This window comes from Streptomyces massasporeus, assembly GCF_014648995.1.
Classification (GTDB): Bacteria; Actinomycetota; Actinomycetes; order Streptomycetales; family Streptomycetaceae; genus Streptomyces; species Streptomyces massasporeus.
Window position 1 is genome coordinate 1 of record NZ_BMSE01000010.1, and the last position, 55,467, is coordinate 55,467.

Consider the following 55,467-nt stretch of genomic DNA (forward strand, 5'->3'; position numbering starts at 1 on the left):
CGGTCAGGAGATCGGGCGCATCCCGGTCGACTCGATCTACTCGCCGGTTCTCAAGGTCACGTACAAGGTCGAGGCCACGCGTGTCGAGCAGCGGACCGACTTCGACAAGCTGATCGTCGACGTCGAGACCAAGCAGGCCATGCGCCCGCGTGACGCCATGGCGTCCGCCGGTAAGACCCTGGTCGAGCTGTTCGGTCTGGCCCGCGAGCTGAACATCGACGCCGAGGGCATCGACATGGGCCCGTCCCCCACGGACGCCGCCCTGGCCGCCGATCTGGCGCTGCCGATCGAGGAGCTGGAGCTCACCGTTCGGTCGTACAACTGCCTCAAGCGTGAGGGCATCCACTCCGTGGGTGAGCTCGTGGCGCGTTCCGAGGCCGACCTGCTCGACATCCGCAACTTCGGCGCGAAGTCGATCGACGAGGTCAAGGCGAAGCTGGCGGGTATGGGCCTCGCGCTCAAGGACTCGCCTCCCGGGTTCGACCCGACCGCTGCCGCCGACGCCTTCGGTGCGGACGACGACGCGGACGCCGGTTTCGTGGAGACCGAGCAGTACTGATGCGGCCGCCGGCCCGTTGTGGCTGGTCGCGCAGTTCCCCGCGCCCCTGACGGGGCGCGAACCCTCCGGGCGCCAGAAATGGCGCCCGGATCTCCGACGGGCAACCGCCCGCTCGGATACTGACCCCGGTACCTGATACGGCCGGGGCAGACACCTAGGAGAAACACCATGCCGAAGCCCACCAAGGGTGCCCGTATGGGCGGCAGCGCCGCGCACGAGAAGCTGCTCCTCGCGAACCTCGCGAAGGCGCTCTTCGAGCACGGCCGCATCACCACCACCGAGGCGAAGGCGCGCAAGCTGCGTCCGTACGCCGAGCGTCTGGTCACCAAGGCGAAGAAGGGCGACCTTCACAACCGCCGTCAGGTGCTCCAGGTCATCACGGACAAGAGCATCGTGCACACGCTCTTCACCGAGATCGGCCCGCGCTACGAGAACCGTCCGGGTGGCTACACCCGCATCACCAAGATCGGTAACCGCCGTGGCGACAACGCGCCCATGGCTGTCATCGAGCTGGTCGAGGCGCTGACGGTGGCGCAGGAGGCCACGGGCGAGGCCGAGGCCGCGACCAAGCGCGCCGCGAAGGACAACGAGGCTGCCGAGGCCCAGGTCGACACGACCAAGGCCGAGGACGCCGAGGAGTCCAAGGACGCGTAAGCGTCTGCCGGGGGCTGTCCGCAGGCGGCTTGCGATTCGTCGCGGTTGTTCGCGCAGTTCCCCGCGCCCCTGAAGGGCGTTTGTTGGCGGGTCCGTTCCCTTTCGGAGGGGGCGGGCCCGCCTTCGTGTCGGTGAGAGGATCCTGGGGTGAGTGACGAAGTAGCGGCCGGGCACGTCCGGGTCCGGCTCGATCTGTCGTACGACGGGAGCGAGTTCTCCGGGTGGGCCAAGCAGGCCGGGGGGCGACGGACCGTGCAGGGGGAGATCGAGGACGCCCTGCGGACCGTGACGCGGTCGCGGGAGACGTACGAGCTGACCGTCGCGGGGCGTACCGATGCCGGCGTGCACGCGCGGGGGCAGGTCGCGCACGTCGATCTGCCGCGTGAGGTGTGGGCCGAGCACCACCAGAAGCTGCTCAAGCGGCTCGCCGGCCGACTGCCCCGGGACGTACGGGTCTGGGCCCTCAGAGAGGCTCCCAGCGGCTTCAACGCCCGCTTCTCGGCGGTCTGGAGGCGCTACGCGTACCGGGTGACCGACAACCCCGGGGGCGTGGACCCGCTGCTGCGCAGTCATGTGCTGTGGCACGACTGGCCCCTCGACGTCGAGGCCATGAACGAGGCCGCCCGCGGGCTGCTGGGCGAGCACGACTTCGCCGCCTACTGCAAGAAGCGGGAGGGGGCGACCACCATCCGCACGCTCCAGGAGCTCAGCCTGGTGCGGGGCGACGACGGGATCATCACCGCCACCGTGCGGGCCGACGCCTTCTGCCACAACATGGTGCGCTCGCTCATCGGGGCGCTGCTGTTCGTCGGGGACGGGCACCGGCCCGCCGACTGGCCCGCGAAGGTGCTGGCGGCCGGCGTGCGGGACTCGGCCGTGCACGTCGTACGGCCGCACGGGCTGACGCTGGAGGAGGTCGGCTACCCGGCCGACGAACTGCTCGCCGCGCGCAGCAAAGAGGCGCGGAACAAGCGGTCGCTGCCGTCGGCCGGCTGCTGCTGACGTCCGGTCACTCGTCGGCCGCGGCCGAGGCCTGGGCTTCACCGCGGCGGCGGATCTGGTTGAACGTGAACTGGCCCAGGTCGTCCCCGGTCTTGTAGACCGCGGTGTCCTTGGGCGTCACGTCCTTGCCGTTGGTGAAGCCGGCGTTGGTGAAGTAGGCGTAGCGGCCGTAGGAGTTGCTGGTCGTGCGGCAGAAGCCGGACTCGCAGAACGGCTTCACGCCGCCGCCGGAGAGCGACTTGACGAAGCTCTTCTTGGTGCTCTGTCCCTTGGCCTTGGCGGCCTGGGCCTCGGTGTCGAAGACGGCCACGCCGACCGTCACCGCCATCTGGTCCTTGACGTAGGTCACGCGTATCAGGCGGGTGCAGTCGTTCCCGGTGAGGATCTTCGGGAGGGTGCCGCCGGCCGCCGAGGCGCAGTTCCTCGTGTCCGCCGTGGGGCCCTTCTTGTAGACCGTCTCGCCCATGGTGAGCTGGGTGCCCGGGAAGAGGGTGGCCGGGCTGAGCGGGGCCTTGTCCTTCTTCGCGCTGGCGATGAAGTCCTTCGGGTCCAGCGGGGGAGGGGCGCTGGTCGGGGCGAACGACGGGGCCGAGGCGGTCTGGCTCGGGATGTCGGCCGACGGAAGAGAGGTCGGGTTCCCCTTGTTGTCGCCGCCCGCCGAGACGACGGCCACGGCGACGGCGGTGCCGATCGCGACCGTGGCCAGCGCGCCACCGCCGATCAGCAGTACCCGGCGTCGCTTGTTGCGCGCCTCGGAGGCTTCAGCGAGCGCCGCCCAGTCCGGCGACTGGCCGCCCCCGCTGTTCCAGGGCTGCTGCGACTGCGGTTTCCAGGGATCCCACTGGGACTGAGGTCCCCCCTGCTGCCCATAGCTCATGGGCCGCATCTTAGACGGGACAAGGGGTGTGCTGGTCCGCCCGGATCGGCCCTCCAACCCCTAGCGTTCCTCCCATGCGCACGGGCAAAGGCGACATCTCCGGGTGGTTGGGGCGACTGCTGCCGGCCGTGCTGTTGTTGGGGTGCCTGCTGTCGTGGCCGGTCCTCACGGCCGGGGTGTGGCCGTCCGTCGTGGTGGGGGCGCTGGGGGCGTGCCGTCGTCTGCGCGGTGGTGGATCCGTGCTGCGCCGGTGCGCCGCGGTCGCCGTCGACGTGGCACTCTCGTCGGTGTTTCCGTTCGCGCGGCCGGTGCGGCGCCGGACGCTGCGCAGGGTCGTCACGCTCTGTGCCGTCCTGTACGCCTCGGTGACCGGGCGGCTGCGGTGATACCGCGTTTTGACCCTTGTGGTGTACCCCGGTATTCTGCTTGTTCGTTGTGTATTGGCTTGCTCATTCTCACGGGACGGGCCCTTACACCGGTCCACCGGGCCGATGACCAGCGACCCCACGTACGCGGTATGCGTCGCCGCAGTGCGGTCCAGGCTGTCGTGATCGTTTCGGTGACCAGTTATGGACCATTCACTCGAAGCGAAGGCTACGAACCGTGCGTACGTACAGCCCCAAGCCCGGCGATGTGACGCGCCAGTGGCACGTCATCGACGCCCAGGACGTTGTCCTGGGTCGTCTCGCCACCACTGCCGCGACGCTCCTCCGGGGCAAGCACAAGCCGATCTACGCCCCCCACGTCGACGCTGGTGACTTCGTCATCATCATCAACGCGGACAAGGTGCACCTGTCCGGCAACAAGCGGACCCAGAAGATGGCGTACCGCCACTCCGGCTACCCGGGTGGTCTGCGCTCCGTCCGTTACGACGAGCTCCTCGACAAGAACCCCGAGAAGGCCATCGAGAAGGCCGTCAAGGGCATGCTCCCCAAGAACACGCTGGGCCGTCAGATGCTCTCGAAGCTGAAGGTCTACAAGGGTGACCAGCACCCGCACGGCGCGCAGCAGCCGCAGCCGTACGAGATCACCCAGGTCGCGCAGTAAGTCCGGCCACCCCCAAGACTGAACAGAATTCTGAGGAGAATCGTGGCCGAGACCACTGCCGAGCAGCCGCTCGAAGAGCTTGACATCGACAGCTACACCACCGAGTCCGAGGTCCCCGTCGAGGGTGAGTACACCTCGGAGTCCATGGCCTCCCGCTTCGGTGAGCCCCAGCCGGCCGCCGGCCTGGGCCGTCGCAAGAACGCCATCGCCCGCGTCCGGATCGTCCCGGGCACCGGCAAGTGGAAGATCAACGGTCGCACCCTCGAGGACTACTTCCCGAACAAGGTGCACCAGCAGGAAGTCAACGAGCCCTTCAAGGTGCTCGAGCTCGACGACCGCTACGACGTCGTCGCCCGCATCTCCGGTGGCGGTGTCTCCGGTCAGGCCGGTGCGCTCCGTCTCGGTGTCGCCCGTGCGCTGAACGAGGCGGACGTCGACAACAACCGCGGCCCGCTGAAGAAGGCCGGCTTCCTCACGCGCGACGACCGTGCGGTCGAGCGCAAGAAGGCCGGTCTGAAGAAGGCCCGCAAGGCTCCGCAGTACAGCAAGCGCTAAACGCGACGCCCGTCCTGGCGACTGGCTTCGCAACGATCGCCCCGGCGGCACGGTTGTGCTGCCGGGGCGGTTTCGTTTACACAACCCCTACAGCCCCCGGACAGTCTCAGGGGGTGCACTCGGGGATGTGAGCCGCATTCTCTTCAGCAATTCGGAGGACACCACTGTGGGACGACTCTTCGGCACGGACGGCGTGCGCGGTGTCGCCAACGCGGATCTGACGGCGGAGATGGCCCTGGGCCTCTCCGTGGCCGCGGCACACGTACTGGCCGAGGCGGGCACGTTCGAGGGACACCGGCCGAGGGCCGTGGTCGGGCGTGACCCCCGTGCGTCCGGGGAGTTCCTGGAAGCCGCCGTGGTCGCGGGCCTCGCCAGCGCCGGCGTGGACGTCCTGCGGGTCGGCGTGCTGCCGACGCCCGCCGTGGCGTTCCTGACCGGGGAGCTCGGCGCCGACCTCGGTGTGATGCTCTCCGCGAGCCACAACGCCATGCCCGACAACGGCATCAAGTTCTTCGCCCGCGGTGGGCACAAGCTCGCCGACGAGCTGGAGGACCGGATCGAGTCCGTCTACGAGGAGCACCGCACCGGCGCCCCGTGGGACCGGCCGACCGGGTCCGGGGTGGGCCGCGTACGCGACTACGAAGAGGGCTCCGACCGGTACGTCGCGCATCTGCTGGGTGTCCTGCCCAACCGGCTCGACGGGCTGAAGGTCGTCCTCGACGAGGCGCACGGCGCCGCCGCCCGGGTGTCGCCGGAGGCGTTCCAGCGGGCCGGTGCCGAGGTCGTCACGATCGGGGCCGAGCCGGACGGGCTCAACATCAACGACGGGTGCGGTTCGACGCACCTGGACAAGATCAAGGCCGCCGTCGTCGAGCACGGCGCCGATCTCGGCATCGCGCACGACGGTGACGCCGACCGGTGTCTCGCCGTCGACCACACCGGCGCGGAGGTGGACGGGGACCAGATCCTCGCCGTGCTCGCGCTGGCGATGCGGGAGCGGTCCGTGCTGCGGTCCGACACGGTCGTGGCCACGGTGATGTCCAACCTCGGGTTCAAGCTCGCCATGGAGCGGGAGGGCATCCGGCTGGTGCAGACCGCCGTCGGTGACCGGTACGTGCTCGAGGAGATGAAGCAGCACGGGTTCGCCCTCGGGGGCGAGCAGTCCGGGCACGTCATCATCCTCGACCACGCGACGACCGGCGACGGGACGCTGACCGGGCTGCTGCTGGCGGCGCGGGTGGCGCAGAGCGGGCGTACGCTCGCGGAACTGGCCGGGGTCATGGAGCGGCTGCCGCAGGTGCTGGTCAATGTGCCGGATGTCGACAGGTCCCGCGTGGGGACGTCCTCGGAGCTGGCGTCGGCGGTTGCTGATGCGGAGCGGGAGCTCGGGGAGACCGGGCGGGTGCTGCTTCGGCCCTCCGGGACGGAGCCGTTGGTCCGGGTGATGGTCGAGGCGGCCGATATCGAGCAGGCTCGGTCTGTCGCGGGGCGGTTGGCTGATGCGGTGAAGTCGGCGCTGGGTTGATGAACGGGCAGGGGGTGGGGGCTGCGGTGGTCTGCGGGCCGCGGGTCGGCCGTGGCTCGTCGCGCAGTTCCCCGCGCCCCTGAAGGGCACTGTCCCCGGGCGCCGTTCAGACCCGCCGGCGTTGTACCGTCCAGAACCACTTCTGGGCCAGCAACGTGGCCGTGCCGGCGACGATGATGCCCAGCAGGTTCAGCAGGAGCTGCTCGGTGGAGCCCCAGGTCTGGCTCGTGTCGCCGTAGCTCAGGGCCACCGCCGCGTTCGCGGCGGCCGGGACCGTGGTGACGGAGATGGCCACCCCCACCAGCGCTCCCGACTTGGCCGAGGTCAGGGAGAGGGTGCCGGCGATGCCGGCCAGGACCGCCACGATGAAGGAGAACTTGTCGGGGGCGTAGATGAAGCCGGTGTTGGGCCGGTCGGCCTCCAGACGGCTCTCCGTGAACTGGCCGGCGGCGTCCATGAGGAGGCTGAAGCCGACCGTCACCGCCATCGCCACCGCGAAGCCCACCAGCAGCGCGATCAGCGAACGAAGGGCCAGGCGCGGTCGGCGCCGGACGATCGCGGTGCAGATGCCGGTGAGGGGACCGAACTCGGGGCCCACCGCCATGGCGCCCACGATCAGGATCGCGTTGTCCAGGACCACACCGCAGGCGGCGATCATCGTGGCGAGCGTGATGAAGGCGAGGTAGGTGACGGAGAGGGTCGACTCCTCGTGCGTCGCCTCGGTGAGCTGCTCCCACAGCACCGCGTCCGCGCCCTCGCCCGGTGCGTCGGCCTCCGCCTTGTCGGCCCGCTCCGACAGGGACAGGTCGATGGACTCGACGGCGATGGAGCCGGTGGTGTCGATGCCCAGCTCCCGCAGGCCGGCGAGGAGTTCGTCGCCCGCCTCCCGCGCCACGTCGCACATCACCACGTCCCCGGCGGGGTCGCGCGCGGCGCCCGGGAGCACGACGAGGTGGGTGGTGCCGACCGTCTTCTCGATCAGCAGGACCACCTCGGCGGTCCGGTCGGACGGTGTGATGAGACGCAGATGGAGCATGGCGCCCATCTAACCCGCCTTTGCCACGGGCGTCACAGCTTGCGCAGGCTGAGCCGCTGCACCTTGTGGTCCGGGCCCTTGCGCAGGACGAGGGTGGCGCGGCCGCGGGTCGGGGCGATGTTCTCGACCAGGTTCGGCCGGTTGATCGTGCGCCACATCGTCCGGGCGTAGTCGAGGGCCTCCTCCTCCGAGACCTGGGTGTACTTGCGGAAGTACGAGGAGGGGTTCTGGAAGGCGGTCGCGCGCAGCTTGCGGAAGCGGTTGAGGTACCAGGTCTCGACGTCCTCGACGCGGGCGTCGACGTACACGCTGAAGTCGAAGTAGTCGGCGAGACCGACCCGGGTGCGGCCGTCCTTGCCGGGCAGGGCGGGCTGGAGGACGTTCAGGCCCTCGACGATCAGGATGTCCGGACGGCGGACCGTGAGCCTCTTGTCGGGGACGATGTCGTAGATCAGGTGGGAGTAGACGGGCGCGGTGACCTCGTCCTTGCCGGCCTTGATGTCGGCGACGAAGCGGGTCAGGGCGCGGCGGTCGTAGGACTCCGGGAAACCCTTGCGGGACATCAGGCCGCGGGCCTTGAGCTCCTTGGTGGGGAGCAGGAAGCCGTCGGTGGTGACGAGCTCGACGCGTGGGTGCTCGGGCCAACGGGAGAGCAGGGCCTGGAGGAGGCGGGCGACCGTCGACTTGCCCACCGCGACCGAGCCGGCCACCCCTATGACGAACGGGGTGCCCGACTGTGAGCCCTTCTCGCCCAGGAACGTGTTCAGCGCGCCTCTGAGGCCGTCGGTGGCACCGACGTAGAGATTGAGCAGGCGGGAGAGCGGGAGGTAGATGTCCCGCACCTCGTCGAGGTCGATCACGTCGCCGAGACCGCGCAGCTTCTCGACCTCCTCGGCCGTGAGCGGCAGCGGCGTCTTGTCACGCAGCGCGCTCCATTCGGCTCGGGTGAGGTCGACGTAGGGAGTCGCCTCCGGGCGGGGCCGGTGGGCGCTCCGGGGCATCGAGGAGACCGGAGAGATCACAGTCCATTGTTACGGGCGTACGAACAGATGGTGAGGTGGGATCCGTCACGCGAGGTGTTCGCCCCGCTTCCACCTGATGAAAGCTGATACAGGAGGAATGTCAGTGGTGTGCGTCACAGTTGTGGGAGAGGTGGGCTCGGTCCGGGGTCCACGAACGCCTGGGGGTACCCATGACGTACGCGATAGAGGCGGAAGGCCTGGTCAAGCGGTTCAAGGAGACCGAGGCGCTGGCCGGCGTCGACCTGGCGGCCCGCAAGGGCACGGTGCTCGGGCTGCTGGGGCCCAACGGCGCCGGGAAGACGACCGCGGTGCGGATCTTCGCGACACTGCTGCGCCCGGACGGGGGCAGAGCCCGGGTGGCCGGCCACGACGTGGTCCGGGAGGCCGGGGTCGTACGCTCCCTCGTCGGGCTGACCGGGCAGTACGCGGCGGTCGACGAGAACCTGACCGGCACGGAGAATCTGCTGCTCATCGGCCGGCTGCTGGGTCTGCCGAGGCCGGAGGCGAAGGCGCGGGCCGGTGATCTGCTGGAGCGGTTCCAGCTGACCCACGCGGCCGGGCGGGCCGCGAAGACGTTCTCGGGCGGCATGCGCAGACGCCTGGACCTCGCGGCCAGCCTCGTCGGACGGCCCAGCATCCTCTTCCTCGACGAGCCGACCACGGGTCTTGATCCACACAGCCGTGGTGAGCTGTGGGACCTGTTGCGCGGCCTGGTCGCGGACGGAGCGACCGCCCTGCTGACCACGCAGTATCTGAACGAGGCCGATGTCCTCGCCGACGACATCGTGGTGATCGACAAGGGCCGCGTGATCGCCGAGGGCACGCCGGACCAGTTGAAGGCGCAGGTCGGCGGCCAGGTGCTGGAGCTCAGGCCGATCGCCGGGCAGGACCTCGCGCGGGCGCACGCGCTGGTGGCCGGGGCCGCCGGGCCGCACGCCCGGATCGAGGGCGAGATGGTCACCGCCCCGGTGAAGGACCCCGAGCTGATGCCGGCCGTCGTGCGCGCGCTGGACCGGGAGGGCATCGCGGTCGGGGAGCTGGCCCTGCGCCGCTCCTCGCTCGACGAGGTCTTCCTCTCCCTGACCGGCCACCGCGCCGAGCCGGGCGAGGCCGAGGAGGACGGCGGTGCGGCCGTCCGGGAGGACGAGGAGCTGGAGAAGGCGGTGAGCCGGTCATGACCGCCACCGCGACCACCCTCACCACACCGGTCACCGCGTCGGGCCGGGTGCCTCCTCTCGTCGGGCTGCGGCAGACCTTCACGATGGCCTGGCGGAGTCTGGTCGCCGTCAAGCACAACCCGCTCGAACTGGTCGACTACAGCATCACGCCGATCATGTTCGTGTTCCTGTTCACCTACGTGCTGGGCGGGCAGATGGCCGGCTCGCCCGACGCGTACCTGAAGTACGCGCTGCCCGGGATCATCGTGCAGAACACCCTGTTCATGACGATGTACACGGCGATGGCGCTCAACACCGACCTCACCAAGGGCGTCTTCGACCGGCTGCGCAGTCTGCCCATCGCCCGCTCCGCGCCGCTCATCGGCCGGATCACCGCGGACCTCGCGAAGCATCTGTGGGCGCTGCTGCTGATGATCGGCCTCGGTCTGGCGCTCGGCTTCCGCATCACCGGCGGATTCGGCGGCTTCCTGCTCGGCACCCTGCTCGTGGTGGTGTTCGCCGCGGCCGTCTCCTGGTGCGCGGTGCTGATCGGGATGCTGGCCGGCGACGCCGAGAAGGTCCAGGCGTTCGCGTTCACGATCATCTTCCCGATCACCTTCACCAGCAGCGCGTTCGTCGTCGTCGACACGATGCCCGGCTGGCTCCAGGCGTGGAGCGACGTCAATCCGGTGACACATCTGTCGGACGCGTTCCGGGGACTGCTGCTGGGCGGGGCGGTGGCGGAGCCGGTGTTGTGGTCGTTGGTGTGGGCGGCGGGCATCGCCCTGGTGTTCTATCCGCTGGCCATGCGGGCTTACCGGGCGAAGGTCTGAGGCGCTGAGGGGGCCGTCGGCACCTGCTGGTCTCCCTGCCAGGTGACCCTGGTCAGTGAGGCGAGACCGCCGTTGGCGATGCCCCGGTACGTCACCGTCCGGGCCGGGCCGAGTTCCCGGGCGAGACGCCTCGACAACTCCCAGCCGTCCAGGAACAGGCGCCGCCACTGGTCGTCGTCGCCGTCCGCCATCAGCGTCGTCTCGATCTCCTTCGCCCAGCGGTGGAGTGCGGTCACGAGGTCGTCGGGCAGGCGAAGGCCGGCGGCGGGGTCGTCCGGAGCGAAGCCGGCGAAGCCTTCCGCGCGCAGCGGATGCAGCCCAAACTCGCCTTCGACGGTGATGGCGAGCGGGTGCGGAAGGGGAGGCGGGCCCTGCGCACCGACGGTCCCGTGGAACCGGTCGCATCCCCAGCACGCGAACTTCGCGTCCCGGTGCCGCTCGTCCCAGAAGCGCACCGCCCATCCGGGGCCGAGGTGCTTCGCCACCAGCCGGGCGATCTCCCACCCCTGCCTGACGTGCCTGCGGAGCGCCGGGCGGAGTTCGAAGCCGCCGGCAGGGCGGTTCCCGTTCCACTCGGTCAGCTTGCGCGCCACCTCGCCGGGCAGTGCGAGGGCGTCGTCGTCGACCGGAACGGCACGCGTGAACGCCTCGACGCCGCTGAGCGCCCCGGCGTCCGTGGTGTACAGCGGTGAGGTGTCGCCACGGGCGCGTATGAGGAGGTGCTCGGGTTCCTCGCCACTCATGCCAGTGCTCCTCTCGACCTTGAGCCCGGATTATTTCCGATTTCGGGCACGCTACGACCGGTTCGGCGCGGGAATCGACCCTAAGCTGCCGCCCATGTGTGGAATCGTGGGATACGTGGGGCCGCAGTCCGCGCTCGAGGTCGTGATGGCCGGGCTGAAGCGGCTGGAGTACCGGGGGTACGACTCGGCGGGCGTCGCCGTCCTGGCCGACGGCGGGCTGGCGACGGCGAAGAAGGCCGGGAAACTGCTCAACCTGGAGAAGGAACTGGACGGCAGGCCGCTGCCGGCCGGCGCGACGGGCATCGGGCACACCCGGTGGGCCACGCACGGCGGGCCGACGGACACCAACGCCCACCCGCACATCGACAACGCGGGCCGGGTCGCGGTGGTGCACAACGGCATCATCGAGAACTTCGCCCAGCTGCGGGCCGAACTCACGGAGCGCGGCCACGACCTGGCCTCCGAGACGGACACCGAGGTCGTCGCCCATCTGCTCGCCGAGGAGTTCTCCTCCTGCGCGGATCTCGCCGAGGCGATGCGGCTGGTGTGCCGGCGGCTGGAGGGCGCGTTCACCCTGGTCGCGGTACACGCCGACGAGCCGGACGTGGTGGTGGGCGCGCGGCGGAACTCGCCGCTGGTGGTCGGCGTCGGGGACGGCGAGGCCTTCCTCGCCTCGGACGTCGCCGCGTTCATCGCCCACACGCGATCGGCGATCGAGCTCGGCCAGGACCAGGTGGTGGAGCTGCGCCGGGACGGCGTGACGGTGACGGGCTTCGACGGCCGCCCGGCCGACGTGCGCTCCTACCACGTCGACTGGGACGCCTCGGCCGCGGAGAAGGGCGGCTACGACTACTTCATGCTCAAGGAGATCGCCGAGCAGCCCAAGGCGGTCGCCGACACGCTCCTGGGCCGGATCGACGGTTCCGGTTCGCTGACGCTGGACGAGGTGCGGATCCCCCCGGGGGTGCTGCGGGAGATCGACAAGGCCGTCATCGTCGCCTGCGGTACGGCCTTCCACGCCGGGATGATCGCCAAGTACGCGATCGAGCACTGGACGCGGCTGCCCTGCGAGGTGGAGCTGGCGAGCGAGTTCCGCTACCGGGACCCGATCCTGGACGCGCAGACGCTGGTCATCGCCATCTCCCAGTCCGGCGAGACCATGGACACACTGATGGCGCTGCGGCACGCCCGTGAGCAGGGCTCCAAGGTGCTGGCGATCTGCAACACCAACGGTTCGACGATTCCCCGGGAGTCGGACGCGGTGCTGTACACGCACGCCGGGCCGGAGGTGGCCGTCGCCTCGACCAAGGCGTTCCTGACACAGCTCGTGGCCTGCTACCTGGTCGCCCTGTACCTGGGCCAGGTGCGGGGCACGAAGTGGGGGGACGAGATCCGGGCGGTGATCCGCGACCTGTCGTCGATCGCTGGTGCGGTGGAGCAGGTGCTGGGCACGATGGAGCCGGTGCGGGAGCTGGCGCGCACGCTGGCCTCGAAGAAGACGGTGCTGTTCCTCGGCCGGCACGTCGGGTATCCGGTGGCGCTCGAAGGCGCGCTGAAGCTCAAGGAACTCGCCTACATGCACGCGGAGGGGTTCGCGGCCGGGGAGCTGAAGCACGGGCCGATCGCCCTGATCGAGGAGGACCTGCCGGTGGTCGTGGTGGTGCCGTCGCCGCGCGGGCGGTCGGTGCTGCACGACAAGATCGTGTCCAACATCCAGGAGATCCGGGCGCGGGGTGCGCGGACGATCGTGATCGCCGAGGAGGGTGACGAGGCGGTCGTGCCGTACGCGGATCACCTGGTCCGGATTCCCGCCACGCCGACCCTGCTGCAGCCGCTCGTCGCGACGGTGCCGCTGCAGGTGTTCGCGTGCGAGCTGGCGACGGCCCGGGGGAACGAGGTGGACCAGCCCCGGAACCTGGCCAAGTCGGTGACGGTGGAGTGAGCGGGAAGCCGGAGTGAGCGAAAGGGGCGAAGGGCCGGATGCCCTTCGCCCCTCAAATCAGCCGGTCAGGCCGTCAGATACTCAGACGGGCAGGCAGGTCGCGGGGACCCAGCCCTCCACGCTGGTGCTGTTGGGGCCGCCGAAGTACCACTTGTTGCTCGTCTTGCCGCAGGCCGTGTAGCTGCCGCCGGTGACGGGCTTGCTGCCGCCGAAGCAGATGCCGCCCTTCTGGCCCTTGCCCCAGGTGCCGAGAGCGGTCGAGCTCGTCTTGGGCTGGCTGCGGAGGTTGACGGTCGCCTTGGGCTTCACGTTGGTCAGCGCGCTGCTGCAGTCGGGCTGCGTCGCCGCGGCGGCGGTGCCGGCGGTGGCGACGGTGCCGGTGAGGGCCGTGGCGAGGAGAGCTATGGCACTGGCCGCGGTCCCCAGCGACGTGAACTTCATGGACGGTGTCCTCCCGTTTGGTGCGATGCCGTTTGCACATCGCGGTCAGCGCGAACTCTATAGCGGGGAGGGAGAGTTGAGGATCACCGGGTCGGCCGGGCGGTACCCGGGAGCCGTTCGCGCCGGATCGGGCCCGTCACCGTAGGGTGCTGCCCATGAGCATCATCGGGGTCGGCATCGACGTTGCCGAGATCGAGCGGTTCGCGGCTTCACTGGAGCGTACGCCCGCGCTGGCCGCGCGGCTGTTCGTGGAGCGGGAGCTGCTGCTGCCCAGCGGGGAGCGGCGGGGCGTCGCCTCCCTCGCCGCGCGGTTCGCGGCCAAGGAGGCGTTGGCCAAGGCGCTCGGCGCTCCGCCCGGGCTGCTGTGGACGGACGCCGAGGTGTGTGTCGAGGACAGTGGGCAGCCCCGGCTGCGAGTGAGCGGGACGGTGGCCGCGCGGGCCGCCGAGCTCGGCGTGCGGAGCTGGCACGTGTCCCTGAGCCATGACGCGGGGGTGGCCTCCGCGGTGGTGATCGCGGAGGGGTGAGGTCCTGGGGCCTGCCGTCCGGGCCAGGCCGCAGACACGGGGCCTGGTGCGACGAGCCCTAGGCCAGGGACCAGATCAGCGTGATCGTGCCGATGAGGCCGATCGCGCCCAGGGTCGTACCGGCCGCCGCCGGCCACAGCCGGCCCGTGCCCTTGCGGGCGTAGTGGAGGCCCATCGTCCCGAACGTCACCGCGAGGGCGCCGGCCAGCACCGTCCACGGGATCAGGAATGCCCAGGTGCCCACCGCCGAGAAGGCGCCGAGGATCAGGGCGGTCGGGCCGAGGGCGGTGGCGGGGCTGTCCGTGTCGCCGGATGCTGTCGAGCTGGTCATGTCTCGTCGATCCCCCTTTTTGAACGAGTTCAAAACACGGCTCGATCATACGCCCGGGGTGTCGTCCGTGGGGCCGGACCCCCGAAACCCCCGCCGGGTGTGGTGGCGGGGGTTTCGGAGCATGGGGGTCCGGGTCAGCAGGTCGACTGGCTGCTGTTCACCCGTGTGATGTTGCGGAACGTCGTGTTCTCGCCGCACGGGCTCTCCCTGACGGCCGAGTTGGTGACCGTCAGGTTCTGGATGGTGATGTCCTTGTTGTTGGGGAACTCCGAGCGGGCCGCCAGGCGCAGTTCGCCGCCGCCCGTGATCGTGCCGCTCTGTGCCGCGAGGCTGACGTTGTAGCAGTTCTCGATCAGGACCGAGTTGTTGCCGGTGTTGGAGAGCGTCACCTTGTCGATGACGGCCCCGCCGCTCTCCGAGACGCAGAACACGCCGCGTCCGCCGCCGCGCGCGACGACCTCGCCGACGCGGATGTTGGTGGGGTAGCCGCTGCCGACCCGGCCGTTGCGGTTGGCCATGCGGAAGGCGGCGTAGCCGGTGCCCGTGCCGGCGTTCTCGGCGTCCACCTTGGTGACCTTGGCGTTGATGGTCTGGTTGAGCAGCAGGCCCGACTCTCCGACGTTGCGGGCCGTCACCGTGCCGATGGTGATGCCGTCGACGCCGTAGGTCTCGACCGCGTGGCTGGACGCGCCGGAGACGTAGACGTCGTCGATGCGGACGTTGCGCGTCCACTGGCTCGTGTCGCCGCGGTTGTCGATACGGACGCCCAGGCCACGAGAGAGGCGCATGTCGATCTGGCCGAGCACCACGTTCTGGACGTTGCGCAGGAAGATGCCGTACAGCGGTGTGCCGGTGAGCTTGAGGTTCTGGACCTCGACGTCGCGGGTGCCGCGCGAGTAGACCGGCGCCTGGTCGCCCGAGCCGCTGCCGGTGACATTGATCGTGCCGCAGACGTCGAGGACGGTGTAGCTCTGCAGCGAGATGCGGGAGCCCGCCGAGACCGAACCCGAGCCGCGGACCACGACCCGTTCCTTCGAAGTGCGCCCGGCGGTCAGGCTGTTGACGGCCGCCTGGACGGCAGCGCGCATGTCCGTGCCGGTGTAGACGGTGCTGCCGCCGCGCCGGGCGGTCCAGTTGCCGCCGCTCTGCACGGCCTCGGCCTGGTAGGAGCCGTCTCCACAGGCCAGTGCGCGCGTGGGGGCGGCCGTGGCGGGGGCGGTCAGGGTGCCGACGGCGGTGAGGAGGGCGGTGGCGCCGGCGGCGGCCAGTAATGCGGCTCTACGTCCCATGGGGGGCCTCGGTTTCGTCGAACGAGGGGGGAATGTGCAAGCGCTTTCTGTGCGGCGGGAGTCTGGCAAAGGGGCGGCAAAGCGTCAATGGATGCGACAGGGTTCGCCGGTGCGGAGGAGGCGTGTGAGGGGGAGTGGGGCGGCGGTCCTGCGGGAAACTCGACCGCATGCGTACTGCGTACAGCGTGGAGACGGTCCGGAACGCCGAACGGGAGCTGATGGCACGGCTGCCGGAGGGGGCGCTGATGCAACGCGCCGCCGCCGGGCTCGCCGCGGCCTGCGCCGACCTGCTGGGGCGGGTGTACGGCAGCAGGGTCGTGCTGCTGGTCGGCAGTGGCGACAACGGGGGTGACGCCCTGTACGCCGGAGCCCGGCTGGCCCGTCGGGGGGCCGGGGTCACGGCGGTGCTGCTCGCGCCGGAGCGGGCGCACGCGGCGGGGCTCTCGGCGTTGCGGCGGGCCGGGGGGCGGGTCGCGGGGGCCGGTGACGGGGAGGCGCTCGTCGAGGGCGCGGACCTCGTCGTCGACGGGATCGTCGGGATCGGCGGGAAGGGCGGGCTGCGGCCGGACGCGGTGCCGTTGGCCGCCGCGGCCGGGCGCTCGCGCGGGGCCGTCGTCGCCGTCGATCTGCCGAGCGGTGTCGACGCCGACACCGGCGAGGTGCACGGGCATGCCGTGCGGGCCGATCTGACCGTGACGTTCGGGACGCACAAGCCGGGGCTCCTGATCGATCCCGCGCGGGAGTACGCGGGGTCGGTGCGGCTGGTCGGCATCGGGCTGGAGCTGCCGGTCGAGCCGGAGCTGGAGGCGTTGCAGCACGAGGACGTGGCCCGGCTGCTGCCCGTGCCGGGGGCGGAGAGCGACAAGTACCGGCGGGGCGTGGTCGGGATCGCCGCCGGGTCGGCGCGGTACCCGGGGGCCGCGGTGCTCGCCGTCTCGGGCGCGCTGCGGGGCGGGGCCGGGGCCGTGCGGTACGTCGGGCCGGCCGGGGACGCCGTCATCGCGCGGTTTCCCGAGACGCTCGTGTCGGACCGCGGGCCGAAGCACGCCGGGCGGGTCCAGGCGTGGGTCGTCGGGCCGGGGGCCGGGGACGACGCGGCGACGGTGGCGGAGGTGCTGGCGGCGGACGTGCCGGTGCTGATCGACGCGGACGGGTTGCGGCTGGCGGACGCGGAGGTCGTGCGGGGGCGGCGGGCGCCGACGCTGATGACGCCGCACGCGGGGGAGGCGGCGGCGCTGCTGGGTGTGGAGCGGGGGGAGGTCGAGGGCGGACGGCTGGCGGCGGTTCGGGAGCTGGCGCGGCGGTACGGGGCGACGGTGTTGCTGAAGGGGTCCACGACGCTGGTGGCCGACTCGGGGGGTGGGGCGGTGCGGGTGAATCCGACGGGGACGGGGTGGCTGGCGACGGCCGGGAGCGGGGACGTGTTGTCGGGGCTGGGCGGGTCGTTGCTGGCGGCGGGGTTGTCGGCGGTGGATGCGGGGAGTGTGGGGGCGTATCTGCACGGGCTCGCCGGGCGGTTGGCGGCGGATGGGGCGCCGGTGGGGGCGCATGATGTGGCGGATGCGGTTCCGGGGGCTTGGCGGAATGTTCTTGGCTGAGTGGGTTGCGGTGGGGGTGGGTGAGATGCCGTAGGTGGGCGTGGCGGTGGGGGTGGGCGTGGGCGTGGGCGTGGGCGTGGCGGTGGGGGTGGCCGTGGCGGTGGGCGGTCGGCGCGGGTGGGTGGGGGTTGCTGTGGGGTTGGGTCGCCCCCTCCGCCCCTTCCCTTCCCGACTCCGGGGGCTGCCGCCCCCGGGCCCCCGCTTCGGCCTGAACGGCCTCGTCCTCAAGCGCCGGACGGGCTGAAAGGCCGGGGCGTTGCGGAGTCCGGGGCTTCTTCGGCCTGGTGCCTTTGTCCTCAGGTGTGGGGCGGGCTGGAGGGCGGGGGTGTTGCGGAGTCCGGGGCTTCTTCGGCCTGGTGCCTTTGTCCTCAGGTGTGGGGCGGGCTGGAGGGCGGGGACGTTGCCGAGTCCGGGGCTTCGTTTCGGCCTGGTGCCTTGGCCTCAAGCGCCGGGCGGGCTGAAAGGCGGGGTGTTGCCGAGTCCGGGCCCCGGCTTCCCGCTTCGGCCTGGACGGCCTCGTCCTCAAGCGCCCGGGGGGCTGCAAGGCCTCGGCCCGGGCGGCCTCTTCCTCAAGCGCCGGCGGGCTGCAAGGCCTCGGCCCGGGCGGTCTCGTCCTCAAGCGCCGGACGGGCTGAAAAGCCGGACTGCTGTCGAGTCCGCAGTCGGGCTGAAACCGCTCCGCCCGGCGGCACTCGCCGGCCCGGCAGCGGGCCTGCCGCCGCAGAGGTGTCCGGGCCCTCTGAGACACTGGGCGCGATGAGCGAGAGAACAGCCCCGACCGCGCCCCTGCGGGCCCGGGCCGAGATCGATCTGGCCGCCCTGCGGGCCAATGTGCGGGCTCTGCGCGCCCATGCGCCGGGCGCGGCCGTGATGGCCGTGGTGAAGTCCGAGGCGTACGGGCACGGGGCTGTGCCGTGTGCCCGGGCGGCCGTCGCCGCCGGGGCGAGCTGGCTGGGTACGGCCACGCCCGAGGAGGCCCTCGCCCTGCGGGCCGCCGGGCTGCCGGGCCGCATCATGTGCTGGCTGTGGACGCCCGGCGGACCGTGGCGCGAGGCGATCGAGGCCGAGCTGGACGTGTCCGTCAGCGGGATGTGGGCCCTGGAGGAGGTCGTCGAGGCGGCCAGGGGTGCCGACCGGCCCGCCCGCGTGCAGCTCAAGGCGGACACGGGGCTGGGGCGCAACGGGTGCCAGCCGGGGGACGACTGGGCCGCGCTGGTCTGTGCGGCTCTGCGGGCCGAGGCCGAGGGGCTGCTGCGCGTCACGGGGCTGTGGTCGCACTTCGCCTGCGCCGACGAGCCCGGGCATCCCTCCATCGCCGCCCAGCTCGGCGTGTTCCGCGACATGGTCGCGTACGCCGAGGGACAGGGCGTACGGCCCGAGGTCCGGCACATCGCCAACTCGCCGGCCACGCTCACGCTCCCCGAGAGCCACTTCGACCTGGTCCGCACCGGCATCGCCACCTACGGCATCTCGCCCAGCCCCGAGCTGGGCACCCCGGCCGACTTCGGGCTGCGCCCGGTGATGACGCTGTCCGCCTCGCTGGCCCTGGTCAAGCACGTACCGGGCGGGCACGGCGTCAGCTACGGCCACCGCTACGTGACACCCGGCGAGACCACCCTCGGCCTGGTGCCGCTGGGCTACGCGGACGGCATCCCGCGGCACGCCTCCTCGGCCGGGCCGGTCCTGGTCGAGGGCAAGTGGCGCACGATCGCCGGGCGGGTCGCGATGGACCAGTTCGTGGTGGATCTGGGGGGCGACGAGCCCGCGGCGGGGGCCGAGGCGGTCCTCTTCGGGCCCGGGGACCGCGGAGAGCCCACCGCGGAGGACTGGGCCCAGGCGGCCGGAACCATCGCCTACGAGATCGTGACCCGGATCGGAACGCGCGTTCCTCGCGTCTATGTGAATGAGGAACAGGACGGGTAACTCGGACGGGGAACCCGTCACACGAGGAACACCGGGCACCCTGACAACATCGGCAACATCAGCCTCACCGGGCCCACCGACTCACCGGGCCCGGTGAGGCACCCGACAGCACCCCGGCGAAGAGGAGCGGTACGTGAGCGAGAGCAGTGCGGAGGTCGTCGCGGACGTCGCCTCCGCGGCCGTCGCGGCCTCCGCCGCGGGGGCGGCGGGAGGCTGGCGCCGGGCGACCGGTATCGCCGGCGTGGCGATAGGCGTGGTGGCCGCGGGCGCGGCCGCCGGCGTCGCCCTGGAACGGATGACGGTCGGCCGCGGCATGCGCCAGAAGGCCCGGCTCGCCCTGGACTCGGCCGGGCCCTACGGCTCGCTGCGCGGCATGCCGGGCAAGGCGTTCGCCGACGACGGCACCGAGTTGTACTACGAGGTCGACGACCTCGACCCGGAAGCCGCCCCGGCCGCCATCGGCCCGCGCCGCCGACGGCTCTTCGGCCGCAAGTCACCCGCTCCCGTCACCGTGGTCTTCAGCCACGGCTACTGCCTCAGCCAGGACTCCTGGCACTTCCAGCGGGCGGCCCTGCGCGGCGTGGTGCGGACCGTGCACTGGGACCAACGCAGCCATGGCAGGTCCGGGCGGGGTCTGGCCCAGACGCGGGACGACGAGCCGATCACCATCGAGCAGCTCGGCCGCGACCTCAAAGCCGTCATCGACGCGGCGGCCCCCGAAGGCCCGCTCGTGCTCGTCGGCCACTCCATGGGCGGCATGACGGTCATGGCGCTGGCCGACCAGTACCCGGAGCTGATCAGCGAGCGGGTCGTCGGGGTCGCCTTCGTGGGGACGTCCTCGGGGCGGCTCGGCGAGGTCAACTACGGCCTGCCCGTCGCCGGGGTCAACGCGGTGCGGCGCGTACTGCCCGGAGTGCTGAAGGTGCTGGGGCAGCGGGCCGAGCTGGTGGAGAAGGGGCGCCGGGCGACCGCGGACCTGTTCGCCGGGATCATCAAGCGGTACTCGTTTGCGTCCCGGGACGTCGACCCGGCCGTCGCCCGGTTCGCCGAGCGGATGATCGAGAGCACGCCGATCGACGTGGTCGCCGAGTACTACCCGGCGTTCAACGACCACGACAAGACCGAGGCGCTCGCCCACTTCGCGGAGCTGCCCGTGCTCGTCCTGGCCGGGGTGCAGGACCTGGTCACGCCGAGTGAGCACAGCGAGGCCATCGCCGATCTGCTGCCGGACGCCGAGCTGGTGCTGGTGCCGGACGCGGGCCACCTGGTGATGCTGGAACACCCGGAAGTGGTCACCGACCGCCTCGCCGACCTGCTCACCCGCACGGGTGCCGTGCCCGCAGGGGCTACCGTGAAGGGCTATGGAAGCACCAGCACCGCACAGCCCGGCTGAGTCCGGATCCGTCCAGATCGTCGTCACGTCCCCCGAGCAGATGCGGGAGCTGGGCCGCCGGCTCGCGAAACTGCTGCGCGCCGGTGACCTGGTGATGCTCAGCGGGGAGCTCGGCGCGGGCAAGACGACGCTGACCCGTGGGCTGGGCGAGGGGCTCGGCGTGCGCGGGGCCGTCACCTCGCCGACCTTCGTGATCGCCCGGGTGCACCCCTCGCTGGGCGAGGGGCCGCCGCTGGTCCACGTCGACGCCTACCGCCTCTCCGGCGGTCTGGACGAGATGGAGGACCTCGACCTCGACGTCTCGCTGCCCGACTCCGTGGTGGTCGTGGAGTGGGGCGAGGGCAAGGTCGAGGAGCTGACCGAGGACCGGCTCCAGGTCGTGATCCACCGGGCGGTGGGCGACACGACCGACGAGGTCCGGCAGATGACGGTCACCGGTCTGGGGGAACGCTGGGCCGAGGCGGATCTGAGCGTGCTCGCCGCCTGACGCCCCCTGGGCGAGTCCTGGTGTGCGGTCATGTGATGAACGTTCCGACAAGACGTCGGCAAGATGTTGCGTCCGGCGTCTTGTGCGTGGTCACATGGTATCCAGTCCGTAGTTAGGTGTACCTAACTTCGTTTGCCCCGGCCCTTCGGGAGGCGTCCATGTCGGCTACAGAGAGCAAGGGGCAGCCGCAGCGGTTCGCGGTCGCCGGGGTGTCCATGCGCGACCTGCTGGCGGCCGGCGAGGCGGCGGCGTTGATCTCCACGCCCCCGCGCGCTCCCGACCCGGAGTTCTCCGAACGGGTCCCCGAGCACCGCGAAGCGGCCTAGGAACGACCCGGACGACCGGTCCTAGCGGACGACCACGACCGTGCGGCCGATCGTCGCGAACGTCCACATCGCGTCGCCGTCCGCGCGGGACTCGCGGATGCCGCCCGTGCGGGCCTTCGGGGCGGGGGCGGAGGCGGAGGGGGAGGCGCTCGGGCCCCCCACGGCCGAGCTGAAGCCGACCACCACGCCGTCCACCGTCGCGAAGCGCACCACGTGCTCCACCGGGACGCCGTCGGACCCGGTGACCGAGTTCGAGCGGGACGTCACCGAGTAGCTGCCCGGCGCCGGGTCCACCGCGCTCGGTTCGACCTCGAACGTACGGCTGACCGCCTCGTCCCCGGCGACCAGCCACACCCGGTCACCGCGCAGCGAGTACACGACCCGGGCACCCTTGCCCGAGTCGCCGGGCAGTGCCGTGGGGTCCTTCTTCACCGGGGGCGCCTTCGATGTGCCGGCCGCCGGTGCGGCGCCCGCGTGCGCCGTTCTGCCCAGGCCGGCGGGGAGGGACTCGGCCGCCTGATGGGCGAGGTAGCCGACCGTCGCGAGGGCCGCGGCGGTGAGCCCGGCCACGATTCCCGAGCTGCTGGCTGACACCGGAGTCCACCTCACGTCGTATCGCTGTCGTGACGGTAGGTGACGGTAGCAGCACGTGACGACCCGACAGGTGCGGCCGTGCCGGGCCCCGGAGAGCCGTAGGCTGTTTGCGTGCTCTTGCTCGCTCTGGATACCGCCACGCCCGCCGTCACCGTCGCGCTGCACGACGGACGCGATGTCATCGCCTCCTCGAGTCAGGTGGACGCGCGGCGGCACGGGGAACTGCTGCTGCCGGCGATCGACCGGGTCCTCGCCGAGGCCGGTCTGCGGATCGACGCCGTCACGGGGATCGTCGCCGGGATCGGTCCGGGACCGTACACCGGGCTGCGCGTCGGCCTGATGACCGCGGACACCTTCGGGCTCGCGCTCGGTGTCCCCGTGCACGGTGTGTGCACGCTGGACGGCCTCGCCTACGCCGCCGACCTGGAGGGCCCGTTCGTCGTCGCGACCGACGCCCGCCGCAAGGAGGTGTACTGGGCCCGCTACAGCGACTCCCGGACCCGGGTCACCGACCCGGCCGTGGACCGGCCCGCCGACATCGCCGAGCAGGTCGAGGGGCTGCCGGCGGTCGGCGCGGGCGCGCTGCTGTACCCGGACACCTTCCCCAAGGCGCACGAGCCGGAGCACGTCTCCGCCGCCGCCCTCGCCCGGCTGGCCGCCGAGAAGCTGGCGGCCGGCGAGGAACTCCCTGCGCCCCGGCCGCTGTACCTGCGCCGCCCCGACGCCCAGGTCCCCAAGAACTACAAGGTGGTCACCCCCAAGTGACCGAACCCGTGACGTGTGCGCTGCGCGAGATGCGCTGGTGGGACATCGACTCCGTGCTGGAACTGGAGCGGGACCTGTTCCCCGAGGACGCCTGGTCCCGGGGCATGTTCTGGTCCGAGCTGGCCCATGCGCGGGGTCCCGGGGCCAACCGGCGGTACGTGGTCGCCGAGGACGCCTCCCGGATCGTCGGCTACGCCGGTCTGGTCGCCACCGGCGAGCAGGGCGACGTCCAGACCATCGCCGTCTCCCGCGAGCTGTGGGGCACCGGCCTCGGCGCCCGGCTGCTGGCCGAACTGCTGCGGGCGGCCGGCGCCTTCGAGTGCGCCGAGGTGATGCTGGAGTGCCGGGTCGACAACGTCCGCGCACAGAAGCTGTACGAGCGCTTCGGCTTCGAGCCCATCGGTTTCCGGCGCGGCTACTACCAGCCCGGGAACGTGGACGCCCTGGTGATGCGCCTGACCGCCCCCGAGAACTCCGTACAAGGAACCGAGATCAATGGCTGACGAACCCCTCGTACTGGGAATCGAGACCTCCTGCGACGAGACCGGCGTCGGCATCGTCCGGGGCACCACCCTGCTGGCCGACGCCGTCGCCTCCAGCGTCGACGAGCACGCCCGCTTCGGCGGCGTCGTCCCGGAGGTCGCGAGCCGCGCCCACCTGGAGGCGATGGTCCCCACCATCGACCGCGCGCTGAAGGAGGCGGGCGTCACCGCCCGCGACCTCGACGGCATCGCCGTCACCGCCGGTCCCGGCCTCGCCGGTGCCCTGCTGGTCGGCGTCTCCGCGGCGAAGGCCTACGCCTACGCCCTCGGCAAGCCGCTCTACGGCGTCAACCACCTCGCCTCGCACATCTGCGTGGACCAGCTGGAGCACGGCGCGCTGCCCGAGCCGACCATGGCCCTGCTGGTCTCCGGCGGCCACTCCTCGCTGCTGCTGTCCTCGGACATCACCTCCGACGTCCGCCCGATGGGCGCCACCATCGACGACGCGGCCGGCGAGGCCTTCGACAAGATCGCCCGCGTGCTGAACCTGGGCTTCCCCGGCGGCCCGGTCATCGACCGGTACGCGAAGGAGGGCGACCCGAAGGCGATCACCTTCCCCCGGGGCCTGACCGGCCCGCGCGACCCGGCCTACGACTTCTCCTTCTCGGGGCTGAAGACCGCCGTGGCCCGCTGGATCGAGGCCAAGCGGGCGGCGGGGGAGGAGGTGCCGGTGCGGGACGTGGCGGCGTCCTTCCAGGAGGCGGTCGTCGACGTGCTGACCCGCAAGGCCGTCCGGGCCTGCAAGGACGAGGGCGTTGACCACCTGATGATCGGCGGCGGCGTGGCCGCCAACTCCCGGCTGCGCGTCCTCGCCCAGGAGCGCTGCGAGGCCGCCGGCATCCGGCTGCGCGTGCCGCGGCCCAAGCTGTGCACGGACAACGGCGCGATGGTCGCCGCCCTGGGCGCCGAGATGGTCGCCCGGAACCGGGCGGCGTCGGCCTGGGACCTGTCGGCGGACTCGTCCCTGCCGGTGACCGAGCCGCACGTGCCCGGGCACGACCACGACCATGTGCACGAGGTCAGCAAGGAGAACCTCTACTCGTGACGGTCGCGTTGATGTGGGAGGCCCGGGCGTCCGACGGGCGGGGTGCGGACCTGCTCGCCTGGGCGCGGGCGCAGGAGCTCGCGCGCGAGCCCCTGCGCCGGGAGTTCTTCCGGGCACCGCAGGACCGGGTCCTCGTCATCACCTGGTGGGACGCGCCCTACGACGCCGAGCTGCCCGAACTGCCCGAGCCGGACGGGGAACTGGTCACGCGGGCGGTGCACCGGTGGCGGTTCGAGTCGGTCACCGGCAACTGACCGGGGCCGGCCCGGGTCCTAGGACACCTCGGTCTCGCAGCGCAGCCGCCGGTCGGGGCCGAGCACCCGGACCGGGCCCGTCAGGGTGAGGTGCGCGGTGTGCCGTACGTCCGCGCTCGACGTCGCCAGCCTCAGCTCCAGGGCGCCCGGCTCGACCACCCGGCGGCCCGAGCGGTCGGTGAAGGACGACAGGTCGGCGTGGAAGCGGAAGGTCACCCGGGCCGCGTCGCCCGGGGCCGCCGTCACGCGCTGGTAGCCGATCAGCCGCATGTCGGGGCGCGTCACGGACGCCACCGGGTCGTGCAGATACAGCTGCACCACCTCCGCGGCCTCGCGAGCACCGGTGTTGCGGACGGTCACCGACACCTCGTACGAGCCGTCCGTGCCGATCTCGACCGGCCCGGTGGCGGCGGGCACCTCCCAGGCGAACGCCGAGTACGAGCGGCCGTGGCCGAAGGCGTACAGCGGGGTCGGGTCGAGGTTGCTGACCTCGCCCGCCAGGCCCAGGGGCGGCTGGAGGTAGGTCCAGGGCTGCCCGCCGGGAAGCCGCGGGACGCTGACGGGCAGGCGGCCGGAGGGGTTGACCCGGCCCGCCAGGACGCCCGCGACCGCCGGGCCGCCCTCCTCGCCCGGGAAGAAGGCCTGGACGACCGCGCCCAGCCGGCCGTGCCAGCGGCCCAGCGCGTAGGGGCGGCCGGTCAGCAGCACCAGCACCACGGGGACGCCGGTGGCGACCAGCGCGTCCAGCAACTCGCCCTGGGCGCCCGGCAGGCCGAGGTCCGTCGCGTCGCAGCCCTCGCCCGAGGTGCCCCGGCCGAACAGGCCCGCCCGGTCGCCGAGGACCGCCACGCACACGTCCGCCTCGGCGGTGCGGGCGATGGCCTCCTCGAAGCCCCTGGTGTCCGGGTCGGTCACGTCGCAGCCCTGCGCGAACGTCACCTTGGCGTCGGGAAGTTCGGAGCGCAGGGCGTCCAGGACGGTCGGGATCTCGATGCCGACCGGCACGTCGGGGTGGTGGGGCAGGACGTGGGACGGGAACGAGTAGCAGCCCAGCATGGCCAGGGCGTCGGCCGCCCGGGGGCCGACCACCGCGATGCGGGTGTCGGGGGCCAGCGGGAGCAGGCCGTCGGGGTTGTCGAGCAGGACCACCGACTCCTCGGCCAGGCGGCGGGCCAGGATCCGGTTGCCCGTCGAGTCGAGGTCGACCGCCGTGGCCGGCTCGGGCGCCCAGTCCTCGTCCAGCAGGCCCAGTTCACACTTCTGGAGCAGGACGCGGCGGGCCGCGCGTTCCACGAGCTCCTCGGGGACCTCGGTCGAGCGGACCGCCTCCAGCAGCGGCCGGCCGTAGCACTTGACGGTGGGCAGCTCGACGTCGATGCCGGCGGCGAGGGCCGCGCGGGCCGCCTCGGCGAGGGTTCCGGCGACCCGGTGGAGGGTCTGGAGGAAGCCGATGCCGAAGTAGTCGGCGACGACCGTGCCGGTGAAGTCCCACTCCTCGCGCAGGAGACGGGTCAGCAGCCCGGGGTCCGCGGAGGCCGGGACCCCGTCCGTCTCGGTGTAGGCGGCCATCACCGAGCGGGCCCCGCCCTCGCGCAGGGCCATCTCGAAGGGCGGCAGGGTGACGTCGGCGAACTCGCGGACCCCCGCCCGCACGGGGGCGAGGTTGCGGGCGCCGGCCGAGGAGGCGTACCCGGCGAAGTGCTTGAGCGTGGCGACGACCCCGGCCGACTCCAGGCCCCGCACATAAGCCGTGCCGACCGTGGCGACCAGGTACGGGTCCTCGCCGATGGTCTCCTCCACGCGGCCCCAGCGCGGATCGCGTACGACGTCCAGCACGGGTGCGAGGCCCTGGTGCACACCGGCCGAGCGCAGGTCGTCGCCGATACGGCGGGCCATCTCCTCGACCAGCGGCGGATCCCAGGTCGCGCCCCAGGCCAGCGGGACCGGATAGGCCGTGGCCCGCCAGGCGGTGAAGCCGGCCAGGCACTCCTCGTGCGCGATCGCCGGGATGCCGAAGCGGCCGGCCGCGGCGATACGGCGCTGGGCACGCGCCAGGGCCTGCGCGCCGAGGGCCGGGTCCACGGGGGCGGTGCCGAAGGAGCGCGTCAGCTGGCCGAGGCCGTGGGTGATCAGCTCGGCCCAGTCGTACTCGACGGTCATGTCGTGCTGGTGCGGAGCGACTCCGTCGCCGTCCGTCGCGGCGCCCACCCACACGCCGTACAACTGGGCGGTCTTCTCCTCCAGGGTCATCCGGGAGAGCAGGTCGTCGACGCGGGCGGCGGCGGGCAGCGCGGGGTCACGCCAGGGCGCGGTGGTCATGAAGCTCCTGTCGGGTGGACGGACGGCCCTCTCACGAACGTTTCACGAATGTTTCGTTATGAACTTCGAATGTTCCGGGAACCTATGGCGGTGCGAGGACTTCGTCAAGGGGGCCCGCAGGGTTACGATCGCCGCCATGACATCCCCGGAGCCCGTTGAAAGCCGGACGCAGACCCGGACGCAGGGGCGCACCGCGCAGACCGCGACGCTCGCCGAGATCGCCCGTGAGGCGGGCGTCTCGGCGCCGACTGTTTCGAAGGTCCTCAACGGCCGGGCCGACGTCGCCCCGGCCACCCGGTCCCGCGTCGAGGACCTGCTGCGCGCCCACGGCTACCGGCGCCGCCGCGCCGAGGCGACCCGCTCGCCCCTGATCGACCTGGTCTTCCACGAGCTGGAGAGCGCCTGGGCGATGGAGGTCATCCGGGGCGTGGAGAACGTGGCCCGGGACGCCGGGCTCAGTGTCGTGCTGTCCGAGAGCGCCGGGCGGCTCACGCCCGGGCGGACCTGGGCCGACCAGGTCGCCGCGCGCCGGCCGCACGGCGTGATCCTGGTCCTGTCCGGGCTCGACGAGTCACAGCGGGCGCTGCTGACCAGCCGTTCCATCCCGTTCGTCGTGATGGACCCGGCCGGCGACCCCGGCGCCGACGTGCCGTCGATCGGCGCGACCAACTGGCAGGGCGGCCTCGCCGCCACCCGGCATCTGGTCGAGCTGGGGCACCGCAGGATCGGCGCGATCAGCGGGCCCTCGCAGATGATGTGCAGCCGGGCCCGGATCGACGGCTACCGGGCCGCGCTGGAGACGGCCGGGCTGCCGGTGGATCCCGCCCTGATCACCACCGGCGACTTCCACCACGAGGCCGGCTACCGGCGGGGCCTGGAACTGCTGCGCCGCCCGGACCGGCCGACCGCCGTCTTCGCCGGGAACGACCTCCAGGCGCTCGGGCTGTACGAGGCCGCGCGCGAGCTGGGGCTGCGCATCCCGGAGGACCTGAGCGTCGTCGGCTTCGACGATCTGCCGGTGGCGCCCTGGGTCGGGCCGCCGCTGACGACCGTACGGCAGCCGCTGACGGAGATGGCCGAGGCCGCGGCCAAGCTGGTCCTCGACCTCGGGCGGGACGAGGGGACCGAGGCGGCGACGAGGGTGGAGCTGGCGACGAGTCTGGTGGTGCGCAGCAGTACGGCGGGGCCGGCGGAATAGCGGGTGCTGTATTGACGGGTGTTCCGGACGCCTCCACACTGCACCGAAGCCAATCGGTTGCACCACCGAAACTTTCGGAGGCGCCCGCGGTGAGATCCCTGAGATCGGGCTCAGTTGCGCCGACACCCCCTATCAACGGCTCGGTACCGGACGGCGGTTCGGTGGCGTTCGGGTTCAACGGCTCGTGGAGCGGGAGCAATCCGGTGCCGGTGGTGACACTGGGGTGATTCCGGGTCCTGAAATCTGAGAATTTCCGAAGAAAGGGCGCCCTGGGCTCCCTGCCCGTAATAATTCGGACTTATGTTCCTGCCCGTGACGGGACTCAACGGGGACGAGGGCACGGACGCGGGCCGGCGGTCGAGAGTACTGAAGATCGCCGGCATCACTCTGGCGGGGACGCTGGTGCTGGGCGCCGGAGCGGCGGGCTGGGCCTACTGGCATCTCAGCGACAACATCACAGGCGTCGACATCGACAACGCGCTGGGCGACAACCGGCCGCCGAAGCCGGTGACCACACCGTCGCCCTCGGGCCCGGCCCTGCCGAGCGAGGCCCTCAACATCCTGGTCCTGGGCTCGGACTCGCGCAGCGGCAAGGAGAACCGCCGGCTCGGCGGCGGCGACAGCTCCGGCGCCCGCTCCGACACGGCGATGGTCGTCCACCTCGACGCCGGGCGGACCAGTGCGACGGTGGTGAGCATCCCGCGCGACACCCTGGTCACCCGCCCGTCCTGCCCGCGCCCGTCCGGGGGGTCGACGTCGGTCGCCCACCACTCGATGTTCAACAGCGCGTACGAGGTCGGCGGACCGGTCTGCGCCGTGAAGACGGTCGAGGAGATGACGAACGTCCGCATGGACCATTACCTCGAGATCGACTTCTCGGGCTTCGCCAAGCTGGTCGACGCGCTCGGCGGTGTCACCGTCACCACGGACGAGGACATCGCCGACGAGGACAGCCATCTGCGGCTCAAGGCGGGCACCCACCACCTCGACGGCACTCAGGCGCTCGCGCTGGCCCGCACCCGGCACGGCATAGGCGACGGCAGCGACCTGGGCCGCATAGGCCTCCAGCAGAAGCTGGTGAAGGCCCTGCTGGAGCAGATCGCCTCCCAGGACCTGCTCACCGACCCGGCCAAGCTGTACCGCGTCGCGGACACGGTCACCGCCGGCCTCACCACCGACACCGGCCTGGACTCCCTCGCCGAACTGACCCGGCTCGCCCAGAGCCTGAAGGGCCTCCCGGCGAGCGGGGTGCGGACGGTGATGATGCCCGTGGTGCAGGCCCCGTCGGATCCCAACCGGGTGGTGGCCGAGGAGCCCGAGGCGGGGAAGCTGTGGGAGTCGCTGCGCTGACCCGCACCCGCACTGACATGCACTCACATGCGCCGACCTGCGCGGACGCGTCCCGGAAAAGATCTTCGAGAATTTCCGGCGAGCATGTCGATCCGTCGTCCCCCCGATCGACGCAGGGGTGAGAGCGGGGAAGAGCCCCGCTCCCCAAGACCCCGAGGAGTCACCGTGCCGCGCTTTCTCACCCTGATCCGCATCGACGAGAAGAACGCCCCCGCCGAGGGCCCGAGCCCCGAGCTCATGGACCGGATGGGCAAGCTCCTGGAGGAGATCACCAAGGCGGGGGTCATGCTGGACACGGCCGGGCTCACCCCGACCGCGGACGGCAGCCGGGTGACCTGGGAGGGCGGACAGCTCTCCGTCACCGACGGGCCGTTCACCGAGTCCAAGGAGGTCATCGGCGGCTACTCGATCAGCCAGTGCAAGGACAAGGCCGAGGCGATCGAGTGGACCAAGCGGTTCCTGTCGCTGCACGAGGACTACTGGACGATCACCGCCGAGGTCCGGCAGATCGCCGAGGACTGACCGGTCCGCGCGCCGGTTCCGCTTGGCCGGGCGGCACCACGGGTGTCTGATGGTGGGCTGTGACCCCGCAGCCCACCCCGGCCCCGCAGCCGCCGGACCCGGCGCCGCAGCCGGCCTCGGCGCCGGGGCCTTCCTCGGCCTCGCAGCCGCCGTCGGATCCGCAGCCGGCCCCGGCTTCGCACCAGCCCTCCGCCTCGCGTCCGGCCCCGGCCCCGCGGCAGGTTGCGGACCCACCCACCCCGGCCCCGCAGCCGCCGCCGGACCCACAGCCGGCCCTGGCAGGGCAGCCCGCCCCACCCCCACCGCCCCGGCCCGACCGCACCGCCGAGGTCATCGAGACCGTCTTCCGTATGGAGTCGCCCCGGATCATCGCCGGTGTCGCCCGGGTCGTCCGGGACGTCGGGATCGCCGAGGAACTCGCGCAGGACGCGCTGGTGGCGGCACTGGAGCAGTGGCCGCGGGACGGGGTGCCCGACAACCCCGGCGCCTGGCTCATGAGTACCGCCCGCCACCGGGCCGTCGACCTGGTCCGGCGCCGGGAGAACTACGCCCGCAAGCTGGCGGAGATCGGCCGGGACCTGTCGGAGACGGCTCCCCCTCAGGAGCCCGTCGACCCCGACGACATCGACGACGACCTGCTCCGCCTGGTCTTCACCGCCTGCCACCCGGTGCTCTCCACCGAGGCCCGCACCGCCCTCACCCTGCGCCTGCTCGGCGGCCTGACCACGACCGAGATCGCCCGCGCCTTCCTGGTCCCGGAGCCGACGGTCGCGCAGCGCATCGTCCGCGCCAAGCGCACCCTCGCGGCGAAGAACGTCGCCTTCGAGGTGCCGTACGGCCCCCACCGCGAGGCCCGCCTCGGCTCGGTCCTCGACGTCATCTACCTGATCTTCAACGAGGGGTATGCCGCCACGGCCGGCGACGACTGGCTCCGCCCGTCCCTGTGCGAGGACGCCCTGCGCCTGGCCCGGGTGCTCTCGGCCCTCATGCCGAAGGAGCCCGAGGTGCACGGCCTCACCGCGCTCCTGGAGCTCCAGGCCTCCCGCACGGCCGCCCGCACCGGCCCCTCCGGCGAGCCGGTCCTGCTGAAGGACCAGAACCGTTCCCGCTGGAACCGCATGCTCATCGCCCGCGGCATCACCGCACTGGGCCGGGCCGAGGCCACCTCCTCCGGCGCCCCGGGTCCGTACCTCCTCCAGGCGGCCATCGCCGCCTGCCACGCGCACGCGTACACCTACGAGGAGACCGACTGGTCCCGCATCGCCACTCTCTACGGCCTCCTGGCCGCCCGCTCCCCGTCCCCGGTCGTGGAACTCAACCGCGCGGTGGCCGTCTCGATGTCCGAGGGCCCGGCCGCGGCCCTCGTCCTCGTCGACGCCCTGACCGGCGACCCCGCCCTGCGCGACTACCACCTGCTGCCCAGCGTCCGAGGTGACCTCCTGGCCCGCCTCGGCCGTACGGCCGAGGCCCGGGCGGAGTTCGAACGGGCGGCGTCGCTCACGCGGAACGAGAGGGAGCGGGACCTGCTGCTGCGGAGGGCGGCCGAGCGGTCCTGAAGGTCAGGCGGGGTGCCCGATGAGCATCGCCGGTGCCCCCGCGACCCGGGTCAGGAACACCGTGGCCGCGTGCGGCCCCTGCGGCTTGACCTTCTTGCGGAGCTCCTCCGGTTCGACCGCCGAGCCCCGCTTCTTGACGGTGAGAATGCCGACCCCGCGCTCCCTCAGCAGCGCCTTCAGCTTCTTGACGTTGAAGGGCAGATGGTCGGTGATCTCGTAGGCGGTGGCGTACGGGGTCGGGTGCAGGGCGTCGGCCGTGACGTACGCGATGGTCGCGTCGAGCAGCCCGCCGCCCACCTGGTCGGCCACCTCGGCGACCAGGTGGGCGCGGATGACGGCGCCGTCGGGCTCGTAGAGGTAGCGGCCGGGCGGGCGGACCTGCGGGTCGGGCAGGCCGCGGGAGAGCAGGGTGCGGGGGCCCGGCAGGAGGGTCGCCCGGACCGCCCCCGGCTCGGTGCCGAACCACAGCACCGCCTCCTTGACGTCCCCGCCGTCGGAGATCCACTCGGCCTCGGCGTCCTCGGGGACCGCCTCGTGCGGGATGCCGGGGGCGACCTTCAGAGCGGCGCCGCGCGGGGCCCGGCGGGCCGCGGAGATCGCCCAGGACAGGGGCGGTGAGTAGGCCTCGGGGTCGAAGATCCGGCCGCGGCCGCCGCGCCGGGCGGGGTCGACGAACACGGCGTCGAAACCGGCCGTGTCCACGTCCGTGACATCCGCCTCGCGCACCTCGACGAGGCCGGACAGGCCCAGCGCGTCGGCGTTCGCCCGGGCCGCCGCGGCTGTCTGCGGGTCCCGGTCCACGGCCAGCACCCGGATCCCGGCGCGGGCCAGCGCGATCGCGTCACCGCCGATGCCGCAGCACAGGTCGGCGACCGAGGTGATGCCCGCCTCGGCCATCCGCCGGGCCCGGTAGGCCGCCACGCTCGCCCGGGTCGACTGCTCGACCCCGTTCGGCGTGAAGAACATCCGGCCCGCGTCCTCCACCCCGAACTTCGCCACCGCCCGCTGCCGCAGCCGCGCCTGCCCGAGCGCCGCCGACACCAGCTCGGCGGGGTGCTCGCGGCGCAGCCGGGTCGCGACGGCCAGCTCCTGCGCCGGGTCGGTGTCCCGCACCTCGTCGAGGAGGGCGCGGCCTTCGGGGGTGAGGAGGGGAGCGAGGTCGTTCACCGGATCATTGTCGGCCACGGCGGCGGGCGGGTGGCGTGTGGGCCAGTCGGTGGATGGTGGGGCGCCGGCCGCGGTGTCGGGCCGGGATCGACGGGAGGCGCTGCGAGGATCCGGCCTCATGCGAGCAGTCGTACAAAATGACAAAAGCCGGGCATCGGGGCGGAGGTCCGCCGGCGTGCGGATCGGCCTCACCGTGCTCGTCCTCGCCGCCATCGCCTCCGGCTGCGCGCAGGACGGCGGCAGCGACCAGGTCACCCCGGCGGGTGGCCAGCAGCCCCTCGACGCGCCCCCCGCCCGCGCGCTCGACTCCTATGCCACCAAGCTGCGCGCCGCGCACGCCGCCCGGGTCGCCGCCGCGCACCGCTGGGGCCTGCGCAAGGTCCCGCGGGCCGCCCCGCCGGCCCCCGCGCAGAAGCCGAGGATCAGGACCCGCAAGGGCTTCGAGGTGGGCGGCCACCGGGAGCTGAACCTGCCGCCCGTCTTCACCAGGGTCCCCACCCGGGACAAGGTCGTCTTCCTCACCATCGACGACGGCGCCGAGAAGGACCCGGCGTTCCTGCGGATGATGAGCGACCTGGACGTCCCGTACACCGCCTTCCTCAGCGGCTACCTGGTCAAGGACGACACCCGCTACTTCCGGAAGATGCAGTCCAGGGGTGTGGTCCTGAACAACCACACCCTCCACCACCCCAATCTGCGGGGCATGTCCTACCGGGCGCAGAAGCGCGAGATCTGCGGCATGCAGCGCTATCTGGAGCGGCGGTTCGGTGAGCGCCCCACCCTCTTCCGCCCGCCCTACGGCAGTTACGACCGGGCGACCCTGCGCGCCGCCAAGACCTGCGGCATCGCGTACGCGCCCCTGTGGAACGCGGAGGTCTTCGCCGACCACTGGGAGTACCGCGAGGGGGACCGCAAGCTGCGCCGGGGCGACATCGTCCTCACGCACTTCCGGGGCCGCGACCAGTGGAAGGGCACGATGGCCGACATGATCCGCCGCTTCCTGAACAAGGTGACGGCCCAGGGGTACGCGGTCGGGCGGCTGGAGGACTACCTGTGAGGCGGCCGGCCGCCGCCCTGCTGTGCGCGGTCCTGCTGGCCGGCTGCGCCGGGGGCGCGGGGGAGCGGCCGGGCACCGCCGACGGCCGGGCGCAGGACCCGCCCCGCGCGGAGGGCGACACCCGCCGGCTGCCGCCCGTCGTGGACCACGTCCCCACCCGCGAACCCGTCGTCTTCCTCACCTACGACGACGGCGCCGAGCGCGACCCCCGCTTCGTCGGCCTCGTCCGTGAACGGCGCCTCCCCGTCAGCATGTTCCTCACGGACAGCGTCGTGGGCCCCGGCTACGGCCACTTCGCCCGGCTGCGCGCGGTCGGCGCGTCCATCCAGAACCACACCCTCGACCATCCCGCCCTGCGCGGCCTGCCCTACGCCGGCCAGCGCGCCGAGATCTGCGGCCAGCAGCACAAACTCCGCTCCCGCTTCGGCATCAGCCCCCGCCTCTTCCGCCCGCCCTACGGCACCTACGACCGGACGACCCTGCGCGCGGCGGCCGACTGCGGCATCACGGCGGTCGTGCTGTGGCGCGCGTCCCTGAACGCCGACGGCGAACTGACCTACACCCGGGGCGAGCCGGGCCTGCGGCCAGGCGACATCGTCTCGGTGCCGGCGGGCGAGACGATGTCGCCGAGCCTGACGGAACGGACCGTGCGGCTGCTGCGCGAGATCAGGCGGAAGGGGCTTCGGGTGGGGCGGCTGGAGGACCATCTGGAGGACCACCGGTAGGGCCACCCGACGGACCTCCTGGCGGACCACTGGCAGGGCCACCTGACGGACCTCCCGGCGACCACTGACAGGGCCACCTGGCGGGCCTCCCGGCGACCACTGACAGGGCCACCTGGCGGACCTCCTGACGGACCGGCCGGAGAGAACACCCGGCCGACGCGCCGTCGGCAATTAGCAGTCCGCTTGACCGAGTGCTAATCGCAGTCATAGTCTCGGCTCTGGCACTCCCCTTAGGAGAGTGCCAACACAGCGACGGGCAGGTCCGGCACCCGCGACGACGGATCCACCTGGTCGCCACCTCAGACAGTTAACCCCGTGAGATCTCCGAAGGGGGAGGTCGGATCGTGACGACCACCAGCTCCAAGGTTGCCATCAAGCCGCTCGAGGACCGCATTGTGGTCCAGCCGCTCGACGCCGAGCAGACCACCGCCTCTGGCCTGGTCATCCCGGACACCGCCAAGGAGAAGCCCCAGGAGGGCGTCGTCCTGGCCGTGGGCCCGGGCCGCTTCGAGGACGGCAACCGTCTTCCGCTCGACGTCTCCGTCGGCGACGTCGTGCTCTACAGCAAGTACGGCGGCACCGAGGTGAAGTACAACGGCGAGGAGTACCTCGTCCTCTCGGCCCGCGACGTGCTCGCGATCGTCGAGAAGTAATTCACCCGGCATCACCAGCATTGCAGTGGACTGCGCCCCTGGCCCCCGCGACCTTATGAAGCCGGGCGTCGGGGGCGCGGTTCGTTTCACCCACGTTTTCCGAGAGGGCTGAACCGCTCCCATGGCGAAGATCCTGAAGTTCGACGAGGACGCCCGTCGCGCCCTCGAGCGCGGCGTCAACAAGCTTGCCGACACGGTCAAGGTGACGATCGGCCCCAAGGGCCGCAACGTCGTCATCGACAAGAAGTTCGGCGCTCCCACCATCACCAACGACGGTGTGACCATCGCCCGCGAGGTCGAGGTCGAGGACCCGTACGAGAACCTCGGTGCCCAGCTGGTCAAGGAGGTGGCGACCAAGACCAACGACATCGCGGGTGACGGTACGACCACCGCGACCGTGCTCGCCCAGGCGCTCGTGCGCGAGGGCCTGAAGAACGTCGCCGCCGGTGCCTCCCCGGCCGCCCTGAAGAAGGGCATCGACGCCGCCGTCGCCGCGGTCTCCGAGGAGCTCCTCGCGACCGCCCGGCCGATCGACGAGAAGTCCGACATCGCCGCCGTCGCCGGTCTGTCCGCCCAGGACACGCAGGTCGGCGAGCTCATCGCCGAGGCCATGGACAAGGTGGGCAAGGACGGTGTCATCACCGTCGAGGAGTCCAACACCTTCGGTCTGGAGCTGGACTTCACCGAGGGCATGGCCTTCGACAAGGGCTACCTGTCGCCGTACTTCGTGACGGACCAGGAGCGCATGGAAGCCGTCCTGGACGACCCGTACATCCTCATCACGCAGGGCAAGATCTCCGCCATCGCGGACCTCCTGCCGCTGCTGGAGAAGGTCATCCAGTCGAACGCCTCCAAGCCGCTGCTGATCATCGCCGAGGACGTCGAGGGCGAAGCCCTGTCGACCCTCGTCGTGAACAAGATCCGCGGCACGTTCAACGCCGTGGCCGTCAAGGCCCCCGGCTTCGGCGACCGCCGCAAGGCGATGCTGCAGGACCTGGCGATCCTCACCGGCGCCACGGTCGTCTCCGAGGAGGTCGGCCTCAAGCTCGACCAGGTCGGTCTTGACGTCCTCGGCTCCGCCCGCCGCGTCACCGTCACCAAGGACGACACCACGGTCGTCGACGGCGCCGGCAACAAGGACGACGTGCAGGGCCGCGTCGCCCAGATCAAGGCCGAGATCGAGTCCACCGACTCCGACTGGGACCGCGAGAAGCTCCAGGAGCGCCTCGCGAAGCTGGCCGGCGGCGTGTGCGTCATCCGCGTCGGTGCCGCCACCGAGGTCGAGCTCAAGGAGCGCAAGCACCGTCTGGAGGACGCCATCTCCGCGACCCGCGCCGCGGTCGAGGAGGGCATCGTCTCCGGTGGTGGCTCCGCGCTCGTCCACGCCGTGAAGGTCCTCGAGGGCAACCTCGGCAAGACCGGCGACGAGGCCACGGGTGTCGCGGTCGTCCGCAAGGCCGCCGTCGAGCCGCTGCGCTGGATCGCCGAGAACGCCGGCCTGGAGGGCTACGTCATCACCTCCAAGGTCGCCGAGCTCGACAAGGGCCAGGGCTTCAACGCCGCCACCGGCGAGTACGGCGACCTGGTCAAGGCCGGCGTCATCGACCCGGTGAAGGTCACCCGCTCCGCCCTGGAGAACGCCGCCTCCATCGCCTCCCTCCTCCTCACGACCGAGACCCTGGTCGTCGAGAAGAAGGAAGAGGAAGAGCCGGCCGCCGCGGGCCACGGCCACGGCCACGCCCACTGACGACCAAGGTCGCCAGAGCCTGAGTGAGGGCCCGGCACCCCGGAAACGGGGTGCCGGGCCCTCACCGTTCCTCTCCACCGGTCAGGGAACCGAGGCGGCGGTCGTCGGCCTCCTAGACACCGGAACAGAAGGGGGGTGCGATGAGCCAGGCGCTCTATCAGGAACGGTCCCGGAATCCGCTGGCGCGCACCGCGGAACTCACCGAGGACCGGCTGCGCAGGGGCGGCCGGACCACACCGCTGGAGGAGCTGAACCTCGGCGCCATGGCCGAGGCGTATCTGCGTGGCCACTGGCTCGGCGGCGGCGGTGCCGAACGCCCTCTCGCGTCGCTCGTGCAGGGCCCGGGCAGCGTCCCGGTCACCCGCGTCACCGGCACCACCACGCCCCTGAAGGTGCGCCGGACCGCCGACTTCGCCCGGGCGCTCGGCGAACTCGCCGTGCGCAGGTGCGGCGGGCCGGACCAGGTGGCCGCACTCGCCGCACGGGCCCGGGAGGAGGGCGTGCCGCTGTGGATCGCACGGCGGTACGCGCCGGGGCCCGCCGGGCCGGTCGCCGTCGCCGTGGACCGGCGCCTGGTCCGCGTGGACGTCTGGGGCCCGGGCGCTCCCGCCGTGCGCCTGCGGGCCCCCTACGGTTTCCGCGGCGACTCGACGGTTCCGGGCAGTGGCCTGGTCATGACCGTCGGAGACGTCGGCGCCCGGCTGATCCTGCAGAAGAAGTTCCGCAAGTCCAAGAGCAGCGTGGAGATACGCCTGCCCGACCGGCGCTGGACCCTGCGCCGTGAGACCGCGGAGAGCTCGTGGCTGCTGCGCGACGGCCGGGGGGTCGCGCTGCTGACCCGCCCCGGGCGGCGGCCCGGCCCGCAGCCCGGCTCGGTACTGCTGCCGCTGGCCGACGTGCGCCACGAGAGCCCCGATCCGCTGGACGCCGTCATGGCACACGCGGTCGCCGTCTCCTTCGGCCTCGGCGACACGACGGGCCTGGCCAGGTTCCGTGCCGTGAGGTCCGGCCGGACCACGGACGGCGACACCTGGGACCACCCCTGGTTCAGCAACCTCGGCAGGGGCCGCGACGACAACGAACCCGGCGGTGGCGACGGCTGGGGCAGTGACGGCGGAGACGGTGGAGACGGGGGCGGGGGTGGCGACGGCGGCGGTGGGGACGGAGGGGGCGGTGGCGGAGGCGACTAGCCGGCCGGCGGCCCTGCCCCTTCCGCGTCCTGAGACCTTCGCCCGGCGGCTCACCAGGACTTGCTGCGGGGGCGCCTGGGCGTGGGGCCGTTCCCCACTCCCGGCCAGGGCGGTGAGGAGGAGGAGCCCCCGCCCGCCGTCCCCCCCCCCGCTTCCTGCGTCCCGTGTCTCGGGCAGCCTCTCGCCCCGTGCGTCGCTGACCTCGATGCGTACCTGCCCGCCGTCCTCCCTGCTGAGCCGCAGCTCGGCGTCCCGGCCGGGGACCCGGCCGTGGGTCACCGCGTTGGCGGCCAGTTCCGCCACGATCAGCTCAACGGAGTCGTGCACCGGGGTGCCGTACCGCCGCCCCCAGGCGTCCATCTGGCAGGACGCGAGCCCGCGGGCGAGCCGGGCGCCGCGCGGGGACGGGGTGAAGCGGAACGAGAACACGGTCTGATCGGCGAGCGGAAGCGGCAGCGCGGAGCGCCGCTCCGTGCGGGGGGAAGTGGTCATGCGCCGAAGATCCCGTGCCTGTACCCCTGCTCACCAGGTACGACGCCCCCACGCGGTGGTCTGTCGGGGCGGAGGGCGACGTTGTCGGGCCTGTCGGGGCGTGGCCGCTCACGAGGGCAGCCTGTGCACCCCGTTGTCGTCCGTCACCTCGTACACGTCGATCCGCAGCAGCTCGCGGACATGCGCCGGCACCCGCTCGACGGCCTTGACGGACAAGGACGGCACGACGAGTGCGTACCGTATCCGCGCGTCCTGGCTGGTCATGCGGCGCAGCAGCTGCCCGTGGGCGATGTCCGTGTCGACGCCCTTCTCCTTGGTGCGGCCCTTGGCCTCGCAGATCAGCCGCTCCTCGCCGCGCACGGCTTCGAGGTCGGTCCGGCGATCCGTGGGCTCGACGGGTGTCCACCCCTCGCCGAGCAGCCAGGCGCGGAAGGCGTCGGTGACCCGGTTCTCGTCGCTGTCCCGGGCCAGGATCTTCCGCAGCGCCGCCAGGTCTGCCTCGCGGTTGCGACGCAGCCGCCCGCGCCCGTCCGCGTCGAGGTCGGCCGGGCGGACCACGACCAGCCGCAGCCCGTGGGCGGGGATCCCGGTGTCGCGGCGGGCGTCGTACAGGGCCCGCTGCTCGCCCCGGTGCACACCGCTCACCGTGAGCCGGTCCGGCTTGTCGAAGTGGGGCACCGGCTGGTCGTGCTGGAGCTCCCGGTACTCGACCACCAGCCGGTGGCCGGGCCAGTACGCGTCGTGCTGCTCGGGGATCGTGGGGAAGGACTCGTGCCCTTCCACGACTTCCCCCTCTACGACCTCCCCGTCCATGACCTCCTCGTCGACGACCCGGTGCGCCGGCTTCGTCAGCTCCAGGCTGGAGAGGTGCTTCTTCAGCCTCTTGGCCATGGGCAGGTAGCTTGGCGACCTGTTTCGACATCATCCCCGCGACCTTCCCCACGGCGGCGTTCGCCGACTGGGTGCCGAACATGACGCCGAAGAAGAGCGTGAGCACTCCCTTGGTCGCGTCGTCGAGGTCGTCGGTGTCGTCGGAGAACAGATCGGGCCAGCTGTGCAGCCGACGGGGGGGCCGTCTTCGTTCCGTGCCCGGCTGGCACGCGGAAGACGTGATGTCGGGGCGACGCTACCGCACGCAACGTGCGCGTGCGGACGCGTTGAGTGAAGAAGGCTCACGTGGAGAACGCGCGCAGCCGCGTGACTGCGCCCCCACGGTGTTCGATCCCGGCAAGATCAGTTCGGCGCGGGCCGTGGCCCGGAAGGTCCCGCATCGGGCTGCTGAAACAGCAGCGGGAGAAGGGGACATCTGGTTCGCTGGGCTGGCTGCACAAGGAGCGAAGGAGGCTTCTCGTGGGAACGGATGAAGGCGGTTTCCTGGAGTCGGAACCGACTCGTGGTGGCCGCGGTGCCGCTGCGCTGCCGGAGGGGGAGGGGCTGGCGGACAACGTGTTCGACGTCGATGTCGCTTGGGAGGCAGCTACCCGGTCCCGCGAGCGGGACGACGCTTCCGGTGAAGCGCAGGCCCTGACCGTGCTGGGCCAGGCTCTCGACGAGGCCGGCCGTTCCGATGAAGCCGATTACCTCCACAGGCGGGCCCATGACGTCGCCCCCGACGCAACAGTCCGGCTGATCCAGGCGGAGCTTCTCATGCAGCGCGGCTTCGAGTTGAAGAGGTACGGGGGCGATCCGGACACCGCCTGGGGCGAATGGTTCGGGAAGGAAGAACGAGAGGCCGAGATCGTGAGGCGGCGCGAAAAGGCGCTCTCCGACGCCCAGAGCGCGTTCCGCCAGGCGGGGAGGATCTTCCGCACGGTCGGCTTGCGGGAACGCGGTGATGACGCTGCTCGCCGGGCCCATGAGCTCATGCCCTCCCGGTTCAGGCACTTCTCCTGGTACCTACAGGTACTCCAGCCCTATACGGAAGAGGTTGATGTGAACGGTGACTCCGGCAACGCGGCACCCACGGCGCCCGATCCGGCGGAGCCGCCGACCCCGGTGCCGCCCCAGGCTCCTCCGGTACCCCGTTCGAGGCTCCCGGAGGAGCGTGCGGACGGCGGTACGGAGTACCCGGGCGGTGCGCACGCAGCGCCCGGGTCGCTCTTCGAGGAGATCCTCGTCGGGTTTCTCGCCGTCAAGTTCCTCGGACCATTCCTCGAAGCCTTCGCCGGCAAGATCGGGGAGCAATTCGGAGAGTCCGCCGTCCGCGCACTCGGCCGCATCAGAGTGACACGCAAGCACGACACGGACTCCAGGAACCTGGAGATCGACGATTCGGACACCGGAATCCCGACGGTCCTGGTCCTGCCGGAGGACTTCACCGAGGAGGCCCAACTCGCCCTGATCGACCTTGACGTCACCGCCGGGGAAGTGCGCGGAACCACCCTGCGCTGGAACCCGGACACGGCGGCCTGGGAGCCGGTGGAGGACGATCAGGACTCCTGAGACTCCGCGGCCCGTGACCCCACGCACCGGCTTCTGCGGGAGGCGTTCACCCGTACGACGCAACCCGGCCCGAACCCGGTGTGGTGCGCGTTGCCCGTCCTACGGTGCGAACACGGTCGTCGGATGTGCTGAGGGGACGAGCGCGATGGAGTCGGGAGCGGACTCGGGTGCGGGCATGGAGGGCGGAGCGGGTGCCGACTCGAACGGGGAGTTCCTGCGGTGCTGCGGACGGCAGATGAAGCTGCTGCGGGAGGCCGCGGGGCTGACGCAGACGCAGTTGGGCGAGCGGGCCGGGTACGGCGAGGCGCAGATCGCGACGGTGGTCGTCAGGAACGCGGCTTGTCGGTCGCGGCGGATTCCTTGCCCGGCTCGGCGGGCTGGTCGGTGAAGACCGTCAGGTGCCAGGTTCCCTTCTCCCGCGTGACGGTGAAGGTGTCCTGCAGGGGCTTGCCCTTCTTGCCCTCGGCGAGAAGGCGGGCCGAGCCGACGTCCGGGCCCATGTCGTGCTGGACCCGCACGTCCTTGATCTTCCAACCGCGTCCGCCCCGGTCGGCGAGGATCCGCTCGGCCTCCTGCCGGGACCATCCCTCGTCCTCGACGCCTCCGACCGAGATCAGCCCGGCGGCGTTGCGGGAGTTGAGGGCCTGGACATAGGCCTCGACGGCATCGCGGGCCCCGTCGGAGGATGCCGATGCCGAAGACGAGGGTGCCGAGACCGTGGGCGGGGCTTCATCGTCCTGGGACGAACAGCCGGATGCGACAACCAGAGCGGCCGCCACGGCCAAGAGGCGTCGACGTTGCACAGCACACTCCTGTATTCCGGTGAGGGGACGGGCAACCTGTCAGGTGCGGTGCGCATACCACCAGGCGCGGGGGTAGTCGGAGAGGATCTTCTTCAGGCTTTTGTTGTGGGTGTCGCCGGTGTGGTAGGTCAGATACGGCGTACCGCGGTACTTCTTCGTGACGATCATGGTGTGATCGATGTTGTTGTTGCGGTTGAAGTCGGCCTGGAGAACGTCGGCCGAGGCCAGTTTCCACACGTTGCTGAGAATCTTGGTCCGCTTCGAGTGCTTCTTCGCGAACCAGTACCAGTTCTCGGCCCCGGCCCACGTGTAGCTGGTCGTGAACTTCGTCGGCCCGTAGAACCAGTACTTGTTGCTCGTCCGCTGGATGATGGCGCCACCCTTGGGCCCCCAGCCGCCGGCCAGCGTCGCCTGGGAGATGAAGTTGGTGCAGTCGTTGCCGTACGTGCGGTAGGCGTCGTTGTGGTTGTTCCAGTACTTGTTGGCGTAGGACACCATCTTGCCGTAGTTGTAGTTCGCCGAAACCGTGGGTTTGACGTGGCCGACGCTGCTGGCGAGCAGCGGTTCGACGTCAGCCCCGGCGTCCTTGCTCCCTTCGGCCTCGTCCGGCGTGCCGCCCCCGTCGTCGACGACGGGGTCGACGTCCACGTCGGCCACCTGGGTCGTCGCGGTCGGCCCGCCTTTCGCGTCGGCCTCGTCGGACGACAGCAGCCATGCGCCGTCGGGGCCCTGGGCGAACTGCACCGTGTGCGGGAGTGACAACTCCTCGTACTCCGGCGCGCCTTCCTCTACCTCCTGAGGTGTGAACGAGAGGTACAGGCGGGTGTGCTCGGTGAGTTGAAGCGTTGCCGACTGGCCGGTGACGGTCGCGGCGGTGACCTTCATGTCGACCTCCGCTCTTGTATAGCCGCCGTCGGCTTCCTCGTACCGTCGACCCTTTGCCACCAGGGCGGCGAACTCGTCCTGTACCTGGGCCGTCATGGAGCGAGTCGCCTGAACCTGCCCGCGAGCGGACTTCACCGCAGGACGGGCCGTTGTCAGCAGGTCGGCCCGCTGCTGAAGGTAGCCCTCGGCGAGCTGGGTGAGTTCGGCGGTGTCGGCGCTCGCCGACGGTGTCGTCGTGGGCGAGGGCGTCTGAGCGTGTGCCGGTGTGCCGATGAGCGTGAGTGTCGCCGTCATCGTGGTCGCTGCTGCGGCGATGACACGTCTGTGCCCCACTAAGGGTGCTGCGCGGCATCGAGAACCCAGGGGATGAGAGAAGCATCAGCCCGAAGCGCCCTGCTGGTGGAGGCCCCACGACACCGACACCATCAGTTCCCGGCCGCCACTACCCAGAGGTTGGTGCGGTTCCGGTCGTCAGGTGCAGGGGTGCCGCTACCCACCGGATACGGGCCGGTCGGGTACGGCAGTTCCGGCACGCCCGCGTGGACGGACCGGGTGAGGCCCGGTCGTCGGCGGCCGGTCGCGCACTCAGGAGACTAGGGGCGGGGTGATGGTGAGCAGGGTGGCCACTGCTTCCGGCTGGCCTCGTGCACCTGGGTATCGCGGAGGTCGTCAAGACGTGCAGAAGCAAGGGCGGTCGTCCGTCGGCGCCGACTTTGCACAGGCACCACGACCTGGAGATGGAACGCCGCACACCGAGTCCCCGGCGTGCGTGCCATCGTCAGCCGTATCGCCCGGCCGAAGGAGCGCCGCAGGGTCAGAGCTCCGTGGGCTCCAGCGCCCCCAGCTGCTGCATCAGCCCCAGCCGGTCGTACTGCCACCAGCCCTCGGCGATCTTCCCGTCCGGCGTGCAGCGGTGCACGGTCGTCCCGGTCATGGTGACCTCCTGACCGGTCGGCGGGATCCCGAGGAAGTCGCCGGTGTGGCGCCCGTGGAACGTCCACCGGGTGCAGACCCGGTCGCCCTGCGCCATCTGGTCCTCGATGGTGAACGAGAAGTCGAACCCGCCCCGCCACACCTCCACCTCGCGCCGGACCGCGTCCAGCCCGATCACGTCCTGCACATTGGCGGGATCGTGGTCGTGGTAGTCCTCGATGAACACGTCGTTCATCGGCGGCGCGTCCCCCTGCCCGGGCGCGAGCTCGAAGAACCTGCGCGCGGTGGCCGCGTACAGCTGCTCGTCCCGCACCACGTCCAGGTCCGTGAAGGTCGGCGTCTCCTCGCAGAGCGCCACCATGTCCTGGAAGATCCGGTCGGTCTCCGGCAGCCCGGAGTTGCGCATCGCCTCCTCGTACGAGGGGAACTCCACGATCTCCACGATGTGGGAGGAGTCGGCCCGGTCCTTCGCCACCACACTGTGCGACGCGGTCCGCTTCCCCTTGGTCTGCTCGACCCACCGGTCCATCAGCCGGTTCATCTCGTCGAGCCGGCTGGTCCTGCATTCGATGAGCTGTACGAAGGTCATGGCCTCGCCTCCGGCCCCCCTGGGTCCGGCTGAACAGCTTCATTGTCCCAAGGGGAGTGCCCGGGTGCCTCCCGGCTCATGGCGGAAGAAGAGGAGCCGACCGGCGCGCGCCTACTGCGGCCCGTACTTCCGCCCGGTCCTGGAGGAAACGGCCCCCAGCATCCCCCGCGGCACCAGCTTCGCCGCCCCCATCAGCGCCTTGTAGCGCGGGTCCGGGATGGACAGCGTCCTGCCGCGCGCCAGATCGTGCAGCGCCGCCGCCACCAGCTTGTCCGCGTCGAGCCACATCCAGCCCGGGATGTTGTCGGTGCCCATCCCGGCCCGGTCGTGGAACTCGGTGCGCACGAACCCCGGGCACAGCGCCATCAGCCGTACGCCGCTGCCGGCCAGGTCGCGCGCCGCACCCTGGGTGAACTGCACGACCCAGGCCTTGGAGGCGCCGTAGGTTCCCCGGGGGACGAAGGCGGCCACCGACGCGACGTTGACCACGCCGCCCCGGCCCCGCTCGCGCATCGCCTCGGTCGCCGCCGACGTCAGCCGCAGCACCGCCTCGCAGTGCACCTTCAGCATCCGCAGCTCGTCGGCCATGGAGACGTCCAGGTAGCGGCCCTTGTTGCCGAATCCGGCATTGTTGATCAGGAGGTCGACGGGGTTCTTGCGGTCGCCGAGGCGTCCGGCCACCGCCTCGATCCCCTTGTCCTCGGCCAGGTCGGCCGTCAGAACCTCCGCCTCGATGCCGTGCCGGTCGTGCAGCTCGGTCGCCTGTTCCCGCAGCCGCTTGGTGTCGCGGGCCACCAGCACCAGGTTGTGCCCGTCCGCCGCCAGTCGCCGCGCGAACGCCGCTCCGATGCCTGCCGTCGATCCCGTAATCAGAGCCGTTGTCATGGCAGAAGGTTAGTGACCTGGACCGGGTGCATCCGCTTCCCCGTGGGGCCGTCCGTGGTGAAGGGTCGGTGGAGACAGGCGTGGTGAGCGGCCGTCAGGACCCGTACTTCTCCTTGTACTCCCGCGCCGTGCGCAACAACTCCGGGTGCAGGGCCTCGCCCGCGGCCAGCAGCCGCGGCAGCAGCGTCCGCTCGGTCGTCACCGCCCGGAACTGCAGGGCGACGGTCACGTCGTGGCCGGGCCGGTGCACGATCTCGACGGCATTGCCCGCGCGGATCTCCCCGGGCACGATCACCCGCAGATACGCCCCCGGCGCCCCTCGCTGCGTGAACCGCTTCACCCAGCCCTTCTCGTCCAGGTGGCCCTGGAACGTGCGGCACGGGATCCGCCCGGAGGTGATCTCCAGCACCACCTCGGGCCCGACCCGCCAGCGCTCGCCGATCAGGGCACCGGACACGTCCAGTCCGCTGGTCGTGAGGTTCTCGCCGAACGCGCCGTCGGCCAGCGTCCGGCCCAGCTCGCGCTCCCACTCGTCCATGTCCTCGCGGGCCATGGCGTACACCGCCTGGTCGTCGCCGCCGTGGTGCTCCAGCTTGCACACCGCGTCGCCGGCCAGCCCGCTCCCGCCGATCCCCTTGGGCCCGGGCGCGGACACCCGCACCGGCCCGTCCACCGGCCGCTTGTCGATCCCGGTCACGCCTCCGGGGGCGTCCGCGTACGGCGCGGCCTCGGCACGGCCCAGATTCACAGACAAAAGCTTCATGCATCGCACGGTAAGCGACCCCACCCCAAAGCGTCGACGCATTATTCGCATCGCCTTCAAAGGGTCGCTTATCCTCGAAGGGTGATCGAAGCTCGTCATCTCCGCGTTCTGCGCGCCGTCGCGACCACCGGCTCCTTCTCCGCCGCGGGCCGTGAGCTGGGCTGCACCCAGCCCGCCGTCAGCCAGCAGATGAAGGCCCTGGAGACCTCCGTCGGCACACCGCTGCTGATCCGCACGGGACGCGAGATGCGCCTGACCCAGGCCGGCGAGGCCCTGGTGCGGCACGCCTCCGGGATCCTCGCCGGGCTCACGGCCGCGGAGGAGGAGGTCGCCGCCATCGCCGGGCTGCGCGCGGGCCGGGTCCGGCTCGTCTCCTTTCCCAGCGGCAGCTCCACCCTCGTCCCCACGGCCCTCGCCGCGCTGCGCGCGGCGCACCCCGGCACCCGCGTCTCCCTGGAGGAGGCCGAGCCCCCCGCCTCCGTGGGCCTGCTGCGCGAGGGCGACTGCGACGTGGCGCTCGCCTTCCGCTACGAGGGGGCGGCGGGCGCGGAGGAGTGGGACGACCTCGTCGTACGGCCGCTGCTGTCGGACCGGCTCGTCGCGCTCGTGCCGGAGCGGCACCGGCTCGCGGGCGCGGCGTCCGTCGACATCGGCGAGCTCACCGAGGAGCCGTGGATCGCGGGCTGCCCGCGCTGCCGCGGACAGCTGATCGAGGTGTGCGCGGCGGCCGGCTTCACCCCGCGCATCGACTTCGCCACCGACGACTATCCGGCGGTGGTCGGCCTGGTCGGCGCCGGCCTCGGCGTCGCCGTGCTGCCCCAGCTGGCCGTCGAGTCGGTACGGCCCCGGGGGGTGCGCACCGTGCGGCTCGAACCGGCGGTGCGGCGGGAGATCGTCGCGCTCACGCTGCCCGACCTCGCGCAGGTCCCGGCGGTGGCCGCGACGCTCGACCAGCTGGCCCGGGCCGCCCGCCGGCAGTAGCGGCCCACCCGCGTCAAAAACCAACGGCACGCGTGCGCGTGCCCGTTCGAAGAAACGTTCCTTCAGTGGTTCGGGGTGGTGTGCCCGCCCGATGCCGACGCCGACACCAGCCGGTTGCGCGCCCGCCCCATCAGCTCTTCGCGCTCGTCCTCGGTCAGCCCGCCCCACACGCCGTACGGCTCACGCACCGCCAGGGCGTGGGCAGCGCACTCCGCGCGTACCGGGCACCTCATGCAGACCTCTTTGGCCGAGTTCTCACGAGCGCTCCTCGCTGCACCGCGCTCGCCCTCCGGATGGAAGAACAGCGAGCTGTCCACCCCGCGACAGGCAGCCAGCAGCTGCCAGTCCCACAGGTCCGCGTTCGGTCCGGGAAGGCGGGAGAAATCTGCCATTACGTGACCCCTTGTAGCCGTTCTGGGCGGATCCGGTGTCTACGACCGTACAACTACGATCTAAGGAGATGAAAATATGACTCATTGCGAATCTAGCTCCAGACACTGGCAAAGCGGAAGAAATGGGTCTGAATGGGGCATAGGTTGTGATGAAAGTTCGAGGGTCTGCTGCGCATATCTGCACCGTGTCCGCCCCCTCACGTAGAGTGCCGAAGATGGCAGCCACCCCCGTAACTCTTTCGAGTGACCGTCGTTGAGAGTGCGAGGCGGTTGAAGGAACAAGTGCTCGGGCGGGCGTCCGAGACGGTCGACCGCACAGGTGACGATTTCGTACCAGCCTGGAGGCTCAAGGTGACGTGCATCAGCTGCGGAGGGCGGTCATGACATCCGTCCTCGTCTGCGACGACTCCCCGCTTGCCCGAGAGGCGCTCCGTCGTGCGGTCGCGACCGTGCCCGGCGTAGAGCGCGTGACGACGGCGGCCAACGGCGAGGAAGTCCTCCGCCGCTGGGGGGCCGACCGCTCGGACCTGATTCTGATGGACGTACGCATGCCCGGACTGGGCGGCGTCGAGACGGTCCGGCGGCTGCTGTCCGCCGACCCCGGTGCGCGCATCATCATGCTCACCGTCGCCGAGGACCTGGACGGCGTGGCCCTCGCGGTCGCCGCCGGTGCCCGCGGCTATCTGCACAAGGACGCCTCCCGCGCGGAACTGCGCGCGACGGTGACCCAGGCCCTGGCCGACCCGACCTGGCGGCTCGCCCCGCGCCGGCTGCGCTCCGCCGAGATGGGCGCGGCGCCCACGCTCACGGCGCGTGAGATCCAGGTCCTCGAAGGCATGAGCCACGGCCGCTCGAACGCCGAGATCGGCCGCGAGCTGTTCCTCTCCGAGGACACCGTCAAGACGCACGCCCGGCGCCTGTTCAAGAAGCTGGGCGCCTCGGACCGGGCCCACGCCGTGGCGCTCGGCTTCCGGTGGGGACTGGTGCGCTAGGGCCTGTCCTTCGGATCGGGTCGGCTCCGACGCGCGGCCTGCGGCGAGGGTCGGAGAGCGGGGGCACGCGGATGCCCCCGCGCGAGCCGTACCCGCTCGGACCGGAGCCGGCGGCCGACGGCGACGCCGGCAGGGAGCCGCTCCCGCCCGGGCGAGGCCGAGGGCCCGGGAGGGCGAGGGCCGAGGTCCCCCGGATGATCCGAACGGCAGGTCCCAGCGGTCGTGGTGAGAGCAGGGAACACCAGGTGGGCGCGGGTGGGCCGGGGGTCCGCCGGAGGCCTGCTGCTCGTTTCGTCGCGGATGCCGCATCCTTGAGGGTGTGGAGTTCCTCGGGGACGAGTCGGTCGAGCGGAAGGGGAGGGCGCAGGGGATGAGTGCCGGCGCACCTGCTCATAACGCTTCGGTGCACAACAACGGGCGCGGTGACGCGGACCCTGCGGCCGCAAGGCACCATGGACCGATGCGCGACGACGAGGCGGCCCATGCCCAGGGCCCGATCGGGGCGCTCGTCCACCGCGCCGTCGACGGGGACGAGCAGGCGACGCACGACCTGCTCGCCCATGTCCACCCCCTGGCCCTGCGCTACTGCCGCACCCGTCTGTCCCGTCTCCCGGGCGACGCCCGGCACTTCGTGGAGGACCTGGCGCAGGAGGTCTGCGTGGCGGTGCTCCTCGCGCTGCCCCGCTACCGGGACACCGGGCGTCCCTTCGAGGCGTTCGTCTTCGCCATCGCCGCGCACAAGGTCGCCGACCTCCAGCGCGCGGCGATGCGGCACCCCGGTTCGACGGCCGTGCCCTCCGACGAGATGCCCGAGCGCCCCGACGACTCCCTGGGCCCGGAGGAGCGCGCCCTGCTCAGCAGCGACGCGGAATGGGCCAAGAAACTCCTGGCCAACCTCCCCGAGAACCAGCGGGAGCTGCTGCTGCTGCGGATCGCGGTGGGGCTCACGGCCGAGGAGACCGGTCAGATGTTGGGAATGTCACCCGGTGCGGTCCGGGTGGCTCAGCACAGGGCGCTGAGCCGGCTGCGGGCGCTGGCCGAGCAGTAGCCCTGCTTGAAGAACCCCACAGTTGAACAGGCGGTGCGCCGCTTCCGTACGAACATACGAAGCCCGGAGCCGGGCGGAACCGTGGAATGAGACAGCCGCGCTTCCCGTTAGCATGGACATCCGCACCGATCAAGGCCATTTGGGGAAGGTGTCATGACTGCCAACGTCGACGGAGTGCCCGGTAAATTCGCGACACTCGGGCTGACCTACGACGACGTGCTGCTGCTGCCGGGTGCATCCGAGGTGCTCCCCAACGCGGTCGACACCTCGTCCCGCATCTCCCGCAACGTCCGGGTCAACATCCCGCTGCTCTCCGCGGCGATGGACAAGGTGACCGAGTCCCGCATGGCGATCGCGATGGCCCGCCAGGGCGGCGTCGGCGTGCTGCACCGCAACCTCTCGATCGAGGACCAGGTCAACCAGGTCGACCTGGTGAAGCGCTCCGAGTCCGGCATGGTCACCGACCCGATCACGGTGCACCCCGACGCGACGCTGGGCGAGGCCGACGCCCTGTGCGCCAAGTTCCGCATCAGCGGCGTCCCCGTCACCGACGGCAACAAGAAGCTGCTCGGCATCGTCACCAACCGCGACATGGCCTTCGAGACCGACCGCACCCGTCAGGTGCGCGAGGTGATGACGCCGATGCCGCTGGTCACCGGCAAGGTCGGCATCTCCGGCGCCGACGCCATGGAGCTGCTGCGCCGCCACAAGATCGAGAAGCTTCCCCTGGTCGACGACGCGGGTGTCCTCAAGGGCCTCATCACGGTCAAGGACTTCGTCAAGGCCGAGCAGTACCCCAACGCGGCGAAGGACACCGAGGGCCGGCTGCTCGTCGGCGCGGCCGTGGGCGCCAGCCCCGAGGCCCTGGAGCGCGCCCAGGCGCTCGCCGGTGCCGGTGTGGACTTCCTGGTCGTCGACACCTCGCACGGCCACAACAGCAACGCGCTCAGCTGGATGGCGAAGATCAAGTCGAGCGTGGGCGTCGACGTGATCGGCGGCAACGTCGCCACGCGTGACGGCGCCCAGGCGCTGATCGACGCCGGCGTCGACGGCATCAAGGTGGGTGTGGGCCCCGGCTCGATCTGCACCACCCGCGTGGTCGCCGGCATCGGCGTCCCGCAGGTCACGGCCATCTACGAGGCGTCCCTCGCGGCCCGTCCGGCGGGCATCCCGCTGATCGGCGACGGCGGTCTGCAGTACTCCGGCGACATCGGCAAGGCCCTGGCCGCCGGTGCCGACACGGTGATGCTCGGCAGCCTCCTCGCGGGCTGTGAGGAGTCCCCGGGCGAGCTGCAGTTCATCAACGGCAAGCAGTTCAAGTCGTACCGCGGCATGGGCTCGCTCGGCGCGATGCAGTCCCGCGGCCAGGCCAAGTCGTACTCCAAGGACCGCTACTTCCAGGCCGAGGTCGGCTCCGACGACAAGCTCGTGCCCGAGGGCATCGAGGGCCAGGTGCCCTACCGCGGCCCGCTGGCCAACGTGCTGCACCAGCTCGTCGGCGGTCTGCGCCAGACCATGGGCTACGTGGGCGCCGCCTCCATCGACGAGATGGAGACCAAGGGCCGCTTCGTCCGGATCACCTCCGCGGGCCTCAAGGAGAGCCACCCGCACGACATCCAGATGACGGTCGAGGCGCCGAACTACAGCCGCAGCAAGTAGCGGCCCGGCCTTCCGAGGGCGGCTCCGGGGCATCCGGGGCCGCCCTCGTCGTGCCCGTCGGCGATACTGGAAGACGCTGCAACGCATCAGGGAAAGGCCACAGACGTGACTGAGATCGAGATCGGGCGCGGCAAGCGCGGCCGCCGGGCGTACGCCTTCGACGACATCGCCGTCGTCCCCAGCCGCCGTACGCGGGACCCGAAGGAGGTCTCGATCGCCTGGCAGATCGACGCCTACCGCTTCGAGCTGCCCTTCCTGGCCGCCCCCATGGACTCGGTCGTCTCCCCGGCCACCGCCATCCGGATCGGCGAGCTCGGCGGCCTCGGCGTGCTGAACCTCGAGGGCCTGTGGACGCGCCACGAGGACCCGCAGCCGCTGCTCGACGAGATCGCCGGGCTGGACTCGGAGACCGCGACCCGCCGTCTGCAGGAGATCTACGCGGCCCCCATCAAGGAGGAGCTGATCGGGCAGCGCATCAAGGAGGTGCGCGACTCCGGCGTCGTCACCGCCGCCGCGCTCTCCCCGCAGCGCACCGCCCAGTTCTCCAAGGCCGTCGTGGACGCGGGCGTGGACATCTTCGTCATCCGCGGTACGACGGTCTCGGCGGAGCACGTCTCCGGCGCGCACGAGCCGCTGAACCTGAAGCAGTTCATCTACGAGCTGGACGTCCCGGTGATCGTCGGCGGCTGCGCCACGTACACGGCGGCCCTGCACCTGATGCGCACCGGCGCGGCCGGTGTGCTGGTCGGCTTCGGCGGCGGCGCGGCGCACACCACGCGCAACGTCCTCGGTATCCAGGTCCCGATGGCCACGGCGGTCGCGGACGTGGCCGCCGCCCGCCGTGACTACATGGACGAGTCCGGCGGCCGGTACGTGCACGTGATCGCGGACGGCGGTGTCGGCTGGTCCGGCGACCTGCCCAAGGCGATCGCCTGCGGCGCCGACGCGGTCATGATGGGCTCCCCGCTGGCGCGCGCGACCGACGGTCCGGGCAAGGGGCACCACTGGGGCATGGAGGCCGTGAACGAGGAGCTGCCGCGCGGCAAGAAGGTCGACCTCGGCACGGTCGGGACCATCGAGGAGATCCTCACCGGCCCGTCCCACACCCCCGACGGCTCCATGAACCTCTTCGGTGCCCTGCGCCGCGCCATGGCCACCACCGGCTACAGCGAGCTGAAGGAGTTCCAGCGCGTCGAGGTGACGGTGGCGGACTCGCAGCACCGGCGGTAGTCCGCCCGGGAACGCGGAAGGGCCGGTCACCCCGGGTGGGGTGACCGGCCCTTCTCATGCGCGGGCCTTTCTCATGCGCTGCGAGGTGCCCGGTCCGGCCGCGTCACAGTCGGTGTGCCGCCCCCGCGGGCGCGGCGCCCCGCGTGTCGAGCAGCAGCTGGGCCTTCACCGACAGGCCCTGGAGGTCGTACGTGCGGTGGTGCTGGAGCAGGATGGTCAGGTCCGCGTCGGCGGCGGCCTCGTAGAGGGAGTCGGCGCGGGGGATGGGGCGGTCGAGGACGCTCCAGGTGGGGATGTGGGGGTCGTGGTAGCTGACCGAGGCACCCAGCTCCATCAGGCGCAGGGCGATCTCCTGCGCGGGAGTGCCCTGGAGGTCGGCGAGGTCGGGCTTGTAAGTGACGCCGAGGAGGAGCACGCGGGCGCCCCGGGCCGATTTGCCGTGTTCGTTGAGGAGCGTGGCGGCGCGCTGGACGACGTAGCCCGGCATGCGGTTGTTGACCTCCTGGGCCAGTTCCACCATGCGCAGGCCGCGGCCGCCGCCGGCGGTCAGGTCCTGGGGGACGGAGTGGCCGCCGACACCGGGGCCCGGGCGGAAGGCCTGGAAGCCGAACGGCTTGGTCTCCGCGCAGCGGATGACGTCCCACAGGTCGACGCCCAGGTCGTTGCAGAGGACGGCCATCTCGTTGACGAGGGCGATGTTCACGTGCCGGTAATTGATCTCCAGCAGCTGCACGGTCTCCGCTTCGCGGGGTCCACGCGCGCGTACCACCTTGTCGGTCAGCCGTCCGTGGAACGCGGCCGCCGACTCGGTGCAGGCCGGGGTGAGGCCGCCGATGACCTTGGGCGTGGTCGCCGGCGTGACGTCCCGGTTGCCGGGGTCGACGCGGCTGGGGGAGTACGCCAGGTGGAAGTCGCGGCCCGCGCGCAGCCCGGAGCCCTCTTCGAGGAGCGGACGCAGGAATTCCTCCGTGGTCCCCGGGTACACAGGTGACTCCAGGATCACCGTGGTGTGCGGGCGCAGGTGGGCGGCCAGGGTACGGGCGGCCGCTTCGAGCTGGCTCAGGTCGAGCCCGCCGTCCGCGCCCCGCGGGGTCGGCGCGCAGATGACCGCGGTGCGCACCCTGCCGAGCTCGGCCGGGTCGGTGGTCGGCCGGAAGCCCCCCGAGAGCATCCGGCGCAGTTCGGCGGGACTGAGCGAGCCCGCCTCGGGTCCGGTCCGGTAGCCGAGGGTGGGGATGCCTGCGGCGACGGCGGCCTGGGCCAGGGGCAGGCCGTACGCGCCGAGTCCGATGACGGCGAGATCTGCGGGCATGGCGTGGCCGTCCTTCCCGATAGCCGAAGTGGGACAGGTGCGCAAGCCCTGTGGACAGGACGGGCGAGCGCAATGTCAGACTAGGAGTAAATATGACCGATATGTGGGATTGCCCGGCCGAGTTTCGGTGAGTGTTCCGTGAGCGTTGTCCACAGGCTGAGGGCCCGTGGTGGCTGAAGTCGGGCAACCCGGTCAGAATCTGGGCAGGGGGATACGGACGGGGTCTCACCCGACGGGTGCGGCCCGCGCGACCGATGAGCGGGAGGCAGCGGTGAGGACAGCGACACTCGGACCGGCGCAGCGCGCCGAGTCACTCGCATCTATGGCCGAGCGCGAGCTGGACGTGCTGGTCGTGGGTGCAGGCGTGGTCGGTGCGGGCACCGCGCTCGACGCCGTGACTCGGGGCCTGTCCACAGGTCTGGTCGAGGCGCGTGACTGGGCGTCCGGCACCTCCAGCCGGTCCAGCAAGCTCATCCATGGCGGCCTGCGCTATCTGGAGATGCTCGACTTCGCGCTCGTCCGCGAGGCCCTGAAGGAGCGCGGCCTGCTGCTGGAGCGGCTCGCCCCGCATCTGGTGAAGCCCGTGCCGTTCCTGTACCCGTTGCAGCACAAGGGCTGGGAGCGGTTGTACGCCGGTTCGGGCGTCGCCATGTACGACGCCATGTCCATGGCCCGCGGGCACGGCCGGGGCCTGCCGATGCACCGCCACCTGACGCGCTCCCACGCCCTGCGCGTGGCCCCCTGCTTGAAGAAGGACGCCCTGGTCGGGGCGTTGCAGTACTACGACGCCCAGATGGACGACGCCCGGTACGTGACGAACCTGGTGCGCACGGCGGTGGCGTACGGCGCGAAGGCCGCCAACCGGGCGCGGGTGACGGGCTTCCTGCGCGAGGGCGAGCGGGTCGTCGGTGCCCGGGTGCAGGATGTCGAGGCGGGCGGCGAGTACGAGATCCGCGCCAAGCAGGTCGTCAACGCGACCGGTGTGTGGACGGACGACACCCAGGCGATGGTCGGGGAGCGCGGCCAGTTCCACGTCCGCGCGTCCAAGGGCATCCACCTGGTCGTGCCGCGCGACCGCATCCACTCCACGACCGGGCTGATCCTGCGCACGGAGAAGTCCGTGCTGTTCGTCATCCCCTGGGGCCGGCACTGGATCGTCGGCACCACGGACACCGACTGGGACCTCGACAAGGCCCACCCGGCCGCGTCCAGCGCGGACATCGACTACCTGCTGGAACATGTGAACTCGGTGCTTGCGGTGCCGCTCACCAGGGACGACGTCCAGGGCGTGTACGCGGGCCTGAGGCCGCTGCTCGCGGGTGAGTCCGACGCGACCAGCAAGCTGTCCCGCGAACACACCGTGGCGCATCCGGTGCCCGGGCTGGTCGTCGTGGCGGGCGGCAAGTACACGACGTACCGGGTCATGGCCAAGGACGCGGTGGACGCGGCGGTGCACGGGCTCGACATGCGCGTCGCCGAGTGCGTCACCGAGGACGTGCCGCTGCTGGGCGCAGAGGGCTACCGGGCGCTGTGGAACGCGCGGGCGCGGATCGCCGCCCAAACCGGGCTCCACGTGGTGCGGGTCGAACACCTGCTGAACCGCTACGGGGCGATGACCGAGGAGCTCCTCGACCTCATCGCCGAGGACCCGTCGCTGGGCGAGCCCCTGGCCGCGGCCGACGACTATCTGCGCGCCGAGATCGTGTACGCGGCCTCCCACGAGGGGGCGCGGCATCTGGACGACGCGCTGACCCGGCGGACGCGCATCTCGATCGAGACCTTCGACCGGGGCGCCCGCAGCGCACGCGACGCCGCGCAGCTCATGGCGTCGGTGCTCGGCTGGGACAAGGACCAGATCGAGCGCGAGGTCGAGCACTACCAGAAGCGGGTGGAGGCCGAGCGGGAGTCGCAGCGGCAGCCGGACGACCTGACGGCGGACGCGGCGCGGCTGGGTGCGCCGGACATCGTGCCGTTGTAGATCGGGCAGTGGCTCGGCAGGGTCTGACGGGCCTTGCCGGGATCTGTCGGGTCCCGTCGGGTTCTGCGTGGTCCCGGGTTCTGCTGGGTCCCGGGTTCTGCCGGACGTCACTCGAACGAGTGTCGGGAAGCG

The 55,467-nt window shown here is 71.6% G+C and carries 54 protein-coding genes and 2 pseudogenes; 37 read left to right on the top strand and 19 right to left on the bottom strand.

Annotated elements, in window-relative coordinates; all coding sequences use genetic code 11:
- The 3 genes from IE153_RS21930 to truA form a co-directional block, all read left to right on the top strand.
- On the top strand, window positions 1–559 hold a 559-nt coding region (locus tag IE153_RS21930; protein WP_308432201.1), incomplete at its 5' end, for a DNA-directed RNA polymerase subunit alpha C-terminal domain-containing protein.
- A gap of 168 nt (window positions 560–727) precedes the next feature.
- On the top strand, window positions 728–1,213 hold the full coding sequence (gene rplQ, locus IE153_RS21935) for a 50S ribosomal protein L17 (protein ID WP_031105230.1): 486 nt from the start codon (window positions 728–730) through the stop codon (window positions 1,211–1,213).
- Window positions 1,214–1,360: 147 nt separating this feature from the next.
- Window positions 1,361–2,215, top strand: coding sequence for a tRNA pseudouridine(38-40) synthase TruA (gene truA, locus IE153_RS21940; protein WP_189591548.1), 855 nt, complete (start codon window positions 1,361–1,363; stop codon window positions 2,213–2,215).
- A 7-nt stretch (window positions 2,216–2,222) separates the two neighbouring features.
- On the opposite strand, the gene IE153_RS21945 is transcribed toward truA, so the two are convergent.
- Entirely contained in the window at window positions 2,223–3,092 is an 870-nt protein-coding gene (locus IE153_RS21945) for a hypothetical protein (RefSeq protein WP_189591549.1), read from the bottom strand.
- 74 nt (window positions 3,093–3,166) lie between these two features.
- On the opposite strand from IE153_RS21945, the gene IE153_RS21950 reads away from it, so the two are divergent.
- The 4 genes from IE153_RS21950 (at window position 3,167) to glmM (ending at window position 6,219) form a co-directional block, all read left to right on the top strand.
- On the top strand, window positions 3,167–3,478 hold the full coding sequence (locus IE153_RS21950; RefSeq protein ID WP_189591550.1) for a hypothetical protein: 312 nt from the start codon (window positions 3,167–3,169) through the stop codon (window positions 3,476–3,478).
- A 217-nt stretch (window positions 3,479–3,695) separates the two neighbouring features.
- On the top strand, window positions 3,696–4,139 hold the full coding sequence (rplM, locus tag IE153_RS21955; RefSeq protein ID WP_010036634.1) for a 50S ribosomal protein L13: 444 nt from the start codon (window positions 3,696–3,698) through the stop codon (window positions 4,137–4,139).
- Between the two features lie 42 nt (window positions 4,140–4,181).
- Window positions 4,182–4,694, top strand: a complete 513-nt coding sequence (rpsI, locus tag IE153_RS21960; protein ID WP_097219289.1) for a 30S ribosomal protein S9 — start codon at window positions 4,182–4,184, stop codon at window positions 4,692–4,694.
- Window positions 4,695–4,860: 166 nt separating this feature from the next.
- Window positions 4,861–6,219, top strand: coding sequence for a phosphoglucosamine mutase (gene glmM / locus IE153_RS21965; RefSeq protein WP_189591551.1), 1,359 nt, complete (start codon window positions 4,861–4,863; stop codon window positions 6,217–6,219).
- A gap of 106 nt (window positions 6,220–6,325) precedes the next feature.
- Here the strand turns inward: glmM and IE153_RS21970 are convergent, their stop codons facing one another.
- Together IE153_RS21970 and coaA are read right to left on the bottom strand one after the other, a co-directional pair.
- Complete coding sequence (locus tag IE153_RS21970; RefSeq protein WP_189591552.1) at window positions 6,326–7,255, bottom strand: DUF389 domain-containing protein; 930 nt, start codon at window positions 7,253–7,255, stop codon at window positions 6,326–6,328.
- Between the two features lie 32 nt (window positions 7,256–7,287).
- Complete coding sequence (coaA, locus tag IE153_RS21975) at window positions 7,288–8,256, bottom strand: type I pantothenate kinase (protein WP_189591749.1); 969 nt, start codon at window positions 8,254–8,256, stop codon at window positions 7,288–7,290.
- A 191-nt stretch (window positions 8,257–8,447) separates the two neighbouring features.
- On the opposite strand from coaA, the gene IE153_RS21980 reads away from it, so the two are divergent.
- Complete coding sequence (locus IE153_RS21980) at window positions 8,448–9,455, top strand: ATP-binding cassette domain-containing protein (RefSeq protein ID WP_189591553.1); 1,008 nt, start codon at window positions 8,448–8,450, stop codon at window positions 9,453–9,455.
- On the top strand, window positions 9,452–10,267 hold the full coding sequence (locus IE153_RS21985) for an ABC transporter permease (RefSeq protein ID WP_189591554.1): 816 nt from the start codon (window positions 9,452–9,454) through the stop codon (window positions 10,265–10,267). The genes IE153_RS21980 and IE153_RS21985 overlap by 4 nt, the downstream gene beginning before the upstream one ends.
- Here the strand turns inward: IE153_RS21985 and IE153_RS21990 are convergent.
- Complete coding sequence (locus IE153_RS21990; RefSeq protein ID WP_189591555.1) at window positions 10,249–11,010, bottom strand: hypothetical protein; 762 nt, start codon at window positions 11,008–11,010, stop codon at window positions 10,249–10,251. The genes IE153_RS21985 and IE153_RS21990 overlap by 19 nt on opposite strands.
- A 94-nt stretch (window positions 11,011–11,104) precedes the next feature.
- On the opposite strand from IE153_RS21990, the gene glmS reads away from it, so the two are divergent.
- Complete coding sequence (gene glmS / locus IE153_RS21995) at window positions 11,105–12,952, top strand: glutamine--fructose-6-phosphate transaminase (isomerizing) (protein ID WP_189591556.1); 1,848 nt, start codon at window positions 11,105–11,107, stop codon at window positions 12,950–12,952.
- 81 nt (window positions 12,953–13,033) lie between these two features.
- Here the strand turns inward: glmS and IE153_RS22000 are convergent, their stop codons facing one another.
- A complete protein-coding gene (locus IE153_RS22000; protein WP_189591557.1) occupies window positions 13,034–13,393 on the bottom strand; it encodes a hypothetical protein in 360 nt (119 codons plus the stop codon).
- A 155-nt stretch (window positions 13,394–13,548) separates the two neighbouring features.
- Here IE153_RS22000 and IE153_RS22005 point away from each other — a divergent pair, with 155 nt between their 5' ends.
- Complete coding sequence (locus IE153_RS22005) at window positions 13,549–13,920, top strand: holo-ACP synthase (protein ID WP_097219305.1); 372 nt, start codon at window positions 13,549–13,551, stop codon at window positions 13,918–13,920.
- A 58-nt stretch (window positions 13,921–13,978) separates the two neighbouring features.
- Here IE153_RS22005 and IE153_RS22010 read toward each other — a convergent pair whose 3' ends face one another.
- Together IE153_RS22010 and IE153_RS22015 are read right to left on the bottom strand one after the other, a co-directional pair.
- Window positions 13,979–14,251 carry a hypothetical protein gene (locus tag IE153_RS22010; protein ID WP_189591558.1) on the bottom strand — a complete coding sequence of 91 codons (273 nt, stop codon included), beginning with the start codon at window positions 14,249–14,251 and terminating at the stop codon, window positions 13,979–13,981.
- Window positions 14,252–14,385: 134 nt separating this feature from the next.
- Window positions 14,386–15,540, bottom strand: coding sequence for a hypothetical protein (locus tag IE153_RS22015; RefSeq protein ID WP_189591559.1), 1,155 nt, complete (start codon window positions 15,538–15,540; stop codon window positions 14,386–14,388).
- A gap of 167 nt (window positions 15,541–15,707) precedes the next feature.
- On the opposite strand from IE153_RS22015, the gene IE153_RS22020 reads away from it, so the two are divergent.
- The 5 genes from IE153_RS22020 to IE153_RS22040 all read left to right on the top strand — a co-directional run bounded on the left by IE153_RS22020 (window position 15,708) and on the right by IE153_RS22040 (window position 21,267).
- Complete coding sequence (locus IE153_RS22020) at window positions 15,708–17,138, top strand: NAD(P)H-hydrate dehydratase (RefSeq protein ID WP_189591560.1); 1,431 nt, start codon at window positions 15,708–15,710, stop codon at window positions 17,136–17,138.
- A 756-nt stretch (window positions 17,139–17,894) separates the two neighbouring features.
- Window positions 17,895–19,061 carry an alanine racemase gene (alr, locus tag IE153_RS22025; RefSeq protein WP_189591561.1) on the top strand — a complete coding sequence of 389 codons (1,167 nt, stop codon included), beginning with the start codon at window positions 17,895–17,897 and terminating at the stop codon, window positions 19,059–19,061.
- A gap of 133 nt (window positions 19,062–19,194) precedes the next feature.
- Window positions 19,195–20,454: an alpha/beta fold hydrolase gene (locus IE153_RS22030; protein WP_189591562.1), complete on the top strand. Its 1,260-nt coding sequence runs from the start codon at window positions 19,195–19,197 to the stop codon at window positions 20,452–20,454.
- Window positions 20,423–20,941, top strand: a complete 519-nt coding sequence (gene tsaE, locus IE153_RS22035) for a tRNA (adenosine(37)-N6)-threonylcarbamoyltransferase complex ATPase subunit type 1 TsaE (RefSeq protein WP_030854610.1) — start codon at window positions 20,423–20,425, stop codon at window positions 20,939–20,941. Before IE153_RS22030 ends, tsaE begins: the two co-directional genes overlap by 32 nt.
- A gap of 158 nt (window positions 20,942–21,099) precedes the next feature.
- Entirely contained in the window at window positions 21,100–21,267 is a 168-nt protein-coding gene (locus tag IE153_RS22040) for a hypothetical protein (protein ID WP_189591563.1), read from the top strand.
- Window positions 21,268–21,288: 21 nt separating this feature from the next.
- On the opposite strand, the gene IE153_RS22045 is transcribed toward IE153_RS22040, so the two are convergent.
- Window positions 21,289–21,861: a hypothetical protein gene (locus IE153_RS22045; protein WP_189591564.1), complete on the bottom strand. Its 573-nt coding sequence runs from the start codon at window positions 21,859–21,861 to the stop codon at window positions 21,289–21,291.
- Window positions 21,862–21,972: 111 nt separating this feature from the next.
- On the opposite strand from IE153_RS22045, the gene tsaB reads away from it, so the two are divergent.
- From tsaB to IE153_RS22065, 4 genes are read left to right on the top strand one after another with little or no spacing between them, the layout of a single operon-like run.
- Complete coding sequence (tsaB, locus tag IE153_RS22050) at window positions 21,973–22,626, top strand: tRNA (adenosine(37)-N6)-threonylcarbamoyltransferase complex dimerization subunit type 1 TsaB (protein ID WP_189591565.1); 654 nt, start codon at window positions 21,973–21,975, stop codon at window positions 22,624–22,626.
- On the top strand, window positions 22,623–23,129 hold the full coding sequence (gene rimI / locus IE153_RS22055; protein ID WP_229829107.1) for a ribosomal protein S18-alanine N-acetyltransferase: 507 nt from the start codon (window positions 22,623–22,625) through the stop codon (window positions 23,127–23,129). The genes tsaB and rimI overlap by 4 nt, the downstream gene beginning before the upstream one ends.
- On the top strand, window positions 23,122–24,213 hold the full coding sequence (tsaD, locus tag IE153_RS22060; protein WP_189591566.1) for a tRNA (adenosine(37)-N6)-threonylcarbamoyltransferase complex transferase subunit TsaD: 1,092 nt from the start codon (window positions 23,122–23,124) through the stop codon (window positions 24,211–24,213). The genes rimI and tsaD overlap by 8 nt, the downstream gene beginning before the upstream one ends.
- Window positions 24,210–24,467, top strand: a complete 258-nt coding sequence (locus IE153_RS22065; RefSeq protein ID WP_189591567.1) for a hypothetical protein — start codon at window positions 24,210–24,212, stop codon at window positions 24,465–24,467. Before tsaD ends, IE153_RS22065 begins: the two co-directional genes overlap by 4 nt.
- An 18-nt stretch (window positions 24,468–24,485) precedes the next feature.
- Here the strand turns inward: IE153_RS22065 and IE153_RS22070 are convergent, their stop codons facing one another.
- The gene (locus IE153_RS22070; protein WP_189591568.1) at window positions 24,486–26,786 is read right to left on the bottom strand and encodes a beta-xylosidase/alpha-l-arabinosidase; all 2,301 of its coding nucleotides are present in this window, start codon (window positions 26,784–26,786) and stop codon (window positions 24,486–24,488) included.
- 136 nt (window positions 26,787–26,922) lie between these two features.
- Between IE153_RS22070 and IE153_RS22075 the strand changes: the two genes are divergently transcribed.
- From IE153_RS22075 to IE153_RS22090, 4 genes are all read left to right on the top strand, one after another.
- Window positions 26,923–27,984 carry a LacI family DNA-binding transcriptional regulator gene (locus tag IE153_RS22075; RefSeq protein WP_189591569.1) on the top strand — a complete coding sequence of 354 codons (1,062 nt, stop codon included), beginning with the start codon at window positions 26,923–26,925 and terminating at the stop codon, window positions 27,982–27,984.
- A 300-nt stretch (window positions 27,985–28,284) separates the two neighbouring features.
- Window positions 28,285–29,334: an LCP family protein gene (locus tag IE153_RS22080; RefSeq protein WP_189591570.1), complete on the top strand. Its 1,050-nt coding sequence runs from the start codon at window positions 28,285–28,287 to the stop codon at window positions 29,332–29,334.
- 165 nt (window positions 29,335–29,499) lie between these two features.
- On the top strand, window positions 29,500–29,856 hold the full coding sequence (locus IE153_RS22085) for a YciI family protein (RefSeq protein WP_189591571.1): 357 nt from the start codon (window positions 29,500–29,502) through the stop codon (window positions 29,854–29,856).
- Window positions 29,857–30,206: 350 nt separating this feature from the next.
- Window positions 30,207–31,412, top strand: coding sequence for an RNA polymerase sigma factor (locus tag IE153_RS22090; RefSeq protein WP_229829108.1), 1,206 nt, complete (start codon window positions 30,207–30,209; stop codon window positions 31,410–31,412).
- 3 nt (window positions 31,413–31,415) lie between these two features.
- On the opposite strand, the gene IE153_RS22095 is transcribed toward IE153_RS22090, so the two are convergent.
- On the bottom strand, window positions 31,416–32,579 hold the full coding sequence (locus IE153_RS22095; RefSeq protein ID WP_189591572.1) for a THUMP-like domain-containing protein: 1,164 nt from the start codon (window positions 32,577–32,579) through the stop codon (window positions 31,416–31,418).
- Between the two features lie 175 nt (window positions 32,580–32,754).
- On the opposite strand from IE153_RS22095, the gene IE153_RS22100 reads away from it, so the two are divergent.
- From IE153_RS22100 to IE153_RS22120, 5 genes are all read left to right on the top strand, one after another.
- Window positions 32,755–33,636, top strand: coding sequence for a polysaccharide deacetylase family protein (locus tag IE153_RS22100; protein ID WP_229829109.1), 882 nt, complete (start codon window positions 32,755–32,757; stop codon window positions 33,634–33,636).
- Window positions 33,633–34,361 (top strand): polysaccharide deacetylase family protein, encoded by a 729-nt coding sequence (locus IE153_RS22105; RefSeq protein ID WP_189591574.1) that lies wholly within the window; start codon window positions 33,633–33,635, stop codon window positions 34,359–34,361. Before IE153_RS22100 ends, IE153_RS22105 begins: the two co-directional genes overlap by 4 nt.
- Window positions 34,362–34,705: 344 nt before the next feature.
- Complete coding sequence (gene groES, locus IE153_RS22110; RefSeq protein ID WP_003974211.1) at window positions 34,706–35,014, top strand: co-chaperone GroES; 309 nt, start codon at window positions 34,706–34,708, stop codon at window positions 35,012–35,014.
- Window positions 35,015–35,135: 121 nt separating this feature from the next.
- On the top strand, window positions 35,136–36,761 hold the full coding sequence (gene groL / locus IE153_RS22115; protein WP_031109586.1) for a chaperonin GroEL: 1,626 nt from the start codon (window positions 35,136–35,138) through the stop codon (window positions 36,759–36,761).
- A gap of 140 nt (window positions 36,762–36,901) precedes the next feature.
- On the top strand, window positions 36,902–37,951 hold the full coding sequence (locus IE153_RS22120) for a hypothetical protein (RefSeq protein ID WP_189591575.1): 1,050 nt from the start codon (window positions 36,902–36,904) through the stop codon (window positions 37,949–37,951).
- Between the two features lie 162 nt (window positions 37,952–38,113).
- On the opposite strand, the pseudogene IE153_RS42595 reads toward IE153_RS22120, so the two are convergent.
- Window positions 38,114–38,443, bottom strand: a pseudogene (locus IE153_RS42595) (ATP-binding protein); the annotation flags it as partial.
- 759 nt (window positions 38,444–39,202) lie between these two features.
- Window positions 39,203–39,503, bottom strand: a pseudogene (locus IE153_RS22135) (hypothetical protein); the annotation flags it as partial.
- Between the two features lie 116 nt (window positions 39,504–39,619).
- Here IE153_RS22135 and IE153_RS22140 point away from each other — a divergent pair.
- Window positions 39,620–40,885: a tetratricopeptide repeat protein gene (locus tag IE153_RS22140; RefSeq protein WP_189591576.1), complete on the top strand. Its 1,266-nt coding sequence runs from the start codon at window positions 39,620–39,622 to the stop codon at window positions 40,883–40,885.
- Between the two features lie 235 nt (window positions 40,886–41,120).
- Entirely contained in the window at window positions 41,121–41,273 is a 153-nt protein-coding gene (locus tag IE153_RS42750; RefSeq protein ID WP_368858384.1) for a helix-turn-helix domain-containing protein, read from the top strand.
- Here IE153_RS42750 and IE153_RS22145 read toward each other — a convergent pair.
- The 5 genes from IE153_RS22145 to IE153_RS22165 all read right to left on the bottom strand — a co-directional run bounded on the left by IE153_RS22145 (window position 41,212) and on the right by IE153_RS22165 (window position 45,743).
- Entirely contained in the window at window positions 41,212–41,688 is a 477-nt protein-coding gene (locus tag IE153_RS22145) for a hypothetical protein (protein WP_189591577.1), read from the bottom strand. The two genes, IE153_RS42750 and IE153_RS22145, sit on opposite strands and share 62 nt — an antisense overlap.
- A 39-nt stretch (window positions 41,689–41,727) precedes the next feature.
- Window positions 41,728–42,867, bottom strand: a complete 1,140-nt coding sequence (locus tag IE153_RS22150) for an amidase domain-containing protein (protein WP_189591578.1) — start codon at window positions 42,865–42,867, stop codon at window positions 41,728–41,730.
- A gap of 520 nt (window positions 42,868–43,387) precedes the next feature.
- Window positions 43,388–44,095, bottom strand: coding sequence for an ester cyclase (locus IE153_RS22155; protein ID WP_189591579.1), 708 nt, complete (start codon window positions 44,093–44,095; stop codon window positions 43,388–43,390).
- Between the two features lie 111 nt (window positions 44,096–44,206).
- Window positions 44,207–44,980 carry an SDR family NAD(P)-dependent oxidoreductase gene (locus IE153_RS22160; RefSeq protein ID WP_184849072.1) on the bottom strand — a complete coding sequence of 258 codons (774 nt, stop codon included), beginning with the start codon at window positions 44,978–44,980 and terminating at the stop codon, window positions 44,207–44,209.
- 94 nt (window positions 44,981–45,074) lie between these two features.
- The gene (locus IE153_RS22165; RefSeq protein WP_189591580.1) at window positions 45,075–45,743 is read right to left on the bottom strand and encodes an MOSC domain-containing protein; all 669 of its coding nucleotides are present in this window, start codon (window positions 45,741–45,743) and stop codon (window positions 45,075–45,077) included.
- 81 nt (window positions 45,744–45,824) lie between these two features.
- Here IE153_RS22165 and IE153_RS22170 point away from each other — a divergent pair, with 81 nt between their 5' ends.
- On the top strand, window positions 45,825–46,724 hold the full coding sequence (locus IE153_RS22170) for a LysR family transcriptional regulator (protein WP_189591581.1): 900 nt from the start codon (window positions 45,825–45,827) through the stop codon (window positions 46,722–46,724).
- Between the two features lie 62 nt (window positions 46,725–46,786).
- On the opposite strand, the gene IE153_RS22175 is transcribed toward IE153_RS22170, so the two are convergent.
- On the bottom strand, window positions 46,787–47,116 hold the full coding sequence (locus tag IE153_RS22175; RefSeq protein WP_189591582.1) for a WhiB family transcriptional regulator: 330 nt from the start codon (window positions 47,114–47,116) through the stop codon (window positions 46,787–46,789).
- Window positions 47,117–47,496: 380 nt separating this feature from the next.
- Here IE153_RS22175 and IE153_RS22180 point away from each other — a divergent pair, with 380 nt between their 5' ends.
- The 4 genes from IE153_RS22180 (at window position 47,497) to IE153_RS22195 (ending at window position 52,045) form a co-directional block, all read left to right on the top strand.
- On the top strand, window positions 47,497–48,108 hold the full coding sequence (locus tag IE153_RS22180) for a response regulator transcription factor (RefSeq protein WP_003948568.1): 612 nt from the start codon (window positions 47,497–47,499) through the stop codon (window positions 48,106–48,108).
- 460 nt (window positions 48,109–48,568) lie between these two features.
- Complete coding sequence (locus tag IE153_RS22185; RefSeq protein WP_185014700.1) at window positions 48,569–49,156, top strand: sigma-70 family RNA polymerase sigma factor; 588 nt, start codon at window positions 48,569–48,571, stop codon at window positions 49,154–49,156.
- A gap of 153 nt (window positions 49,157–49,309) precedes the next feature.
- Window positions 49,310–50,815, top strand: a complete 1,506-nt coding sequence (gene guaB, locus IE153_RS22190) for an IMP dehydrogenase (protein WP_189591583.1) — start codon at window positions 49,310–49,312, stop codon at window positions 50,813–50,815.
- Between the two features lie 105 nt (window positions 50,816–50,920).
- Window positions 50,921–52,045 carry a GuaB3 family IMP dehydrogenase-related protein gene (locus tag IE153_RS22195; protein ID WP_031110303.1) on the top strand — a complete coding sequence of 375 codons (1,125 nt, stop codon included), beginning with the start codon at window positions 50,921–50,923 and terminating at the stop codon, window positions 52,043–52,045.
- Window positions 52,046–52,148: 103 nt separating this feature from the next.
- Here the strand turns inward: IE153_RS22195 and IE153_RS22200 are convergent, their stop codons facing one another.
- Window positions 52,149–53,357: a nucleotide sugar dehydrogenase gene (locus tag IE153_RS22200; protein ID WP_189591584.1), complete on the bottom strand. Its 1,209-nt coding sequence runs from the start codon at window positions 53,355–53,357 to the stop codon at window positions 52,149–52,151.
- Between the two features lie 271 nt (window positions 53,358–53,628).
- Between IE153_RS22200 and IE153_RS22205 the strand changes: the two genes are divergently transcribed.
- Window positions 53,629–55,335: a glycerol-3-phosphate dehydrogenase/oxidase gene (locus IE153_RS22205; RefSeq protein WP_189591585.1), complete on the top strand. Its 1,707-nt coding sequence runs from the start codon at window positions 53,629–53,631 to the stop codon at window positions 55,333–55,335.
- Window positions 55,336–55,467: the final 132 nt, after the last annotated feature.

Excerpts from the sequence above, each read along its gene's own strand:
- rplQ (WP_031105230.1), top strand. The coding sequence starts at position 728 with ATGCCGAAGCCCACCAAGGGTGCCCGTATGGGCGGCAGCGCCGCGCAC.
- IE153_RS21945 (WP_189591549.1), bottom strand. The coding sequence starts at position 3,092 with ATGAGCTATGGGCAGCAGGGGGGACCTCAGTCCCAGTGGGATCCCTGG.
- IE153_RS21950 (WP_189591550.1), top strand. The coding sequence starts at position 3,167 with ATGCGCACGGGCAAAGGCGACATCTCCGGGTGGTTGGGGCGACTGCTG.
- IE153_RS21970 (WP_189591552.1), bottom strand. The coding sequence starts at position 7,255 with ATGCTCCATCTGCGTCTCATCACACCGTCCGACCGGACCGCCGAGGTG.
- coaA (WP_189591749.1), bottom strand. The coding sequence starts at position 8,256 with ATGCCCCGGAGCGCCCACCGGCCCCGCCCGGAGGCGACTCCCTACGTC.
- IE153_RS21980 (WP_189591553.1), top strand. The coding sequence starts at position 8,448 with ATGACGTACGCGATAGAGGCGGAAGGCCTGGTCAAGCGGTTCAAGGAG.
- IE153_RS21985 (WP_189591554.1), top strand. The coding sequence starts at position 9,452 with ATGACCGCCACCGCGACCACCCTCACCACACCGGTCACCGCGTCGGGC.
- IE153_RS21990 (WP_189591555.1), bottom strand. The coding sequence starts at position 11,010 with ATGAGTGGCGAGGAACCCGAGCACCTCCTCATACGCGCCCGTGGCGAC.
- glmS (WP_189591556.1), top strand. The coding sequence starts at position 11,105 with ATGTGTGGAATCGTGGGATACGTGGGGCCGCAGTCCGCGCTCGAGGTC.
- IE153_RS22000 (WP_189591557.1), bottom strand. The coding sequence starts at position 13,393 with ATGAAGTTCACGTCGCTGGGGACCGCGGCCAGTGCCATAGCTCTCCTC.
- IE153_RS22005 (WP_097219305.1), top strand. The coding sequence starts at position 13,549 with ATGAGCATCATCGGGGTCGGCATCGACGTTGCCGAGATCGAGCGGTTC.
- IE153_RS22010 (WP_189591558.1), bottom strand. The coding sequence starts at position 14,251 with ATGACCAGCTCGACAGCATCCGGCGACACGGACAGCCCCGCCACCGCC.
- IE153_RS22015 (WP_189591559.1), bottom strand. The coding sequence starts at position 15,540 with ATGGGACGTAGAGCCGCATTACTGGCCGCCGCCGGCGCCACCGCCCTC.
- IE153_RS22020 (WP_189591560.1), top strand. The coding sequence starts at position 15,708 with ATGCGTACTGCGTACAGCGTGGAGACGGTCCGGAACGCCGAACGGGAG.
- alr (WP_189591561.1), top strand. The coding sequence starts at position 17,895 with ATGAGCGAGAGAACAGCCCCGACCGCGCCCCTGCGGGCCCGGGCCGAG.
- tsaE (WP_030854610.1), top strand. The coding sequence starts at position 20,423 with ATGGAAGCACCAGCACCGCACAGCCCGGCTGAGTCCGGATCCGTCCAG.
- IE153_RS22040 (WP_189591563.1), top strand. The coding sequence starts at position 21,100 with ATGTCGGCTACAGAGAGCAAGGGGCAGCCGCAGCGGTTCGCGGTCGCC.
- tsaD (WP_189591566.1), top strand. The coding sequence starts at position 23,122 with ATGGCTGACGAACCCCTCGTACTGGGAATCGAGACCTCCTGCGACGAG.
- IE153_RS22070 (WP_189591568.1), bottom strand. The coding sequence starts at position 26,786 with ATGACCACCGCGCCCTGGCGTGACCCCGCGCTGCCCGCCGCCGCCCGC.
- IE153_RS22075 (WP_189591569.1), top strand. The coding sequence starts at position 26,923 with ATGACATCCCCGGAGCCCGTTGAAAGCCGGACGCAGACCCGGACGCAG.
- IE153_RS22080 (WP_189591570.1), top strand. The coding sequence starts at position 28,285 with ATGTTCCTGCCCGTGACGGGACTCAACGGGGACGAGGGCACGGACGCG.
- IE153_RS22090 (WP_229829108.1), top strand. The coding sequence starts at position 30,207 with ATGGAGTCGCCCCGGATCATCGCCGGTGTCGCCCGGGTCGTCCGGGAC.
- groL (WP_031109586.1), top strand. The coding sequence starts at position 35,136 with ATGGCGAAGATCCTGAAGTTCGACGAGGACGCCCGTCGCGCCCTCGAG.
- IE153_RS22120 (WP_189591575.1), top strand. The coding sequence starts at position 36,902 with ATGAGCCAGGCGCTCTATCAGGAACGGTCCCGGAATCCGCTGGCGCGC.
- IE153_RS42750 (WP_368858384.1), top strand. The coding sequence starts at position 41,121 with ATGAAGCTGCTGCGGGAGGCCGCGGGGCTGACGCAGACGCAGTTGGGC.
- IE153_RS22150 (WP_189591578.1), bottom strand. The coding sequence starts at position 42,867 with ATGACGGCGACACTCACGCTCATCGGCACACCGGCACACGCTCAGACG.
- IE153_RS22155 (WP_189591579.1), bottom strand. The coding sequence starts at position 44,095 with ATGACCTTCGTACAGCTCATCGAATGCAGGACCAGCCGGCTCGACGAG.
- IE153_RS22160 (WP_184849072.1), bottom strand. The coding sequence starts at position 44,980 with ATGACAACGGCTCTGATTACGGGATCGACGGCAGGCATCGGAGCGGCG.
- IE153_RS22165 (WP_189591580.1), bottom strand. The coding sequence starts at position 45,743 with ATGAAGCTTTTGTCTGTGAATCTGGGCCGTGCCGAGGCCGCGCCGTAC.
- IE153_RS22175 (WP_189591582.1), bottom strand. The coding sequence starts at position 47,116 with ATGGCAGATTTCTCCCGCCTTCCCGGACCGAACGCGGACCTGTGGGAC.
- IE153_RS22180 (WP_003948568.1), top strand. The coding sequence starts at position 47,497 with ATGACATCCGTCCTCGTCTGCGACGACTCCCCGCTTGCCCGAGAGGCG.
- IE153_RS22185 (WP_185014700.1), top strand. The coding sequence starts at position 48,569 with ATGCGCGACGACGAGGCGGCCCATGCCCAGGGCCCGATCGGGGCGCTC.
- guaB (WP_189591583.1), top strand. The coding sequence starts at position 49,310 with ATGACTGCCAACGTCGACGGAGTGCCCGGTAAATTCGCGACACTCGGG.
- IE153_RS22200 (WP_189591584.1), bottom strand. The coding sequence starts at position 53,357 with ATGCCCGCAGATCTCGCCGTCATCGGACTCGGCGCGTACGGCCTGCCC.